The organism is Dethiobacter alkaliphilus AHT 1, from assembly GCF_000174415.1.
In the GTDB taxonomy this organism is placed as follows: domain Bacteria; phylum Bacillota; class Dethiobacteria; order Dethiobacterales; family Dethiobacteraceae; genus Dethiobacter; species Dethiobacter alkaliphilus.
In genome coordinates this window covers 115343-172236 of the sequence record NZ_ACJM01000004.1, presented here as the reverse complement: position 1 = coordinate 172236, position 56894 = coordinate 115343, and the positions used below count along the sequence as shown (strand labels likewise).

The 56894-nt window shown below is 50.4% G+C and carries 58 protein-coding genes and 6 tRNA genes (2 of these 64 running past the window's edge); 62 read left to right on the top strand and 2 right to left on the bottom strand.

The annotated features are described in order from the left end of the window. The 26 genes from DEALDRAFT_RS05315 to DEALDRAFT_RS05190 form a co-directional block, all read left to right on the top strand. Positions 1-722, top strand: partial view of a dihydroorotase gene (locus tag DEALDRAFT_RS05315; protein WP_243441139.1) — the 3' portion only. The gene continues 559 nt to the left of window position 1, outside the view; only the last 722 of its 1281 coding nucleotides appear in the window; its start codon lies beyond the left edge, outside the window; it ends in the stop codon at positions 720-722. A 1-nt stretch (position 723) separates the two neighbouring features. Beyond that, positions 724-1485, top strand: coding sequence for a dihydroorotate dehydrogenase electron transfer subunit (locus tag DEALDRAFT_RS05310; protein ID WP_008515559.1), 762 nt, complete (start codon positions 724-726; stop codon positions 1483-1485). After that, positions 1478-2428 (top strand): dihydroorotate dehydrogenase, encoded by a 951-nt coding sequence (locus DEALDRAFT_RS05305; protein WP_008515556.1) that lies wholly within the window; start codon positions 1478-1480, stop codon positions 2426-2428. Before DEALDRAFT_RS05310 ends, DEALDRAFT_RS05305 begins: the two co-directional genes overlap by 8 nt. Next, positions 2413-3120 (top strand): orotidine-5'-phosphate decarboxylase, encoded by a 708-nt coding sequence (gene pyrF, locus DEALDRAFT_RS05300; protein ID WP_008515555.1) that lies wholly within the window; start codon positions 2413-2415, stop codon positions 3118-3120. The genes DEALDRAFT_RS05305 and pyrF overlap by 16 nt, the downstream gene beginning before the upstream one ends. Before the next feature lie 14 nt (positions 3121-3134). After that, a complete protein-coding gene (gene pyrE / locus DEALDRAFT_RS05295; protein WP_008515553.1) occupies positions 3135-3710 on the top strand; it encodes an orotate phosphoribosyltransferase in 576 nt (191 codons plus the stop codon). A gap of 315 nt (positions 3711-4025) precedes the next feature. Next, complete coding sequence (locus tag DEALDRAFT_RS05290; protein ID WP_008515552.1) at positions 4026-4460, top strand: BlaI/MecI/CopY family transcriptional regulator; 435 nt, start codon at positions 4026-4028, stop codon at positions 4458-4460. Beyond that, the gene (locus tag DEALDRAFT_RS05285) at positions 4450-5418 is read left to right on the top strand and encodes a M56 family metallopeptidase (protein ID WP_040378484.1); all 969 of its coding nucleotides are present in this window, start codon (positions 4450-4452) and stop codon (positions 5416-5418) included. Before DEALDRAFT_RS05290 ends, DEALDRAFT_RS05285 begins: the two co-directional genes overlap by 11 nt. A gap of 192 nt (positions 5419-5610) precedes the next feature. Then, positions 5611-6198, top strand: a complete 588-nt coding sequence (locus tag DEALDRAFT_RS05280; RefSeq protein ID WP_008515550.1) for a Fe-S-containing protein — start codon at positions 5611-5613, stop codon at positions 6196-6198. 24 nt (positions 6199-6222) lie between these two features. Beyond that, entirely contained in the window at positions 6223-6681 is a 459-nt protein-coding gene (locus DEALDRAFT_RS16705; RefSeq protein WP_008515549.1) for a hypothetical protein, read from the top strand. Positions 6682-6702: 21 nt separating this feature from the next. Further along, complete coding sequence (locus DEALDRAFT_RS05270) at positions 6703-7902, top strand: ABC transporter permease (RefSeq protein ID WP_008515548.1); 1200 nt, start codon at positions 6703-6705, stop codon at positions 7900-7902. Positions 7903-7926: 24 nt separating this feature from the next. Then, entirely contained in the window at positions 7927-8643 is a 717-nt protein-coding gene (locus DEALDRAFT_RS05265) for an ABC transporter ATP-binding protein (protein ID WP_008515546.1), read from the top strand. A gap of 12 nt (positions 8644-8655) precedes the next feature. Beyond that, on the top strand, positions 8656-9915 hold the full coding sequence (locus tag DEALDRAFT_RS15900; RefSeq protein WP_008515545.1) for an ABC transporter permease: 1260 nt from the start codon (positions 8656-8658) through the stop codon (positions 9913-9915). A gap of 98 nt (positions 9916-10013) precedes the next feature. Continuing rightward, on the top strand, positions 10014-11210 hold the full coding sequence (locus DEALDRAFT_RS05255; protein WP_008515542.1) for an ABC transporter permease: 1197 nt from the start codon (positions 10014-10016) through the stop codon (positions 11208-11210). Between the two features lie 258 nt (positions 11211-11468). Continuing rightward, entirely contained in the window at positions 11469-12821 is a 1353-nt protein-coding gene (gene radA, locus DEALDRAFT_RS05250) for a DNA repair protein RadA (RefSeq protein ID WP_040378482.1), read from the top strand. A gap of 20 nt (positions 12822-12841) precedes the next feature. Beyond that, a complete protein-coding gene (disA, locus tag DEALDRAFT_RS05245) occupies positions 12842-13912 on the top strand; it encodes a DNA integrity scanning diadenylate cyclase DisA (RefSeq protein ID WP_008515537.1) in 1071 nt (356 codons plus the stop codon). A 40-nt stretch (positions 13913-13952) separates the two neighbouring features. After that, positions 13953-14483: a DUF2179 domain-containing protein gene (locus DEALDRAFT_RS05240; protein WP_008515534.1), complete on the top strand. Its 531-nt coding sequence runs from the start codon at positions 13953-13955 to the stop codon at positions 14481-14483. Positions 14484-14559: 76 nt separating this feature from the next. Then, complete coding sequence (locus DEALDRAFT_RS05235; RefSeq protein ID WP_008515533.1) at positions 14560-15561, top strand: GerMN domain-containing protein; 1002 nt, start codon at positions 14560-14562, stop codon at positions 15559-15561. A 72-nt stretch (positions 15562-15633) separates the two neighbouring features. After that, entirely contained in the window at positions 15634-16353 is a 720-nt protein-coding gene (rph, locus tag DEALDRAFT_RS05230; protein WP_008515532.1) for a ribonuclease PH, read from the top strand. Next, positions 16350-16952 (top strand): XTP/dITP diphosphatase, encoded by a 603-nt coding sequence (locus DEALDRAFT_RS05225; protein ID WP_008515531.1) that lies wholly within the window; start codon positions 16350-16352, stop codon positions 16950-16952. Before rph ends, DEALDRAFT_RS05225 begins: the two co-directional genes overlap by 4 nt. Before the next feature lie 58 nt (positions 16953-17010). After that, positions 17011-17087, top strand: a tRNA-Pro gene (locus tag DEALDRAFT_RS05220). A gap of 27 nt (positions 17088-17114) precedes the next feature. Further along, a tRNA-Gly gene (locus tag DEALDRAFT_RS05215) sits at positions 17115-17188 on the top strand. Between the two features lie 171 nt (positions 17189-17359). Further along, on the top strand, positions 17360-18655 hold the full coding sequence (locus DEALDRAFT_RS05210) for an L-lactate MFS transporter (protein ID WP_008515530.1): 1296 nt from the start codon (positions 17360-17362) through the stop codon (positions 18653-18655). Positions 18656-19018: 363 nt separating this feature from the next. Then, complete coding sequence (locus DEALDRAFT_RS05205; protein WP_008515529.1) at positions 19019-20335, top strand: L-lactate MFS transporter; 1317 nt, start codon at positions 19019-19021, stop codon at positions 20333-20335. A 159-nt stretch (positions 20336-20494) separates the two neighbouring features. Beyond that, positions 20495-20570 (top strand) — tRNA-Arg (locus tag DEALDRAFT_RS05200). Between the two features lie 28 nt (positions 20571-20598). Beyond that, positions 20599-20675, top strand: a tRNA-His gene (locus tag DEALDRAFT_RS05195). Positions 20676-20692: 17 nt separating this feature from the next. Next, positions 20693-20778: transfer RNA gene (locus DEALDRAFT_RS05190), tRNA-Leu, on the top strand. A gap of 58 nt (positions 20779-20836) precedes the next feature. On the opposite strand, the gene DEALDRAFT_RS05185 is transcribed toward DEALDRAFT_RS05190, so the two are convergent. Then, positions 20837-21376: a C-GCAxxG-C-C family protein gene (locus DEALDRAFT_RS05185; RefSeq protein ID WP_040378481.1), complete on the bottom strand. Its 540-nt coding sequence runs from the start codon at positions 21374-21376 to the stop codon at positions 20837-20839. A 24-nt stretch (positions 21377-21400) separates the two neighbouring features. Further along, complete coding sequence (locus DEALDRAFT_RS05180) at positions 21401-21637, bottom strand: hypothetical protein (protein WP_008515527.1); 237 nt, start codon at positions 21635-21637, stop codon at positions 21401-21403. Positions 21638-21905: 268 nt separating this feature from the next. Between DEALDRAFT_RS05180 and DEALDRAFT_RS05175 the strand changes: the two genes are divergently transcribed. From DEALDRAFT_RS05175 to minD, 36 genes are all read left to right on the top strand, one after another. Continuing rightward, positions 21906-21980 (top strand) — tRNA-Gly (locus tag DEALDRAFT_RS05175). Between the two features lie 335 nt (positions 21981-22315). After that, the gene (gene tig, locus DEALDRAFT_RS05170; protein ID WP_008515526.1) at positions 22316-23632 is read left to right on the top strand and encodes a trigger factor; all 1317 of its coding nucleotides are present in this window, start codon (positions 22316-22318) and stop codon (positions 23630-23632) included. An 11-nt stretch (positions 23633-23643) separates the two neighbouring features. Further along, positions 23644-24225, top strand: coding sequence for an ATP-dependent Clp endopeptidase proteolytic subunit ClpP (gene clpP, locus DEALDRAFT_RS05165; protein ID WP_008515524.1), 582 nt, complete (start codon positions 23644-23646; stop codon positions 24223-24225). A 21-nt stretch (positions 24226-24246) separates the two neighbouring features. Further along, on the top strand, positions 24247-25509 hold the full coding sequence (gene clpX, locus DEALDRAFT_RS05160) for an ATP-dependent Clp protease ATP-binding subunit ClpX (RefSeq protein WP_008515523.1): 1263 nt from the start codon (positions 24247-24249) through the stop codon (positions 25507-25509). 100 nt (positions 25510-25609) lie between these two features. Then, positions 25610-27286 carry an ATP-dependent protease LonB gene (lonB, locus tag DEALDRAFT_RS05155; protein ID WP_008515522.1) on the top strand — a complete coding sequence of 559 codons (1677 nt, stop codon included), beginning with the start codon at positions 25610-25612 and terminating at the stop codon, positions 27284-27286. A 175-nt stretch (positions 27287-27461) separates the two neighbouring features. After that, positions 27462-29789, top strand: a complete 2328-nt coding sequence (lon, locus tag DEALDRAFT_RS05150; protein WP_008515521.1) for an endopeptidase La — start codon at positions 27462-27464, stop codon at positions 29787-29789. Next, positions 29779-30372: a ribosome biogenesis GTP-binding protein YihA/YsxC gene (gene yihA, locus DEALDRAFT_RS05145; protein ID WP_008515520.1), complete on the top strand. Its 594-nt coding sequence runs from the start codon at positions 29779-29781 to the stop codon at positions 30370-30372. The genes lon and yihA overlap by 11 nt, the downstream gene beginning before the upstream one ends. A gap of 288 nt (positions 30373-30660) precedes the next feature. Then, positions 30661-33306: a valine--tRNA ligase gene (locus DEALDRAFT_RS05140; RefSeq protein ID WP_008515519.1), complete on the top strand. Its 2646-nt coding sequence runs from the start codon at positions 30661-30663 to the stop codon at positions 33304-33306. Positions 33307-33325: 19 nt separating this feature from the next. Continuing rightward, positions 33326-34621 carry a bifunctional folylpolyglutamate synthase/dihydrofolate synthase gene (locus DEALDRAFT_RS05135; RefSeq protein WP_008515518.1) on the top strand — a complete coding sequence of 432 codons (1296 nt, stop codon included), beginning with the start codon at positions 33326-33328 and terminating at the stop codon, positions 34619-34621. A 335-nt stretch (positions 34622-34956) separates the two neighbouring features. After that, on the top strand, positions 34957-36279 hold the full coding sequence (gene rsxC, locus DEALDRAFT_RS05130) for an electron transport complex subunit RsxC (RefSeq protein ID WP_008515517.1): 1323 nt from the start codon (positions 34957-34959) through the stop codon (positions 36277-36279). A 28-nt stretch (positions 36280-36307) separates the two neighbouring features. Continuing rightward, entirely contained in the window at positions 36308-37234 is a 927-nt protein-coding gene (locus DEALDRAFT_RS05125) for an RnfABCDGE type electron transport complex subunit D (protein WP_008515516.1), read from the top strand. Further along, a complete protein-coding gene (locus DEALDRAFT_RS15895) occupies positions 37234-38049 on the top strand; it encodes an FMN-binding protein (RefSeq protein WP_008515514.1) in 816 nt (271 codons plus the stop codon). The genes DEALDRAFT_RS05125 and DEALDRAFT_RS15895 overlap by 1 nt, the downstream gene beginning before the upstream one ends. A 15-nt stretch (positions 38050-38064) precedes the next feature. After that, positions 38065-38667, top strand: a complete 603-nt coding sequence (gene rsxE, locus DEALDRAFT_RS05115; protein WP_008515512.1) for an electron transport complex subunit RsxE — start codon at positions 38065-38067, stop codon at positions 38665-38667. Between the two features lie 14 nt (positions 38668-38681). Then, the gene (gene rsxA / locus DEALDRAFT_RS05110; protein WP_008515511.1) at positions 38682-39257 is read left to right on the top strand and encodes an electron transport complex subunit RsxA; all 576 of its coding nucleotides are present in this window, start codon (positions 38682-38684) and stop codon (positions 39255-39257) included. A gap of 12 nt (positions 39258-39269) precedes the next feature. Then, positions 39270-40055, top strand: coding sequence for an RnfABCDGE type electron transport complex subunit B (locus DEALDRAFT_RS05105; RefSeq protein WP_008515510.1), 786 nt, complete (start codon positions 39270-39272; stop codon positions 40053-40055). Positions 40056-40192: 137 nt separating this feature from the next. Next, the gene (gene moaC / locus DEALDRAFT_RS05100; protein WP_008515509.1) at positions 40193-40696 is read left to right on the top strand and encodes a cyclic pyranopterin monophosphate synthase MoaC; all 504 of its coding nucleotides are present in this window, start codon (positions 40193-40195) and stop codon (positions 40694-40696) included. Beyond that, positions 40683-41195: a Na+/H+ antiporter subunit E gene (locus DEALDRAFT_RS05095; protein ID WP_008515506.1), complete on the top strand. Its 513-nt coding sequence runs from the start codon at positions 40683-40685 to the stop codon at positions 41193-41195. The genes moaC and DEALDRAFT_RS05095 overlap by 14 nt, the downstream gene beginning before the upstream one ends. Continuing rightward, entirely contained in the window at positions 41185-41484 is a 300-nt protein-coding gene (locus DEALDRAFT_RS05090; RefSeq protein WP_008515504.1) for a monovalent cation/H+ antiporter complex subunit F, read from the top strand. Before DEALDRAFT_RS05095 ends, DEALDRAFT_RS05090 begins: the two co-directional genes overlap by 11 nt. Beyond that, positions 41481-41813, top strand: a complete 333-nt coding sequence (mnhG, locus tag DEALDRAFT_RS05085) for a monovalent cation/H(+) antiporter subunit G (RefSeq protein ID WP_008515503.1) — start codon at positions 41481-41483, stop codon at positions 41811-41813. The genes DEALDRAFT_RS05090 and mnhG overlap by 4 nt, the downstream gene beginning before the upstream one ends. Then, positions 41806-42045 carry a hydrogenase subunit MbhD domain-containing protein gene (locus DEALDRAFT_RS05080; RefSeq protein ID WP_008515501.1) on the top strand — a complete coding sequence of 80 codons (240 nt, stop codon included), beginning with the start codon at positions 41806-41808 and terminating at the stop codon, positions 42043-42045. The genes mnhG and DEALDRAFT_RS05080 overlap by 8 nt, the downstream gene beginning before the upstream one ends. Continuing rightward, positions 42045-42314: a hydrogen gas-evolving membrane-bound hydrogenase subunit E gene (gene mbhE, locus DEALDRAFT_RS05075; protein ID WP_008515498.1), complete on the top strand. Its 270-nt coding sequence runs from the start codon at positions 42045-42047 to the stop codon at positions 42312-42314. Before DEALDRAFT_RS05080 ends, mbhE begins: the two co-directional genes overlap by 1 nt. A 25-nt stretch (positions 42315-42339) precedes the next feature. Next, positions 42340-42786: an MnhB domain-containing protein gene (locus tag DEALDRAFT_RS05070; protein WP_008515496.1), complete on the top strand. Its 447-nt coding sequence runs from the start codon at positions 42340-42342 to the stop codon at positions 42784-42786. Continuing rightward, positions 42773-43156 carry a cation:proton antiporter subunit C gene (locus DEALDRAFT_RS05065; protein WP_008515494.1) on the top strand — a complete coding sequence of 128 codons (384 nt, stop codon included), beginning with the start codon at positions 42773-42775 and terminating at the stop codon, positions 43154-43156. Before DEALDRAFT_RS05070 ends, DEALDRAFT_RS05065 begins: the two co-directional genes overlap by 14 nt. Beyond that, the gene (locus tag DEALDRAFT_RS05060; protein ID WP_008515493.1) at positions 43153-44643 is read left to right on the top strand and encodes a complex I subunit 5 family protein; all 1491 of its coding nucleotides are present in this window, start codon (positions 43153-43155) and stop codon (positions 44641-44643) included. Before DEALDRAFT_RS05065 ends, DEALDRAFT_RS05060 begins: the two co-directional genes overlap by 4 nt. A 63-nt stretch (positions 44644-44706) precedes the next feature. Then, entirely contained in the window at positions 44707-46188 is a 1482-nt protein-coding gene (locus DEALDRAFT_RS05055) for a complex I subunit 5 family protein (protein ID WP_143753388.1), read from the top strand. A gap of 5 nt (positions 46189-46193) precedes the next feature. Then, a complete protein-coding gene (locus tag DEALDRAFT_RS05050) occupies positions 46194-48392 on the top strand; it encodes a complex I subunit 5 family protein (protein WP_008515488.1) in 2199 nt (732 codons plus the stop codon). Between the two features lie 132 nt (positions 48393-48524). Continuing rightward, the gene (locus DEALDRAFT_RS05045; protein ID WP_008515487.1) at positions 48525-49562 is read left to right on the top strand and encodes an FAD:protein FMN transferase; all 1038 of its coding nucleotides are present in this window, start codon (positions 48525-48527) and stop codon (positions 49560-49562) included. After that, positions 49562-50092 (top strand): Gx transporter family protein, encoded by a 531-nt coding sequence (locus DEALDRAFT_RS05040; RefSeq protein WP_008515485.1) that lies wholly within the window; start codon positions 49562-49564, stop codon positions 50090-50092. Before DEALDRAFT_RS05045 ends, DEALDRAFT_RS05040 begins: the two co-directional genes overlap by 1 nt. A gap of 11 nt (positions 50093-50103) precedes the next feature. Beyond that, positions 50104-50685 carry a Maf family protein gene (locus tag DEALDRAFT_RS05035; RefSeq protein WP_008515483.1) on the top strand — a complete coding sequence of 194 codons (582 nt, stop codon included), beginning with the start codon at positions 50104-50106 and terminating at the stop codon, positions 50683-50685. 4 nt (positions 50686-50689) lie between these two features. Beyond that, positions 50690-51388: a RadC family protein gene (gene radC / locus DEALDRAFT_RS05030; RefSeq protein ID WP_008515482.1), complete on the top strand. Its 699-nt coding sequence runs from the start codon at positions 50690-50692 to the stop codon at positions 51386-51388. Positions 51389-51488: 100 nt separating this feature from the next. Further along, positions 51489-52526: a rod shape-determining protein gene (locus DEALDRAFT_RS05025; RefSeq protein WP_008515480.1), complete on the top strand. Its 1038-nt coding sequence runs from the start codon at positions 51489-51491 to the stop codon at positions 52524-52526. A gap of 32 nt (positions 52527-52558) precedes the next feature. Next, positions 52559-53425, top strand: coding sequence for a rod shape-determining protein MreC (mreC, locus tag DEALDRAFT_RS05020; protein ID WP_008515478.1), 867 nt, complete (start codon positions 52559-52561; stop codon positions 53423-53425). After that, positions 53425-53940 (top strand): rod shape-determining protein MreD, encoded by a 516-nt coding sequence (gene mreD, locus DEALDRAFT_RS15890; protein WP_008515477.1) that lies wholly within the window; start codon positions 53425-53427, stop codon positions 53938-53940. Before mreC ends, mreD begins: the two co-directional genes overlap by 1 nt. 10 nt (positions 53941-53950) lie before the next feature. After that, entirely contained in the window at positions 53951-55780 is a 1830-nt protein-coding gene (mrdA, locus tag DEALDRAFT_RS05010) for a penicillin-binding protein 2 (protein WP_008515475.1), read from the top strand. A 190-nt stretch (positions 55781-55970) separates the two neighbouring features. Then, on the top strand, positions 55971-56636 hold the full coding sequence (gene minC / locus DEALDRAFT_RS05005) for a septum site-determining protein MinC (RefSeq protein ID WP_008515474.1): 666 nt from the start codon (positions 55971-55973) through the stop codon (positions 56634-56636). Between the two features lie 34 nt (positions 56637-56670). Then, positions 56671-56894: the 5' portion of a septum site-determining protein MinD gene (minD, locus tag DEALDRAFT_RS05000; protein ID WP_008515472.1), read on the top strand. 577 nt of this gene lie beyond the right edge of the window; only the first 224 of its 801 coding nucleotides appear in the window; it begins with the start codon at positions 56671-56673; its stop codon lies beyond the right edge, outside the window.

Here is a 56894-nt window from a genome sequence, read left to right as displayed (position 1 = left end):
GTCAGCTTCATGAAGGCGTGGTGTCGGCGCGCCTTGGTTTGCAGGGAATGCCTGCGGCGGCAGAAACTGTTATGCTGGCCCGTGATTTAGTGCTGGCCAAAGAAACGGGCTGCCGCATCCACATTATGCATGTGTCCTGTGCCGAAGCGGTGGAGCTGATCCGCAAGGCGAAAAAAGAAGGTATCCCGGTTACAGCGGAGGTGACACCGCATCATTTGCTGCTTACTGATGAAGCGGTAGAAGGATACAATACCAATGCCAAAATGAAGCCACCGCTGCGGACGGCAGAAGATGTGGCGGCAGTGAGGAAGGGCTTGGCCGACGGCACCATTGATGCGGTGGGTACAGACCATGCTCCGCATACCGAGAGCGAGAAAGCAAATGATTTTATCTCAGCCCCCTTTGGCATTGTGGGCCTGGAAACGGCGTTTCCTCTTTTGTATACCCATCTGGTCCGCCCGGGAGTTATCTCGCTTTCGCAATTGGTGGAGCGCATGTCGTGGCGCCCGGCGGCCATTCTTGGCGTTCCCCACGGAACACTGAAGCCCGGCGGCGCTGCAGATCTGGCCATAATTGATACCCAACAAGAGCAGATTATAGAGAAAGAACGGTTTTATTCCAAAGGAAAAAACACGCCTTTTGACCGCTGGCCGGTGACCGGCATTCCTGTTCTCACCATGGTGGCGGGTACAGTGGTAATGCGGGATGGAAAGGTTGAGTAATATGACGAAAAAAATGTCGTTGGAGATTATCAGCCACCAGCAGGTGGGCAGTCAGGTCCGCCGTCTGGTGCTTAGGGGTAAAACCGGTGCCAGGCCGGGCCAGTTTGTTCAGGTGGCGGTGGGAGAGACCCATGATCCCTACCTGCGGCGGCCCATCAGCGTCCATGACTGTTCAGAAGACAGCCTGACACTTCTGTACCGGGCAGCCGGACGGGGTACCACTCTTTTGTCTGCCAAAAACGCGGGAGATACCGTGGATATTGTAGGGCCTTTAGGTAATGGCTTTCCACACCACAAGGGCCCTGCTGTGGTGGTGGCGGGCGGCATAGGTGCCGCACCGCTTTATTACCTGCTGCGCTCTCTGCGGGAGGCGGGGCAGGATGTTTATTTCTTTTACGGTGCCAGGACTAAAGATGAGCTGGTAATGCAGAAAGATTACGAAAACCTGGTAAGTGAATATGCTGAAGCCACCGATGATGGTTCCGCAGGTTACCATGGTTTTGTTACCGAGTTGGCCCAAAAGGCCATTGCCCAGCGCGAGGCCCATGTATTTGCCTGCGGCCCGGAGGGAATGCTCCGTCAGGTAAGTGCCATTGCCGCCCGGTATAACCGAACCTGCTATGTATCGCTGGAGGCCCGGATGGCTTGTGGTGTGGGTGCCTGCCTGGGCTGTGTCGTCCCGGTGGGAACCTCTGGAGAATATAAGCGGGTTTGTGTGGACGGCCCGGTTTTTGCCGGTAGGGAGGTGTTTGCCAATGCCTGATTTAACGGTAAAGATTGGCCAATTGACTTTAAAAAACCCGGTAATGCCTGCTTCCGGATGCTTTGGCTACGGAGAAGAGTATGCGCCCTTTTTTGACCTTGCCAGGCTGGGTGCCATTGTAGTTAAAGGGACAACTGCCGAGCCCTGTGCAGGTAATCCGCCGGTGCGGCTGGCGGAAACTCCCGCCGGGATGTTAAATGCCATTGGCCTGCAAAATCCCGGAGTAAAGGCTGCCAAAGAAAAAATCCGGGCGCTTGAGAACGTTGGTGCGCCGGTAATAGTTAATGTGGCCGGTCACAGCGTGGAGCAGTACCGGGCGGTTATCGCGGTGTTGGAAGAGGTGGAAGCGGCCGCCGCTTATGAAATAAATATCTCCTGTCCCAATGTAAAGGCCGGCGGCATGGCCTTTGGTACCGATCCTGCAGTGGTGTCCGCCCTGGTAAAAGAGTTGCGGTCTTTAACGGATAAAACGCTGATTATAAAACTGTCTCCCAATGTTACCGATATTGCCGGTATCGCCAAAGCGGCAGAAGAAGGGGGCGCCGATGCCCTTTCCCTGATTAATACCTTGTTGGGAATGGCCATTGATACGCATACAAAGCGCCCTGTGCTGGCCAATTTAACCGGTGGGTTATCAGGCCCTGCAGTAAAGCCGGTGGCATTGCGTATGGTCTGGCAGGTAACGGAAGCGGTTAATATTCCCGTTATCGGCATGGGAGGCATAAGCAGCGCCCAGGATGCGGTGGAGTTTTTGCTGGCCGGAGCAACGGCTGTGGCCATCGGCGCTGCCAATTTTGTTAATCCCACCGTCTGTCCGGAAACGGTGCAGGGAATCCACAGGTACTTAGAGGAAGAGGGATATTCCTCGGTACAGGAAATTGTGGGACTGGCTAAAAAAGAATGGCAAAAAACAGGAGATGAGTGCGGATGCGTGAAAAAATAATTGTGGCCCTTGATGTGGATACACAGCAGGAAGCACTGGCGTTGACCACCGCTCTGCGGGATCATGTGGGCGCTTTTAAAGTGGGACTGCAGCTGTATAATAATACCGGCCCCGGCATTGTAAAAACAATAGCTGACGCCGGCGGCAAGGTTTTTTTGGATTTGAAGTTTCATGACATTCCCAACACCGCCGCCCGTGCTGCGGAAGCGGTGGTGGGGCTGGGTGCTTTTATGTTTAACGTCCACGCCTCCGGCGGCAAAAAAATGATGGCTGATACCGCAGCAGCGGCAAAAAAGCGTGCTGAAAAACTGGGCATACCGGCACCACTGTTAATCGGTGTTACCGTCCTCACCTCCATGTCGGAGGAGGAGCTGCAGGATGAACTGGGTGTTACCCGCAGCCTGCCGGAACATGTGGGGGCCTTAGCTCGGCAATGCCAGCAAGCGGGCTTAGACGGCGTAGTGGCTTCAGCCAGAGAAATACCCTGGATCAGAAAAGCCTGCGGCGAAGATTTCGTGATTGTAACACCGGGTATTAGGCCCGCCTGGGCTGCCGGTGATGACCAAAGCAGAATTGTGACGCCAAAGGATGCGCTAAAGCAGGGTGCCGACTATCTTGTGGTGGGCCGCCCGCTGACCAAGGCTGAAGACCCGGCAGAAGCGGCCAAAAGGCTGCTGGCGGAAATTGAGTAGAGAGGATTGGTAATATGCTTACAAGGGAACGGGTTTTGGAGATTTTTAAAAAAGCCGATGTTTTACTGGAAGGACATTTTCAGCTCACCTCGGGCCGGCACAGTAACCGTTATCTGCAGTGCGCCCGTGTTTTTCAATATCCGGAATTTGCCCAGGAACTTTGCGCAGCACTGGCAAAGCAGTTTGAGGATAAAGACGTTGATGTGGTTGTGGGGCCTGCACTGGGCGGTGTGGTCATGGCTTATGAGACGGCCCGGGCCATGAAAACCCGCGGACTTTTTGTGGAGCGGGATAAAGAAGGCACCATGACTTTACGCCGTGGTTTTGTTATTCAGCCCGGTGAGCGTGTTTTGGTGGTGGAAGATGTGGTGACCACCGGAGGTTCGGTTCGGGAAGCAATTGAGGTAATTAAGGACTTAGGCGGAGAAGTAATCGGTGTGGGCTCCATCGTGGACCGCAGCGCAGGCCAAGCTGATTTTGGTGTCCCCTACGCTTCCCTGATTCAGGTCGCTGTAGAATCATTTGACCCCACAGACTGCCCACTCTGCAAAGAAGGAACCCCCGCCGTCAAACCCGGCAGCCGAAAATAATGGGACACGGGGACAGGTTCCTTGTCCCAAAATTCGTCCACGCTGAAAAGAGAAGGGACATTAAGATATGAGTTGCATTTTATAGAATTTATAGAAAAGTGAAAGCCCTTCAATGGTGAAGGGCTTTTCTGTGCATAAGCACTTTTTTCCAAAATGGGACAGTTGACCTGTCCCCGTGTCCCAGGCCTGCCTGTCCTCGCAGAGGGTCCCCGTGTCCCATTGGTGCTTTGGATTACACAAGTGAAAAAAACAACTATTGTCTGTAGTAGATGCATGGGGTATAATCAGAACATGAGGAAAAGGAGGTGGCAAAGGATGAAGAAGCTGCCCGTAGATTTTAAGCCAGGTATGCAGGGTTTAAACAAAATCCTGGGTAACCTGGAAAGCGAAATTATGGACATTATCTGGCGCAAAGACTGTGAAGTTTGTGTGCGGGATGTTTTTGAAGATTTGGCTGCTCGCCGTAAAATTGCCTATACTACGGTGATGACCATCATGGGGCGCTTGTCCGACAAGAAAATACTGGAGAAGCGCAAGCAGGGCAATACCTCGTTTTTTATACCGGCAATGAGCCGGGATGAGTTTACCCAGGGTGTGGTGGGCAACGTATTGGACAGCTTGCTGGAGGATTTTGCCGATGCAACGCTGGCCCATTTTATGACCCGTGTAAAAAGCGACGACCGGGAAACCATAGAAAAACTGGAAAAGTTATTGGCGGCACACAAGGATGGTGACGCTGATGCCGACTAGCCTGCATACTTTTTTCGTGTATGTGTTTTTTGGCTATTTCTTTATCTTTCCGTTGGTATATCTCTGTCTGAAGGTTTTTGAGATTACCCATCCAAAACAGCGGATGAGTATGTATATGGTGGCTTTAATCGTGCCTTTTGCTGCCTTTTTCCTATATCATACAGTTTTAACTACCCAGTGCCGTACCGGTTATTATCCTGCAGGCCCATTCTGGCAGCTGTTTGATCTGTTCTGCCGGGCAGGTGACATGGCAATACGTTTTTTGGGTCCGATATTGGTGCTGTTAATTGTTTTAGGGCTACTAAAAGCTGCGGGAAGTACTCTTTATCTTGGGAGGCTGCATGCCAGTGCCCTTAACCCCTCCGCGGAGCAGAGCTTACGGGTGGATACCATTATGAAAAAATATTGCGACCGGTGGCAAATGAGTGTGCCCAAAGTTGTTTTCACCGGGCGGAAAGGGTTTGTGGCCTTTGCCGGCGGACTGTTTCGGCCCGTGGTGGTAGTCAGCCTGCCACTGTTGGAGCAATTATCCGATACAGAGATTGAAGGAGTATTGTTGCACGAATTAATTCATGTCCGTCGTGGTGATACCTTAAGCGGATGGCTCTTTCATTTGGCCCGGGATTTAATGTTTTTCAGTCCATTTAGCACCATTTTGCTGGATCGCTATCTGTTGGAGCGGGAACGGTTGTGTGACCAGGAAGCGGTGGCAGCTATGGGCCGTACCAAAACTTATGCCGCCACACTTTTGAAGTCCTGGCGTATTGTTGTGGAGCAAAAGGATGTAAGTCCCGGTGTGGCTGCAGGATTTGTGGGAAAGAAGCAGCATATGGAAGAGCGTATCCACAGCTTACTAGCTGCAGATGTAGTGGAGAATAAACTTCCACAAGTGTTATTTCTCACTTTAATGTTTTCAGTAACAACATTTACCGTTCTATATCTTGGGTATATTTGTTAACAATTTTGTCGTAAAAACAGGGGGGAACCCCCTCCTGTTTTTACAAATTTCTTACCTGACTGTGAAAGCTTCCATAAGTCTTATGGAATTGTTCACAAAACTGTCAAACTTATGCATTGTATTTGTTTTTCACAAGCCTTATAATAAAAACAACTACTACAGACCTTAGTAGGTCAAGGGAGGAAGCTTAACGTGTCTAAGAAAAAAGTTGGCAAGAAAGAACAGTTTACCCAGCCGCAAAAGAGCAAAACGCCCATGATTGTCGGTGTTTTGGTGGCAGTGGCGGCAGTGATTTTTATTGCCACCCAGTTTATTGGTGGTGGAGACGACCGTAACATTGAGTACTTTGGCGAACCGGTGGCAGAACCACGCTCTTATATTGGACAGTTTATCGGAATGACCACAGTGGAGCCGATCTTTGAAGACGGCCAGATTAAAATTTCTTTTGATGAAGTGAACCAAAATAATATTGTGTATTTTGAAGGTGAAAACGAACTGGGAGAGATGGTGCCTATCATGGCCTATATTACCCCCACAGGCCGTTTGTTTGTGGGAAGCAGTATGTGTGAGCCCTGCAGAGGAACCACATACTCCCTGGCCGGTGAAACCATTGTGTGCGGCAATTGCCAGACCACATTCACCATTGAGGACCATGAATTTATTGCCGGTGTGCAGGCTTGCGGTCAATATCCGCCCACCGATATGTACCCGGTTATTGAAGACGGCTTGATTATTATTGATGAGCAGGAAGTGCTGGACTGGAGAATCCGCGCTCTGTAAGTTTTAAAAAGTGAGGTGCAGGTAGTGGCAAAAGACATTATTTCTGAAGAGGAATGGGATTTTGGAGAAGAGCAGCGGCCTACGCGGCCGCCTAAGCCCCCCAAGCGCTCCTCCAACGGCGGAGGGGGAGGCGGCGGCACCAAGGATTATGTCATCGTGGCTCTCATTGCCATAATTGCGGTGATGGGTATAAATAACTTTATCTATGCCCGCACAGGAGGAGATGCCGGTTTTGCCGGTGGCGGCGGCTGCTGTGGCGGCGGCGCCGGCGGTGGAGCCGCTGTGGGTGGTGCACCGGCCAACGCCGCTGAGTTAGAGCAGCTAGGCCTTAATTTCTACTTTGAACAAACAGGCGATGAGGATGTGGATAGCCTCCGGGTCGATGTGCAGGAATTTGGCTGTCATCAGGAGATCTTTATCTATAAAGATGGTCAGCAGGTAATGCGAATCGGACATTCTCGTGGCCAGTTATACCTAATGTAGCCAAGCGACAGGGGTGAACATATGAATATTTTTCAAATTGCCGTCAACAATTTGAAGCGCCGCAAGATGAAAATGCTATTTCTGATGTTGGGACTGGTGGTGGGTGTGGCCACGGTGGTGGCCATGCTCAGCATAGTGGAAGCCATGCGACTGGAGCTTGGCGACCGCATTGATGAGTTTGGTGCCAATGCAGTAATTATGCCTCGCTCTGAAGGGGTGGAGCTGGATTATGGCGGCACCATGGTTTCCGGTGTGACTTTTGATATGGAAACTCTTACCGAAGATGATATCCCTAAGATATATGAATCTTCGGTGGTAGACTATGTGAATATTGTATCTCCCAAACTGGTGGGTGCTGTCCAGGCTGAAGGACAAAACGGTTTGATTGTAGGTGTGGATACCAAGAGGGAATTTACCCAAAAACCCTGGTTCTCCCTGCAGTCCCAGGATGGTGTGGGCCGGGGAGAGAGCGTAGGAGAGCTGGCTCTGTTGGATGTGCCGGAAGATGGAATTATTCTGGGCTCTTCCGCCGCCAGGGTTCTGGACAAGAATGCCGGTGACAGACTGGAGATCAATGAAGAGACATTCACTGTTTTTGGGGTTCTTGCCCCTATGGGCACGGAGGAAGACGGCTTGATTTACGCCAATTTGCCTGTGGTGCAAGGATTATTGGGACGACCCGGCGAACTGACTATGATAGAAGTTTCCGCCTATTGTAACTTCTGCCCCATTGAAGAGGTTGTAATCGGTCTTTCCGACGCATTGCCCAACGCCAACGTAATCGCACTGCGGCAGGCGGCCCAGTTCCGTTATCAGACCATTGATCAGTTTACTGCCTTTGGTTATGCTCTTTCCGGTGTGGTTTTGTTAATTGCCGCACTAGTGGTACTGACAACCATGCTGTCTTCGGTTAATGAAAGGACACGGGAAATCGGTATTTTCAGAGCCATTGGCTTCAGGCGGGCTCATGTGATGGAAATTGTTTATCTGGAAGCGGGAATGGTAAGCATTTTGGGCGGGTTGGCCGGCTATTTATTAGGCAGCGCCGCCGCCAGTGTGGCCGGACCGTTTTTGGCGCAAATCCAGGGCAGTGTCCCACTTCGTTATGATTTGATTCTGCCGGCTATTCTTTTATCGGCTGTATTGGCCCTTTTGGCCAGCACCTACCCTGCGCTTAAGGCTGCCAAGCTGGATCCGGCAGAAGCGCTGCGCTTTATCTAGCTGAACCAATGAGGAGGAATTGACATGAGTGATATCATGATTTCCATGAAAGATTTGACTAAAACCTATAAATCAATGGGCGATGAAGTGCACGCACTGCGCGGTGTGACGTTGGATATCTTCAGTGGGGAATCGGTGGCGGTAATGGGCCACTCCGGCTCAGGTAAAAGTACGCTGCTCTCTATTTTGGGTGGGCTGAACCCGCCCACAACGGGAACCATGGAGATTGACGGCATTGATTTATATCAGCTTTCATCGGAAAAACGGGCTGATTTCCGCCGCGAGTATCTGGGCTTTGTGTTTCAGCAGTTTCAGTTGATTCCCTATCTGACCGCTGCAGAGAACGTAATGCTGCCCCTTACCACAACCAGTCATCCCAACAAAGTTAAACGGGAAATGGCAGAAAACGTTCTTTGCCGGGTGGGCCTGGCCGGTAAAATGAACCGCTTGCCCAACCAGATGTCCGGCGGTGAGCAGGAGCGGGTGGCCATTGCCCGGGCCATCGTCAATGAGCCGCCGGTGGTATTAGCCGACGAGCCCACAGGAAGCCTGGATACCAAAACCGGTGATGAAATCATGGCTTTGTTTCAAAAACTAAACGACGACGGGCTCACTGTACTGATGGTGACCCATAATCCGGACAACACCAAATATATGGGACGTACGATCCTGATGAAGGACGGAGAGATCTGCACCGATAAAGCGGAGATTTTGCAGCTGGTTTCCGGCCACAAAGGGTAATGGAGGGATAATATGCAGCTTTACCATATTGCTATAAATAACCTCCGCCGCCGCAAGGCTAAAATGGTGTTTGTGCTGCTGGGCCTGGTGATCGGCATTGCCACCATGGTATCTGTTTACAGCGTGGTGGAAACCATGCAGGTGGAAATGACACGGCAGGTATCAGAATTTGGGGCCAATGTGGTTATTACCCCCGATGCGGGAGAACTCACTTTCTCCTATGGCGGTATAACCCTGCCGGCAGCCATGTTTGATGTGGAGGTATTGACTCTTGAGGATGTGGAAGCCATCGACGGCGTGTCTTCCCGGGATATGCTCCGGGCTGTTGCGCCAAAATTGTTAGGAGTAGCTACCACAGAAGCTGAACAGAACCTCATTGTGGTGGGCGCCGTTTTGCAGCAGGAATTTATGGTAAAACCATGGTTGCGCCTGCGCAGTGAAGATGAAATGATGGAAGATGCCACCGAGGTAATGGTGGGTGAAGACGGTGAAGTGATGGAGTTTGAGCGGCTGGATCTGGCCCGGGAAGATCTGGACAGACTGGTTCTCAGCGACAGCGAACTTATGCTTGGCTCCACCCTGGCAGCAAACCTGGGAGTGATGGAAGGTGATTATCTGACCCTCTCCGGCACAGATTTTCAGGTGTTTGCCGTGTTGGAGGACAGCGGTTCCGCCGAAGATGAACAGATTTTTATGAACATCAGTGCGGCTCAGTCACTGCTTGAGCGCCCCGGTGAAGTGACACTGATTGAAATGGCCGCCGATTATACGCTGGGTTCGGAAGAGGCGCTTTTATCTCAGCTAAATGACGCCCTGCCCCACGCAGAGATTACCAGCCTGCGGCAGGAAGCGCTGCGGCGGGATGAAATGTTAACGCGCCTGGTACGTTTTGGCATGTCCGTATCGGTGTTGATTCTATTGGTGGGCCTGTTGGTAGTGGCTCTGACCATGTCCGGTGCAGTACGGGAGCGGACCAGGGAAATCGGAGTGTTTCGCGCCATAGGTTTCCGCAAGTCCCATGTAACAAAAATTATTCTGCTGGAAGGGGTCCTCATCAGTGTGGTGGGAGGAATCCTGGGCTATCTGGCCGGTATGTCGGTGGCACGCTACGCCGGCCCTCTGCTGGCCAACATGGACATTCAGGTTCCCTGGCGCTTGGATATGTTTCTCTTGGCCATATTCCTGGCAGTGGTAATCGGCCTTTTGGCCAGTATCTACCCAGCCCGTCAGGCCTCTCAGCTTGACCCGGTGGAAGCACTGCGTTTCATTTAGTGAAATAGATTTACACCTTCTGGCAACAGAAGGTGTTTTCTTTTATTAGCTGCCATGCTACAATGAAGTGAAGTTATTCACATCCGGAGGCAGCAGATATGGATTTATACACCATTGCCTTTAGCAACCTGAAAAGGCGGAAAGTAAAAGCGTTACTTGTGGCTTTGGGCCTCATTATCGGAGTAGCCTCGGTGGTTGCTCTTTTGAGCATAGTGGAGGCTATGCGGCTGGAGTTAGGGGACAGGCTGGACGAGTTTGGTGCTAATATTGTCATCCTGCCTCAGGCGGAAGGGACCCAGCTCACCTACGGCGGCGTACATACGGTGGATGTGTCCTACAATACAGAAAGTCTCACTGAAGACGATTTGCCCAAAATCGACACCATTCCGGAACGTAAAAGCATTAATATTATTCAGCCCAAGTTGGTGGGTGCGGTGGAAGCAGGCGACAAGCCGGCACTGCTGGTGGGTGGTGATATCAGTCAGGAAGCGACCCTTAAGCCTTGGTTTTCCCTGGCAGAGTATGCCGGTGCGCCGGAAGAACCGGTCCCGGATTTGGCTTTTTGGGAGCTTCCCGAAGACGGAGTTTTGCTGGGGTCCGCCACAGCCCGGGCTTTGGAAAAGAGTGCCGGGGATACTATTTTGCTAAATGATAAACAGTTTATGGTTTACGGTGTGTTTAACCAGACCGGTGGACAGGAGGACGGTCTGATTTTTACCGCATTACCCACTGCCCAGCGTCTATTGGGCCGGCCCGGGCAGTTATCCATGATTGAAATTGCCGCCTACTGCAATTTCTGTCCGGTGGAGGAAGCGGTGGCTCAGCTCTCCGATGTCCTGCCCAATGCCCGGGTTACAGCGCTGCGGCAGGCGGCGTTGATTAGGGAAGAGACCATCGACCGCTTTTATTCTTTCGGACTGATACTAAGCAGTGTGATTCTTTTTGTTACGGTGTTGACCGTGCTTGTTACCACCCTGACTTCCGTTAATGACCGTACCAGGGAAATCGGGATTTTCCGGGCCATCGGGTTTCGCAGCTCTCACGTGGCAGCCATTGTGGTGCTGGAGGCGGTTCTCATCAGCTTTCTGGCCGGTGCGGTGGGGTATATAGCCGGTTTGGCCCTGGCCCGCCTGTTTGGTCCCTTTTTGGCGGGAATGCAGGTCACAATAGACTGGAACTCCCAGACACTGGCCATGTCTGTGCTGCTGTCGGCGGCGCTGGCGGCAGTATCAAGTCTGTATCCGGCGGTGAAAGCGGCCCGGTTGGATCCGGCTGAAGCACTACGCTTTTTTTAAAAAGTAAAAAACACCTTTTGCGGGAACACTAAGCAAGAGGTGTTTTGTTTTATACTGGAAATTATAACGCTTCGCCGTTTGCGAAGTAGCTAAGGTAACCAGTATTGAAAAGCTGTTGAAGGAATTGAATAAGCGTACCTTTCTTAAGCGAAAATACAGGTATTTAGTTGGTTCAAATGTTATACTTTGTCTGTAACCCTTGACGTGGTGCCATAAATCAAATACTCTAAACAGAGAAAGGTATCGGGGTGAGGCGTCTTGTCAAGGGGAAAAACGGTGTTTTTTTGTACACAATGCGGGTATGAATCTCCCAAATGGCTGGGAAAGTGTCCCGGGTGCGGAGAATGGAATCAAATGGCTGAGGAATTACGCTCACAGGCTAAAGGCTCTACCCGCAAGGGAACGCAGGCCAAAGCGCAGTCCCTGAGCAGTGTAAGTGATATGGCGGAATCGGCACGGATATCCACCGGCAGTATTGAACTGGACCGCGTTTTGGGCGGAGGGATGGTGCCCGGTTCCCTGGTATTGATCGGCGGGGACCCCGGTATCGGTAAGTCCACTTTGGTATTGCAGGCCGCCCGCGGGTTGGGGACGGCAGGAAAGAAGGTTCTGTATGTGGCCGGCGAAGAGTCTCCGGCACAGCTGCAAATGCGCGCCAGACGCCTGGGGGTAAACAGTGATATTCTTATTCTGGCGGAAACAGACATGACGGCCATTGAGGAGCAGGTGCTTGCCATCCGTCCCGACGTGGTCATTGTGGATTCCATACAGACGGTCTACAGGCCGGAACTCACCTCTGCTGCCGGCAGTGTGAGCCAGCTTAAGGAGGCAACCGCCACCTGGATGCGGCTGGCAAAAAATGAAAACATTGCGGTGATGATTATCGGTCATGTAACAAAGGAAGGGCAGATTGCCGGACCCAGGCTTTTAGAGCATATGGTGGACTGCGTCCTGTACTTTGAAGGAGACCGGCAGCATCTTTACCGCATTCTAAGGGCGGTTAAAAATCGCTTTGGATCCACCCACGAGATAGGTCTGTTTACCATGGAAACCTCCGGCTTAAAAGAGGTGGCCAATCCTTCGGAATGGCTTCTTTCACAGCGCCCGGCCAATGCGCCCGGTTCGGTGGTGACTGCCTCCATGGAGGGGACCCGCCCGCTTCTGGTAGAAATACAGGCTCTGGTGACGCCAAGCCGCTACGGCGGCAATTCCCGGCGCATGGCCACAGGAGTGGATTTAAACCGGGTTTCCCTGATACTGGCGGTGCTGGAGCGACATATTGGTTTGCAGATTCTGGACTACGATGTCTTTGTCAATGCTGCCGGAGGTGTACGCCTTTTGGAGCCGGCAGTGGACTTGGCGGTGGCGGCCAGCTTGCTCAGTTCATTTCGCGACCGGCCCGTTGCCGCAGATACTCTGTTTGTCGGTGAAGTTGGCCTGGCAGGTGAAGTGCGCGGTGTTCCCCATTTGGAACAAAGGCTGCATGAAGGTGCCCGGTTGGGCTTTAAGCGGGCGGTGGTGCCCAAATATAATGTGTCGGGATTGCGTGATGGTGCCGGCATGGAACTTGTTTCTGTATCCACACTGGATCAGGCTTGCTCTGCAGTTTAAAATGGACTGGGGGGATGGCGATGGCCAAAAAAAAGGAAGAAAACCGAGTTCTAAAAAAAACCCTGCGGCGGCTGTCTCCGGGGACGCCTGTTCGGGAAGCTCTGGAGAATATTCTGGGGGCAAGAACCGGTGCTCTGATTGTGATGGGATGGAGCCCACGTATCGAAGCGATGATGGAGGGCGGGTTCAGGCTGGACGTGGAGCTTACCCCGGCCCGGCTTTATGAGTTGGCAAAGCTGGATGGCGCCATCATTCTCTGTTCGCAATGTAAAAAAATCTTGTTTGCCAATGCTCAGTTAAATCCCGATCCTGCCATTCCCTCACAGGAAACCGGTATCCGGCATCGTATTGCCGAGCGGGTGGCTAAGCAGACTGAAGAGGTGGTAATCTCCATTTCACAGCGGCGCAGCATCATTACCGTTTATCAGGGTGCAGTACGCTATGCGCTGCGGGATGTGAGCGTTATTATCAACAAAGCAAATCAGGCGCTGCAAACTCTGGAAAAGTACCGTAATGTCCTGCGTCAGACCCTGGTTTCTTTAAGTGCTTTGGAATTTGAAGATTTGGCCAGTTTTAATGATGTGTTTCTTGTACTGCGCCGGGTGGAAATGGTGCTGCGGGTGGCGGAAATGATTGAGCGCTACATTGTGGAATTGGGTACAGAGGGGCGTCTCATTGAGATGCAGTTGGAAGAGCTTTTAAGTAATGTGGAAGAGGAAGCGCTGTTATTGGTGCGTGATTATGCCGCTGATGGTATTGAACCGGAAAAAGTATTGGAGCAATTGCGCCGTGATTTGTCCAATGCTTTGTCCGACAACAACGCGCTGGCGAAAATGCTTGGTCACAGTGGCCCTGCTATTCTGGAAACGGCCGCATCTCCACGGGGCTATCGTATTCTTGATAAGATTCCCCGCCTGCCCATGCCGGTAATCGAAAACCTGGTGGAGCAGTTTGGTACTCTGCAGGGAGTACTGCGGGCCGGTGAGGAAGTGCTTGATGAGGTGGAAGGCATTGGGGAAGCCCGTGCCAGAAACATCCGCAGCGGCCTTGGACGTTTGCGTGAGCAGATATTTATTGAACGGCATCTTTAAGCTTAGGTGATGAGGAGGAAACTTTTTTTCGGTTGGTGATATGATGTTTTTGATTTTGCTTTTGGACTATGCGTTTATCTTTCTGGCCCGGGTCCTTGATATGACGCTGGCCACTGTACGTATTCTGATGGTGATGCGGGGCAAGCCCGGCAGCGCCGCCGGCATAGGTTTTTTTGAATCAATTATTTATATCCTGGCACTGGCCAGGGTAATCGACACTCTGGATAATCCCACCCGCCTGATAGTTTATGCTCTGGGTTTTGCCGCAGGTAATTATGCCGGCACTAAAATCGAAGAAAGGCTGGCGCTGGGCTTTTCCACTGCCCAGGTAATTTCCCGCGAGAATGCCGAAGAGCTGACTGAAAAATTGCGGGAAAACGGCTTTGGTGTGACAGTTTTAGAAGGGTGCGGCCGGGAAGGATCGCACCAATTGTTGCATGTGTTGCTGAAGCGCAAGGATATCCCCGTCCTGATGTCTATTATCCGTGATACCGATGAGCATGCCTTTGTCAGTGTTTTTGACACCAGAAAAATTTTAGGCGGTTATTTCAGAAAGATTAAGTCTAAATAGCCTTCCCGCATAGTTTGGCATATCTTTCCTCACCTGCTCATACCATGATTGTATAAAATGGTACGGGGGGAAAGAAATGCGCAAAACAACCTGCTTGCTTGCAATACTGATATTGTTGTTTTTGAGTGGCTGTGGTTTACTGGATCGGGATACCCAGGAGAATGTAGTGCCCCCGGAAAACGGGGACGAGCTTATAGACCCGGACCGGGAATTGCGGGAAACGGTTTTTTACCTGCCGGCACAAGAAGGCCAGGTCCTGGTACCGGTGCGTATCGGAATTCCCTGGGAAGAAGGGATAGCCAAAGCTACTTTACTGTACACGCGTGAAGGTAATCTCCCTGCACCCATTGCCAATCTGGGCCTGGTACCGCTTTTGCCTGCCGGAACCCAGGTTTTGGGGCTTACCATTCGGGACGGACTGGCCAGGGTGGACTTCAGCGAGGAATTTTTGCAGTACAATCCGGAACTTGAACGGCAGATTATCAGCGGCATTGTTTTTACTTTGACCGAGTTTCCCACCATTCATGAAGTGGAAATTATGGTGGAGGGAAAGGTACCCGCATTTCACGGCAGCCTGACGGCCGCAGAGCCCTTTGATCGTGATTTGGGGCTTAACCTGGAAATATCACCCGAGGTGGATGATTTTGCCGACACAAAACAGATTTTATTGTATTTTCTTTATCCGGTGGGTGAAAATGCCTTTTATGTGCCGGTTACACGGATTGTGGAAAAAACAGATAATCCCCTGCAGGACGTGGTGCAGGAACTGATAAAAGGGCCGGGCCCCGGCAGCCCGCTGTTTTCCGCACTGCCAAAAGATCTGGAGCTGCAAAGTGTATCAACGGAGGGTGATCAGGTCACCATACTTGTGAGCGGTGATTTCGCTGCGGTGGGCGGCGGCCAGTTGGCTGCAGACCGTATCCGGCATCAGGTTGCCTTGACTTTAACAGAGATTTCCGGAGTAATGGATATTTCCCTTTTGTCCGACGGAGAACCGCCGCAATTTCCCGCCGGTATCCACTTTCCGGAAACGTTTGGCCGGCCCAAACAGTGGAATACAGCGGTGGGTACCCAGTAGTTGAACTTAGCTGTCTTTGCGGCTATAATAAAAGTCGTGCAATGAAATGAACCAATATTTGGAGGGCTAGATATGCGAGTGGACGGCAGGCGAACCGATGAAATGCGGCCGCTGAAAATAACACCTGAATTTTTAAAATACCCGGAAGGATCAGTCCTGATTGAAGTTGGAGATACGCGGGTTATCTGTACCGCCTCAGTGGAAGAAAAAGTGCCACCGTTTCTGCGTGGTGAAAATAAGGGTTGGGTTACCGCCGAATATGCCATGCTGCCGCGGGCCACACAGATCCGCACCATGCGTGAACGGGGTAAAATTTCCGGGCGCAGCTCAGAAATTCAACGCCTGATAGGGCGGGCCCTGCGTTCTGTGGTGGATTTAAAGGCGCTGGGAGAACGCACAGTTTGGGTTGACTGCGACGTGGTCCAGGCTGATGGCGGCACCAGAACTGCTGCCATCAGCGGCTCTTTTGTGGCTCTGTATCTGGCATTATCCAAGCTGGTAGCCGCCGGGACTCTTTCTGAAGTTCCTGTTACAGACTATTTGGCCGCCACCAGTATCGGCATCGTGGATGACAAGCTGATGCTGGATTTGGCTTTCTCCGAAGACAGCAAGGCCGATGTGGACATGAATGTGGTTATGACCGGCAGCGGCAACATTGTGGAAGTACAGGGGACAGCAGAAGGCGCAGCATTTTCCAGGCAGGCCATGGATGAAATGATGGATTTGGCTGCCAAAGGCATAGATGAAATTGTGGATTATCAAAAAAGGCTTCTGCTGGGAGGGCTCAAATGAAGCTGATAATTGCCAGTAGAAATGAAGGGAAGCTGCGGGAATTTGCCCAATTGTTGGCCGACTCGCCACTGGAGCCGGTTTCCCTTTCTGCTTACCCTAATTTGCCGGAAATAGAAGAAACGGGCAGCACTTTTAGAGAGAATGCCGCCCTTAAGGCGGAAACTGTGGCGCGCCTTACCGGAGAGTGGGCGCTGGCCGATGATTCCGGCCTGGAAGTGGACGCTTTAGGTGGCGAACCCGGAGTCTATTCAGCGCGTTATGCCGGTGAAGGGCAGGGTGATGAAGCCAATAATAAAAAATTACTGGACAAGCTGGCAGATGTGCCGGAAGAAAAGCGCACAGCACGGTTTCGGGCGGTTATTGCCATTGCCCGCCCGGGCAAAGATACCCAATTTGCCGAGGGGGCGGTGGAGGGCATAATAGCTTTTTCCCCACAGGGCAGCGGCGGTTTTGGTTATGACCCATTATTTTTGGTGCCCCACACCGGAAAAACCTTTGCCCAAATGACAGGGGAAGAAAAAAACCGCATCAGTCATCGGGCAAGGGCTATGGAACAAGCCATGAAGATTCTTAAACAAATAGCTTCAGAGGGCCAATGATAAAAATTTCCTTTGACAAACATCTCCCTTTTTGTTATACTGATTTTTGCCACATGTTCGGGGCGTAGCGCAGTTTGGTAGCGCACTTGGTTTGGGACCAAGGGGCCGCAGGTTCGAATCCTGTCGCCCCGACCATTTCAATACAATAGATTTTGGTAGCATGCGGGTGTAGCTCAATGGTAGAGCCCCAGCCTTCCAAGCTGGTCACGTGGGTTCGATTCCCATCACCCGCTCCATTTCTACTTAAGTTTATAGCAGTGGCTTTTAGGATTTTAAGGCCACCCCAAGGGGTGGCTTTTTGCATGCACGGAAAATTGACAGAATTTTTTGCTTGTTGAGTTAATTGTGTCACTTATAGAGAGAGAACTTATAATCCACACAATACATAAAACGAAAGGGAGAGATCAATGTCAGAGTTGAATCAGAAAAAGGGTTGGGTCGTTGCTTTTGCCGGTTTCGGGTCTAACCTCAGTCTGGGAGTGCTTTATTCCTGGGGAATGTTTGCCGAGGCCCTGCAGTCCAATTATGGTTGGACCGCCACCCAAACGCAGATTCCGTACATGGTGGCCTGTGCTATGTTTGCCCTGTTAATGGTGCCTGGAGGAAGATTGCAGGACAAGTTGGGCCCTAAGCCGGTAATCTTAACTGCCGCCGTTTTAACGGCCATAGGTTTTCTGATGTCCGGCTTGATACTGACTGTAGCCGGGTTATCAATTTTCTTTGGTATGCTGTTTGGAGCCGCCATCGGTTTTGGTTATGCTACCACCACTCCTACGGCCATCAAGTGGTTTGGCGCACATAAGCGTGGCCTGATTTCCGGGATTGTGGTAAGCGGTTTTGGCATAGCCAGCGTTTATGCCGCTCCGCTGGCCGGATACCTGATTGAGCAATTCGGACTTACTTCTACCTTTTATATCCTGGGAGCCATTTTTAGTATTGCCTTATTTGTGTTTTCCCGTTTTATGGCCAACCCTCCCGCAGACTACGTGCCGCAACAGCCGCCTACCCTGGTAAAGGGCACAAAGAAAACAACCTGTGCCGAAGCAAATTATGAATGGAAAGAGATGGTCCGTACTCCTCAGTTTTACAGCCTGTGGCTCATGTTCTGTTTTGGTGCTTTAGCCGGGCTGTTGATTATCGGTCAGCTGAGAAGTATCGGTATTGAGCAGGCGTCCCTGACTCCGCAGTGGGCTACAGCGTTGGTGGTATTCTTCGCTGTCTGTAATTCCCTTGGCCGTATTTGCTGTGGGTTTATCTCCGATAAGCTGGACAGGAGAATGACGGTGGTTTCCATTTTTATGATTCAGGTTTTCACTTTCAGCTTCTTTTCCGGTTTTACCACACCCTTTACACTGTTTGCCGGAACAGCTGTGGTGGCCTTCGCCTACGGCGGGATGCTCAGCCTGTTTCCCTCCATCACCTGCGACTATTTTGGTGTTAAAAACTTAGGCCTGAACTATGGCCTGGTGTTTACCGCCTGGGGTGCCGGCGGTGTATTCGGTCCGTTGCTGGGCGGCGTGGTCCGTGATGTTACCGGGACATATAATATCAGCTACATCGTTGCTGTGGCTCTCAGTGCAGTAGGGATTTTGCTGGCGCTCACCACCAAAGCACCATCGGAGAGAAAGGTTTTGGTTTCCTCATCCAGTGTCTGTCCTGCCTGTGGAGAGAATATTTTCGAGGCCGGCGGCAAGGCAGGCTAAATCTAGTAGCAGAGCTCAAGTATCAAATAATGTCGTGTGAATCATTCGCACGGCATTATTTTTTTTATGCCGGAAATTATAACGCTTTGCAGCCAGCAAAACTGCATTGGAAACCGGCACTGAAAGCGTGCGCTGAGGAAACCGAATAAGCGACGATTTCTTGTTTGTTGAATTTTGGAAAAACTTTTATGTGCTAAAGCAGGAAAATCAAAAGATAGAAAGTATATAATATAATGACTATTTGAAATTTTTAGAAAAAAGATAAAATTCATTACAGTTTTCCAGGGGGGAGGCGGTATATGTTGTGTAGGTAGAAATAAAGAACGGTAGTTTATTGTAAGCTTAGAGAAAAGAGGGAGGAAAATGGGTACAGTTATAGGTTCGAAAAAAGGATGGATTGTTACGTTTGCGGGGCTGGGTGTAAACCTGGCGTTAGGTGTGCTTTATTCCTGGGGAGCTTTTGCCAATGAACTGCGTGCCTTGGGGTGGACCGCAACGCAATCCCAAATTCCTTATATGGTTGCTTGTGCACTATTTGCATTGCTGATGGTTCCCGGTGGTCGCCTGCAGGACCGTATGGGACCCAAAAAAATAATATTAGCTTCTGCCATTCTTACAGGAATAGGTTTTGTGTTGTCAGGCTTGTTTTTATCCGTTGTAGGTCTTTCGATATTTTTCGGTGTGGTTTTTGGTTCGGCAATGGGTTTTGGCTATGCAGCGGCAACTCCTGCCGCCCTGAAGTGGTTTGGACCGCATAAGCGTGGTCTGATTGCCGGAATCGTGGTTAGTGGCTTTGGACTGGCGGGTATTTATGTAGCCCCCCTGACTCAGGTTTTGCTGGCCAGGTTTGGTATAGAAATGACCATGATTATTCTGGGTTTGGGTTTTTGTGCTGCTATTTTTACTTTTGCACAGTTTATCTCTAATCCGCCGGAAGATTATGTGCCGGCACCACCTGTAGATAAATTCAAAGCTATCAAAGTAATAAAACAGAATAAAAGTTCCGGTCTGGATTTTGACTGGAAGCAGGTAGTTCGGACACCTCAGTTTTATGGTTTATGGATTATGTTTTGTTTTGGCACATTTGCCGGGCTGATGATTATCGGCCAGTTAAGGGATATTGGCTTAGAACAGGCTGCGCTCTCTGACGGGGCGGCTTTCGCCCTTATCTCGGTGTACGCGGTGTTTAATTGTCTGGGACGGGTCGGCTGCGGTGTAATATCGGATAAGCTGGATCGTAGAATGACACTGGTTATTATTTTCCTGATCCAGGTTGTTTGCTTTGCGTTCTTTGCCCAGTTCCAAACAGCGCTGACTTTGTTTACCGGAACAGCTTTTGTTGCCTTTGCTTTCGGGGGCATGCTCAGCCTGTTCCCTGCGCTGACGGCAGACTATTTTGGCCTGAAGAATCTCGGTGTTAATTACGGGCTTGTCTTTACAGCCTGGGGAGCCGGTGGCGTTTTTGGTCCCCTAATCGGAGGCTTGGTCCGTGATATGACAGGAACGTATGGGATAGCCTTTGCTATTTCAGCCGGTCTCAGTGTGTTAGGTGTGCTGTTGGCTGTTCTGACCAAAGCGCCCGAAAAAGAAACTGCGGCAAAACAGGTTCCCGCAGGAGTGCTGCTCTGCCCGCACTGTGAGCAGGAAATCAGCCTGCGCCTTAGAGCCATTAGCAGTTAAGCAGATATTTTGCAATCAAACCACCCTTTAGGGGGTGGTTTTCTCTTGCTGGAACCGGTCCTTTTTATTATGTCCTGGATAACTTCCTCTGTTGCCAAAAAATAATAGTATAAAAGACCTTGATTTTAAGTTTGATTTCAGCTATACTATTCTTTGCATACGCCTGTAGCTCAGGGGATAGAGCAACGGACTTCTAATCCGTGGGTCGTAGGTTCGAATCCTACCAGGCGTGCCACTATGTTATTTACTTTTTTGTTAATGCGGTGGGTGTAGCTCAGGTGGTTAGAGCACCAGATTGTGGCTCTGGGGGCCGTGGGTTCGAGTCCCATCATCCACCCCAATATTGTTTTTTTTTGGGCGGGCGTGGCGAAATTGGCACACGCGCTAGACTTAGGATCTAGTGGGTTTTTCCCTTGGGGGTTCAAGTCCCTTCGCCCGCACCATTTAAATTTATGTAGATAAAAACCACGGGTATATATACCCGTGGTTTTTGCATGTACCTTAATCCTCGTGCGGGTCACCGTGACATTCTATGCAGTCTTCCTTACCGTGAGCATACGGTTTAACATTTTCTTCGTGACAGGCCATACACTGGCCTGTTGCGGGGGATACTGCGTATTGTCCGGTATAGGAGCCTTCTTCGAAGTATTTGTTGAGCATGGCGGCGGTGAATTTGCTTACATCTGCAGTGAGGCCGGCACACCTTTCGCCGCGCTCCGGAGAGCTTCTGGGGCCATACCCTGTTTCCTCCATCCATTTGGTCACGGAAACATGGCACAGGCTGGAGTTAATGGGGACGCCGGGCAAATCCAGCCCTGCCGGTTGGAATTCGGGGAAGGGAAATTCCTTGTACCAGGCCATCAGTTCGTTAACCAGGGAAGCTCTGTCTTCTTTGTCTACCACCAGATTAATGACGGAGATGGCAGGAACCAGTGCTCCACAGATTGATCCCCAGCCTTCCACGCCGCCTCGGTAAGAACCAAATGTTTCGGCGGGAATCTGGTTAAACGGATAACCCACTTCTTCAGCCAAATAGCCCAAAAGACCTTGGGCTACACCGTAGCCTCAGCCGTCCTCCCAATAGGCATCGTACCCTCTTTGCGCCGCTTCATCTGGATCCAGTTTAGCATAATTTAATGGCCACTTAGCAGCTGCAACCTCCCCGTTTTCTGCAGCAGTCCCTTCATCTGTGCCGCATCCCGGCAGCAGCATACCAACTGTACCGGCCAGGGTGAGGCCGGCCAGTGAGTACCCTGCCCCCCTTAGCAATGTTCTTCTTGACAATCCTTTTTCTTCAGCCACTGTAGTTACCCCCTTACATATTTGATTACTAATATATTAGTCACGCCTATCATAAACATCCTGCCTGAAATGGGGGCCCAAAACGGGCTGCTTTGTCCCGGAGGAGGGGATAAAGCCAATAAATACAGGGGTTTTGTTTGTGAATGTCATAACTATGTTGTATAGCTATAACTAAAGGTTATAATCAGAAAGGGTGGGTTTTGGAAATTAGTCGAAGGGCTTGACTTTGGAGGTAAAAAATTTTATACTCTATATTAGTTTTATACCTGCGGAAATAGCTCAGTGGTAGAGCATCGCCTTGCCAAGGCGAGGGTCGCGAGTTCGAATCTCGTTTTCCGCTCCATAAAATATAAACGCCACTTTGGCGTTTTTTTATACTGCTGGGAAATTCTAACGCTTCGCAGATAGCGAAGCTGTTAATGTAAGCAGTACTGAAAACCGCGCGCTGAGGAAACCGAAAGAGCGCGCCTTTCTTGATACTTTGACCTGCTTTTTTGATATTTTTTCCGTTGTAAGGGGATTTAGCTTTCATTTTACTTAAATTAATGGTAAAATACTTGGCAGACTTAAACTTTTATGGTACCTTCATCTCAGACTCTGGCAGAAATAATATATGCGATATGACACAGGTAAAACCTGTTTGCATAAAATAAAATACTTAATAAAGGAGCATAGTACATGGTTAAAGTGGAGAAAATAGACGGCAGCAAAGTTGCTTTAGAAATTGAAGTTGAACAGCCCGTGGTGGAAGATGCACTGAATCAGGCTTATAAGAAAGTGGTTAAACAGGTAAGCTTACCCGGTTTCCGCAAGGGAAAGGTACCACGCCCCATCCTGGAAAGTCGGTTTGGCCCGGAAGTCCTCTATGAAGAGGCTTTGGAAATTATGGTTCCCGACGCTTATGACAATGCGGTGGAAGAAGCGGGAATCGAACCGATTGACAGACCGGAGATTGACCTGGTACAAATGGAAAAGGGCAAGCCTTTTATTTTTAAGGCCACTGTTGAGGTTAAGCCGGAAGTTGAGCTGGGCGAATACCGTGGCGTGGAAGTTACCCGCGAGCTCAAGGAAATTACCGAAGATGACGTGGAAAAGAAGCTTGATGCCATGAGGCATGAACATGTTAAGATGCATGTGGTGGACGGCGCGGTAGAACAGGGTGATTTGGCTGTAATTGATTTCACCGGCTATAAAGACGGAGAGCCATTTGAAGGCGGCAGCGCTGAAGGCCATTCCCTGGAAGTTGGTTCCGGTTCTTTTATCCCCGGCTTTGAAGAGCAGGTTGTGGGCATGAAAGCCGGCGAGGAGAAGGATATTGATGTTACCTTCCCTGAAGACTATCACAGCGAGGATTTGGCGGGTAAGCCTGTTACCTTTAAGGTGAAAGTTCAGGAAGTTAAGAGGAAAGAATACCCGGAGCTCAATGATGATTTTGCAGCAGAAGTATCGGAATTCGGTACTCTTGCTGAATTAAAAGAAGACGTTTTGAATAAGCTGAAAGAGGAAGAGGAAAACAGAGCCAAGACAGTAGTGGAAGAAAAAGTGGTGCAGGCAGTGGCTGCAAATTCCGAAGCTCCGGTGCCCGACCCCATGGTGGAGCGCGAAATCGATCGCATGACCGGGGAAATGGAACAGTTCTTACGTATGCAGGGCCTTACACTGGAGAAGTTTACTTCTCTGACCGGCAAGACCATGGAAGACTTGCGGGAAGAGAAGCGGGAAGAGGCCGGGCAGCGTGTTAAGGCAAACCTGGTGTTGGATGCAATTATTGAAAAAGAAGGAATTGAGGCCACGGACGAAGAAGTAGAAGAGCGAATTGAAAAGTTTGCGGAGAGCTACGGCCAGCCTGTGGAAACAATCAAAGAATACTTTGAAGCACAGGGGCAGTCCAATGTACTCCGCCAGGAAATCAAGTTCCGCAAAGCTGTGGACTTCCTGATGGAGGAAGCAAAAATCACCGACGTAGCTGCTTCCGAGCCCAAGCAGGAAGAGTAGGAGGGATCCTGATGAATCTGGTACCGATGGTGGTTGAACAAACCAATCGCGGTGAGCGTGCCTATGACATTTATTCACGGCTGTTAAAAGACCGCATTATCTTTATCGGCAGCCCCATTGACGATAATGTGGCGAATCTGGTCATTGCCCAGTTATTGTTTTTAGAGTCTGAAGATCCGGAGAAAGACATTAATATTTATGTTAATTCTCCCGGTGGATCTGTCTATGCCGGGCTGGCCATCTATGACACAATGCAGTATATCAAGCCGGATGTTTCAACCATCTGTGTTGGTTTAGCCGCCAGCATGGGCGCGGTGCTATTAGCCGCCGGTGCGGACGGCAAGCGTTTTTCGCTACCCAACTCCCGCATTATGGTTCACCAGCCTCTCGGTGGTGCGCAGGGTCAGGCGGTGGATATTGAAATCCATGCCAAGGAAATTCTGCGGATCCGTGAGCGGTTAAATGAAATTCTGTCAGGCCATACCGGAAAACCGGTGGAGCAAATTGCCCGGGATACGGACCGTGATTATTTCATGTCGGCAGAGCAGGCAAAAGAGTATGGTTTAATTGACGGCGTACTGGAGAAACGTTAGACTCCTCTAGGAGGGAAATTTATGTTTAAGTTCAACGATGAGAAGGGGCAACTGAAGTGTTCCTTCTGCGGCAAGACCCAGGAACAGGTACGCAAGCTGGTGGCAGGTCCCGGTGTTTACATTTGCGATGAGTGTATTGAACTTTGCAATGAAATCATCGAGGAAGAGCTTTCTGAAGAAATGGAGCTTGACCTGGTTGAGCTACCAAAGCCCACGGAAATCAAGGATATCCTGGACCAGTACATTATTGGTCAGGACGAAGCCAAGAAATCCCTGGCGGTGGCGGTTTACAATCATTACAAACGCATTAATACCGAACAAAAGCCCGATGATGTGGAGATCCAAAAAAGTAACATCGCTTTGATTGGACCCACAGGTGTGGGTAAAACCCTTCTGGCGCAAACTTTGGCCAGAATCCTGAATGTGCCTTTTGCCATCGCCGACGCCACCTCTTTGACGGAGGCCGGTTATGTCGGTGAAGATGTGGAAAATATTTTACTGAAGCTGATTCAGTCTGCCGATTATGATTTGGAAAAGGCTGAAAAGGGCATTGTCTACATTGACGAGATTGATAAAATTGCTCGCAAGACCGACAATCCATCCATAACACGAGATGTGTCCGGTGAAGGTGTGCAGCAGGCACTGCTGAAGATCCTGGAAGGAACGGTGGCCAGCGTCCCGCCACAGGGCGGCCGCAAGCATCCCCATCAGGAATTCATGCAGATTGACACCACCAATATCCTCTTTATTTGCGGCGGAGCTTTTGATGGAATTGAAAAACTGATTCAGGACCGTATCGGCAAAAAAGGCATTGGTTTTGGTGCCGAAGTCGCTGCAAAACAGGACGGCAACATCGGAGAAATTTTGCGTCATGTCCTGCCACAGGATCTGATTAAATACGGGTTAATTCCTGAATTTGTGGGCCGTGTACCGGTGGTGGCAACTCTGGATGCTTTGGATGAGGAAGCACTGGTGCGGATTCTTACCGAACCCCGCAACGCCCTGACCAAGCAGTATCAGAAACTGTTTGAGCTGGATTGTGTGAATCTGGAATTTAAGGATGGCACACTGGAGATTATTGCCGAGGAAGCGATCCGGCGTAATACCGGAGCCCGTGGCCTGAGAGCCATCCTGGAAGGTATACTTCTGGATGTGATGTATGAGCTGCCTACCCGGGATGATATCGGCAAATGCATTATTACCAAAGAAGCCATTCAGAATAAGGAAAAACCCATTTTGGTTACAGCTGATAAGCGCAAAAAGAAAAAAGAAGAATCGGCTTAAGTTATTACAAACCGCCCTTAAAGGGGCGGTTTTTTCATCCTCCCTTGGGTAATACTAACGCAAGAGCAAAATGTGTTAGTTTGACCAAGGGGGGAAAGATGTGACAAACTTAGCGCCGATAATCGGTTTTGTACAAGTTTTTTTTGCCATAGTCATTGGCCTGTATTTTTGGAACTTGTTGCGTTCGCAGCAGTCCAGCAAAGTGGCGGTGGACAAGGAGTCCCGCAAAGAGATGGAGCAGTTGCGACGAATGCGGGAAATAAGCCTGACTGAACCTTTGGCTGAAAAAACCCGGCCTGCTTCGTTTTCGGAAATCATCGGGCAGGAGGAAGGGTTGAAATCTCTGCGGGCAGCTTTGTGCGGTCCCAACCCGCAGCATGTAATTGTTTATGGTCCGCCGGGGGTTGGTAAGACTGCGGTGGCACGCCTTGTGCTGGAAGAAGCCAAGCGGAATTCGGGTTCTCCCTTTAACAGTGATGCCAAGTTTGTGGAACTGGATGCCACCACCGCCAGGTTCGATGAGCGCGGGATTGCCGATCCCCTCATCGGTTCGGTTCATGATCCTATTTATCAGGGTGCCGGTCCCATGGGAATGGCTGGTATTCCCCAGCCCAAACCGGGAGCGGTAAGTAAGGCCCATGGAGGCGTCCTTTTTATTGATGAAATCGGCGAATTACATCCCACACAAATGAATAAACTGCTTAAGGTGCTGGAAGACCGGAAAGTGTTTTTGGAGAGTGCGTATTATAACCCGGAAGATAAAAATGTTCCGCAGCACATTCATGAAATATTCCAAAACGGCCTCCCCGCCGATTTTCGCCTGATAGGTGCCACCACCCGGACCCCGGAAGATATTCCGCCGGCCATACGTTCACGCTGCCTGGAGGTTTTCTTCCGTGGGCTTTTGCCCGAAGAAATCGGACAGGTGGCCCTGAATGCGGCCAAGCGCATTGAGTTCGTGATGGAAGACAGCGCATTGGAGGTAATCAAAAAATATGCCACCAATGGCCGCGAAGCGGTGAACACGGTGCAGATTGCTGCCGGGATAGCTTTGTGTGATCATCAGGAAAATAAGCATTTACGCCTGCAGGATGTGGAGTGGGTAGTAAACGCCAGTCAGATGTCGCCCCGGCCGGAAAAGAAAATTCCCCCCAGGCCGCAGGTGGGCTACGTTAACGGCCTGGCTGTGTACGGTCCCAGCATGGGAACCATTATTGAAATAGAAGTGGCCTCTCATCACTTAGGGCCTGGGCGGGGGCATGTCCATGTAACCGGTGTGGTGGAGGAAGAAGAAATGGGCAGTGCGCGCCGGGTGATCCGACGCAAAAGCATGGCTAAGGGTTCGGTGGAAAACGTACTGACCGTTCTGCGGGATCATCTGGATGTGGACCCCAACGAATACGATATCCATGTCAACTTCCCCGGCGGCACACCCATCGATGGCCCCTCGGCGGGCATTTCCATTGCCACCGCCATCTATTCTTCTCTCACCGGCATTCCTGTTTTAAATACGGTGGCCATGACGGGAGAGATTTCTGTGCGCGGTTTTGTCCGTCCGGTGGGCGGAGTAGTCAGCAAGGTGGATGCCGCCCGTCAGGCGGGGGCCCGAAAAGTTATCATCCCGCGGGAAAACTGGCAGCAGGCTTTTGCTAAGATTCCTGATGTGGAAGTTGTGGCCGTTGACTCGCTGGGAGATGTGTTCAAGCATGCGTTGCAGGAGGAAAGCAAGTCCGCACATACGGGGCAGGCAGCGGTGTTGTCGGCTTCCCCTGTGTAGATTTTAACCTCTTTCTCCCCTGCAGCCAGGTTTATCCGTGGTTCTTACAAAATGGTAACATTTGAGAACTATATAAAGGAAATCCCTGCGTGGTGGGCGAATACGTTAAAAGGCCGGAATAGCTATGATTTCCTACAGAAAACAAGACATAAAAAGGAATGGAGGTTGAAACTCCATGGCTGAAAAAACTAAAACATTGCCGTTGTTGCCATTGCGGGGTATTCTGGTATTTCCCAATATGGTGCTCCACTTGGATGTGGGCAGGGAGCGGTCTGTAAGCGCACTGGAGCAGGCCATGGTCGAGGATAATAAAGTCCTGCTGGTGGCGCAAAAAGAAGCACGTATTGATGAACCAACCCCTGAAGAAATCTATTCCATGGGGACCGTAGCGCAAATTAAGCAAATGCTCAAGCTCCCCGGCGGAACCATCCGTGTTCTGGTGGAAGGGCTGTCCCGGGCCTATGTCCGGGAGTTTGTTGAGTCCGATCCGTTTTTTAAAGTGGAAGCGGAAGAATTGGATGATGACAATGGGAAAAGCGTGGAAGTTGAAGCATTGATGCGCAGCGTGCTTTACCAGTTTGAGCAGTATATCAAGCTGAGTAAAAAGATACCGCCGGAAACTTTGGTGACGGTATCTTCCATTGACGAGCCGGGACGGCTGGCCGACATTATTGCCTCTCATCTGACGCTTAAAATCCAGCAGAAGCAGGATATTTTGGAAGCCACGTCGCCGCGGGACCGTCTGGATAAGTTATCCGCCATCTTAAGCCATGAGATGGAAGTTCTGGAAATAGAGCGCAAGATAAATCTGCGGGTTCGCAAGCAAATGGAGCGGACACAAAAAGAATATTATTTGCGCGAACAAATGAAGGCCATCCAAAAAGAACTGGGCGAAAAAGATGAACGGATGGCGGAAGCAGATGAATACAGGGAGAAAATATCCGAGGCGGAGTTGCCTGAAGAGGTGGAAGAGAAAGCGCTCAAAGAGGTGGAGCGCCTGGAGAAGATGCCGCCTGCTGCGGCAGAAGCGGTGGTTATCCGCAATTATCTGGACTGGATTCTGGCTATTCCCTGGGTTTATCAGACCGATGACCGCCTGGATTTAAACCGGGCGGAGGAAATACTGGATGAAGATCATTATGGTTTGGAAAAAGTAAAGGAACGTATTATTGAGTATCTGGCGGTACGGCAGCTGGCCAAAAAGCTAAAAGGCCCCATTCTTTGCCTGGTGGGTCCGCCCGGTGTGGGTAAAACTTCGCTGGCCCGTTCCATTGCCCGTGCGCTGGAGAGAAATTTTGTCCGGATGTCTCTGGGCGGTGTGCGCGATGAAGCGGAAATCCGGGGCCATCGCAGAACATATGTGGGCGCTATGCCGGGCCGGATTATTCAGGCCATGCGGCAGGCCAAGTCCCAAAACCCGGTCTTTTTGCTGGATGAAATCGATAAGATGTCCACCGATTTTAGGGGAGACCCGTCGGCGGCGCTTCTTGAAGTATTGGACCCGGAGCAGAACAACAGTTTTGCCGATCACTATCTGGAAATCCCCTTTGATTTGTCCAATGTGATGTTTCTGACCACTGCCAATACTCTTTATAATATTCCTCAGCCGCTTTTGGACCGCATGGAAACAATCTACATCCCCGGCTATACCGAAGAAGAGAAGGTTAAGATTGCGGAGCGGTATCTACTGCCCAAGCAGATTAAAGAGCACGGTTTGACTAAGAAAAACCTTACCGTGTCGGAGAAAACGCTGCGCAAAATTATCCGGCAGTACACCCGGGAAGCAGGGGTACGTAACCTGGAAAGGCAGTTGGCCTCCATTTGCCGCAAGACGGCAAAAGAGGTGGTGCGGGATGAGAAAAAACGCGCTGCCATCACTGTGCAGAACCTGGATAAGTATCTTGGCATTCCGCGCTACCGGTTCGGCATGGCGGAAAAAGAAGATGAGGTGGGCATTGCCACGGGCCTGGCCTGGACCGAAGTGGGCGGCGATACCCTGGTGATTGAAGTGACGCTGATGAAAGGCAAAGGCAAGCTCATGCTCACCGGTAAGCTTGGCGATGTGATGCGGGAGTCTGCTCAGGCCGGCCTGTCCTATATTCGGACCCGGGCCAATGAGCTGGGCATTGAGGAAGATTTCCATGAAAAATATGATATCCATGTTCATATTCCCGAAGGCGCCATTCCCAAAGACGGGCCTTCCGCCGGCATCACCATGGCTACGGCACTGATTTCCGCACTGACACAACGCCCATCCTGCCGGACAGTGGCCATGACCGGAGAGATTACCCTGCGCGGGCGTGTACTGCCCATCGGCGGTGTGAAGGAAAAGGTTCTGGCTGCCCATCGGGCCGGCATTAAAACCATTCTGCTACCGGCGGAAAACAAAAAAGACATTTCGGAAATACCCGATAACGTGCGCCGCAAACTGGAGTTTGTCCTGGTGGAGCATATGGACCAGGTGCTGGAGCACGCCTTGGCGGAAGCAAAAGATGAAGATTAAGTCAGCCGAATTTATCATCAGTGCGGCAGGGGCCGAGCAGTTTCCCACCGATATGCTGCCGGAGGTGGCCTTTGTGGGCCGCTCCAATGTGGGTAAATCTACGCTGTTAAATTCTCTGGTAAACCGCAAAAAGCTGGCTTTGACCAGCGGCAACCCAGGGAAAACACGGCTGATTAACTTTTTCCTCATCAATGAAGCCTTCTACTTTGCTGATTTGCCGGGCTATGGTTTTGCCCGCGTGTCCCATGAAATGAAGAAGCAGTGGGGCCTGTTAATTGAAAACTACCTGCAAACAAGGGAGACCCTGCAGGTGGTGGCTCAGCTGGTAGATTTGCGCCATCCGCCCACCGCCGACGACCTTGCCATGTATCAGTGGCTGATTCACTTCAATATCCCCACCATTATTGTGGCCACCAAAGCGGATAAGATTTCCCGCGGCAACAGGCAAAAGCACGTCAAACAGGTGCGGGAAGGCCTGGGCCTGGGCTCCCAGGGGCCGGTGATCATGTTTTCAGCCAAAACCGGCGAAGGCAAAGATGATATCTGGAAGGTAATTCAGCAGTTTGTGCAAAACGAACAATAGCACTAACCCGTGGACAGAGGGACAGGTTTAATTGTCCACAAAATTTAAGGGACGGACCTTTTGCAAGCGCAATCTATGGTCCGTCCCTAGTTGTTTTTTAGTGATTGGGCTAGCTCCTAAACGAGGACAAACAAACCTGCCTGTCCTCGCAGAGGGTTCCCCCGTCCAGAAAGGTGAGACAAAATCACCTGTCCCCTTTGTCTCATGTCCACTTTTCTTGACATCACTTATGCCATTGGGTATATTGAATAAAGACATTATGCGTTTTTTAGTTAGGAGGCTTTTTATATGCCCGATAAAAATCTTGCTCCTGTTTATGATCCTGCCAACGTGGAGGACAGGCTGTACCAAAAGTGGTTGGATAATAACAATTTCCAGGCGCCGGGTGATCCGGACAAAGAACCTTTTACCATTGTAATTCCCCCGCCCAATGTAACCGGTACACTACATATGGGACATGCACTGGATAATACCATTCAGGACATTTTAATCCGTCGCAAGCGCATGCAGGACTTTGATACCCTGTGGCTGCCCGGCACCGACCATGCCGGTATTGCTACCCAGATTAAGGTGGAAGAACACCTGGCTGCCGATGGGGTATCCCGTTATGATTTGGGACGGGAAGCTTTCCTTGATAAAGTATGGGACTGGAAAGAGGAGTACCATGCCCGCATCATCAGGCAGCTGCAGAAGCTTGGTGTTTCCTGCGACTGGTCGCGGGAGCGTTTTACCATGGATGAGGGCTGTTCCCACGCCGTGCGCGAAGTTTTTGTTACCCTGTATGAACGGGGCCTGATTTACCGTGGTGATTATATTATTAACTGGTGCCCCCGCTGCCTCACGGCCCTTTCCGATATTGAGGTGGAACATGAAGACCAGGAAGGGGCACTGACCTTTATCCGTTATCCCCTTACAGACAGCGATGAGCATCTGGTGGTGGCCACTACCCGTCCGGAAACCATGCTGGGTGATACGGCGGTGGCGGTTCATCCCCAGGATTCACGCTACCAGCATCTGATTGGCAAAACAGTAATGCTGCCGCTTATGAACCGGCCCATTCCGGTAATAGCCGATGACTATGTGGATCCGGAGTTTGGCAGTGGAGCGGTAAAGATCACACCGGCTCATGACCCTAATGATTTTGCCATGGCGGAGCGCCATAACATTCCCTCGGTGGTGGTTATCGGTAATGACGGCACCATGACCGAGGAGGCGGGAAAATATTCCGGGCTGGACCGCTATGAGGCCCGCAAGCAGGTGGTGGCGGACTTAAAAGAGGCCGGCGTTCTTTTAAAAGCCGAAGACCACACCCATGCGGTGGGGCACTGCCAGCGCTGCAGTACGGTAATTGAACCGCTTTTGTCCAAACAGTGGTTTGTGCGCATGAAACCTCTGGCCAAGCCGGCCATTGAACGGGTTAAAAACGGTGACATCCGTTTTGTGCCGGAGCGGTTTACCAAGGTTTATTTAAACTGGGTGGAAAACATCCGGGACTGGTGTATATCCCGTCAGATTTGGTGGGGGCACCGCATTCCGGCCTGGTACTGTGACTGCGGCGAAACAATTGTTTCCAGAGAAGAGCCGCAAAGCTGTAAGCAATGTGGAAGCTCTTCTTTGGTACAGGACGACGATGTGTTGGATACCTGGTTCTCTTCTGCACTCTGGCCTTTTTCCACTTTGGGTTGGCCCGATGAAACAAAGGACCTGAAACATTTCTACCCCACCGATGTGCTGGTTACCGGCTATGATATTATTTATTTCTGGGTAGCCCGCATGATTTTTATGGGGCTGGAGTTTATGGAGGAGATTCCTTTCCATACCGTATATATCCATGGACTGGTGCGTGATGCTCAGGGACGTAAAATGAGTAAATCCCTGGGGAACGGTGTGGACCCGCTGCAAATTATTGATGAGTACGGGGCAGATACCCTGCGGTTCACTTTGATTACCGGGCAGGGACCCGGCAATGACCAGCGCTTCCGCCAGGAGAGTGTGGAAAACAGCCGTAATTTTGCTAACAAAATCTGGAATGCTTCCAGGTTTGTATTAATGAACCTGGATGATTTTACGGTGGACCAGGTTGATCTGTCCAGCGGTCTGACCGATGCTGACCGCTGGATTCTGCACCGGTATAACAAAACGGTGCGGGAAGTAAATCGTTTAATGGATGCCTACGAACTGGGTGAGGCTGCCCGCACAATCTATGAATTCCTCTGGAGCGATTTTTGCGACTGGTATATTGAGATGGCAAAAATACCGCTGTATAACGCAGAAAGCGAAGCGGAAAAAAACGCGGTCCGTTCTGTGCTGACCTATGTGCTGGACAGGACACTGCGCCTTTTGCATCCCTTTATGCCTTTCATTACCGAGGAAATCTGGCAAAAACTCCCCCATGAGGGAGAAACCATTGTGCTGGCGCTCTTCCCTGAGTATGATGATTCCCTGGACTTTGCCCGGGCCCATGCCAATATGGATGTGGTGATGGAAGTTACCAGGACTGTGCGCTATTTGCGCAGTGAAGTGCAGCTGCCCCCGGCCAAAAAGGCCAAGGTAATCCTTCATACCGGTAGTGATGCTGCTGCCGCGGCGTTAAAGGACGGGACATCCATGCTGCAGAAGCTGGCATCCCTGGATGAGGTGGAGATTGTTTCTACCCTGGCGGAAAAACCCAAACAGGCGCTGACCGCCGTTGTGGGCGATACAGACATTTACCTGCCGCTGGTCGGACTGGTTGATCTGGAACAGGAATTGGCCAGACTAAAAAAAGAGTTGAAAAAGCTGGATGCTGAACTGAAGCGCTCCGCCGGCAAGCTTTCCAACCAGGGTTTTCTGGCCAAGGCCCCGGAAGAAGTGGTGGCCGAAGAAAGGGCCAAGGCAGAGGATTATCAGCTTAAACGCGACAAGGTGGCAGAACGTATCCGCAGTTTAGAGTAACGTCAGGAGGCCGCAAGCTTTGAACTATAATGAAGCAATTGACTGGATTCACAGTTTGTACCGCTTTGGCATCAATCCCGGCCTGGAGCGGATAACCGAGCTGCTCAGGCGACTGGAAGATCCCCAGAAAAAAATCCGCTGCATTCATATTGCCGGAACTAACGGGAAAGGATCCACCGCCGCTTTTCTGGCATCCATGCTGGAGGCCCAGGGCCTGCAGGTGGGCCTGTATACATCCCCCTATTTAGAGGCATTTACAAATCGCATGGCCATTAACGGCGGCGACATTGATGAAAACCGGTTGGCTGAACTGGTGACCCAAATCCGCAGGCATGTGGAGGAAATTTCGCAGACGGAAGCGGGCCAGCCCACAGAGTTTGAGGTGGTTACCGCTCTGGCTTTTCTTTATTTTGCAGAGGAGCAGCCTGACTGGGTAATTATGGAGGTGGGCCTGGGAGGGCGCCTTGATGCCACCAATGTAATTGAGCCGGCTGTGTCGGTACTGACCAATATCGGCCTGGAGCATACGCAGGTGCTGGGCGATACCATCTCCGCCATTGCCTTTGAAAAGGCCGGCATTATTAAACCTTCTACCCCCGCTGTTACCGCGGCGGAAAAAGAGGACGCTTTGCAGGTGTTTCGCTCTGTGGCCGTGGAGCGGGGCGCCACTTTGGTAGAAATGGACAGGGATTTTGGATATGAACAACTGTCTGCTTCCCTCGACGGCCAGGTATTTAACTATTGGAGCAGGCAGCGTAAGCTGGATAATCTGCAGATTTCCCTTTTGGGGCCGCATCAGGTCCGCAACGCGGCGCTGGCTGTGGCCACCAGGGAATTACTGCCTGTCCCCCTTGATACAGACGCTATTTACCGCGGACTGGCGGCGGCCAAATGGCCCGGCAGGTTGGAGGTTTTTTCCCGCCGCCCTCTGGTGCTGGTGGATGGTGCGCATAACATTGACGGAATTAAAGCCCTCAAAAGCGCGCTGGATACCATTCTGGATGGCCGCCCTCTCCGGTTGGTGCTGGGGATACTGGGTGATAAGGCGGTGGATGAAATTCTCAGCCTAATTGTGCCGCTGGCCACAGCGGGATTGATTGTTACCAAGCCGGATAACCCCCGGGCGTCAAACCCCCGGGAGGTGGCGGAGCTTGCCCGCCGCTATACAAGCGCTCCGGTGGCGGCAACTGACACGGTGGAGGAGGCGGTGGCGCTGGGGCTTGCCCAAACCGGTGAGGAAGAAGCCCTTTGCATCTCCGGTTCTTTATACACCATCAGCGAAGCCAGGGAAGTTTTGAAAAAACATTTTCTCTAAAGATATGAAGAAAAACTCCTGTGAGTCCAGGAGTTTTTTCGTATAATAATATATTTATGTGAATTCAATATTTTTGAATTTGAGGGCAGGTATTTTAGTGTCGATGTTGAAATTGTTTTATGTTTGCGGAATGTTTCACTTCTAAAACTAATAAGAAAAGAAGGGGAGGCTTATACGCTTAAAGGTTTATTGGTGTATGCGCTATGTTTTTCCTGCGCTGGAATGAAAATTTTGACGAAAAAAAAAGACTGGTGCAGGATTTCTCATAGATTTCTCGAATACCTCAATGTTCAGCAAAAATATTAAAATTTTATTAAAAGGGGTGAATTGAGCATATGAGCTTTAAGACGTTTAAGGGAGGCGTTCATCCCGGCCACTTTAAAAGTGCGACCGAGAAGAAGCCTGTCGTCCCAGCAAAGCCCCCCACTGTGGCTATCATCCCGATGTCGCAGCATATTGGCGCACCTTGTGAGCCTTTGGTGGCTGTAGGGGACGAAGTGAAAGTGGGTCAGAAAGTCGGTGACAGCAAAGGATTTGTCTCTGCCCCGGTTCACTCCAGTGTGTCCGGTAAAGTGGTTAAGATTGACATGTGTAACCATCCGCTGGGCCGTCCGGTTCAGGCTGTGTTCATTGAGAACGACTTCCAGGATACCTGGCATGAAGATGTAAAGCCCAATGATGACTGGAAGAACCTTGGTGTGGATGATTTGAAAAAAATAATCCGCGAGGCAGGGATTGTAGGAATGGGTGGGGCCACGTTCCCTACGCATGTCAAGGTATCTCCGCCACCGGATCAGAAGATTGACTACGTGTTAATCAACGCGGCTGAATGTGAACCGTATCTGACATCCGACCACCGGGCCATGCTGGAGCGTCCGGAAGATGTGGTCATCGGCCTGCAGACCGTAATGAAGGTTGTAAATGCGCCGAAGGGGTACATCGGCATTGAGGACAACAAGCCCGATGCGGTGGAAGCCATGAAGAAAGCGGCGGAAGGAATTGACAACATTGAGGTGCACGCTCTGCACACCAAGTATCCGCAGGGCGCAGAAAAGCAGTTAATTAGTGTATTTACCGGCAGGGAAGTGCCCTCCGGCGGCCTGCCCTCCATGGTGGGTTGTGTAGTGCAAAACGTTGGTACATGCATTGCCATTTCCGAGGCTATTCGTTTAGGGAAGCCTTTGATTGAGCGCAACGTCACAATTACCGGTTCCGGTATTAACGAGCCGAAAAACATGCTGGTTCGCGTGGGTACGCCCATGGAAGAGGTAATCGAGCAGTGCGGCGGCTTTAAGCCCAATATCCGTAAGATGATTCTCGGTGGACCCATGATGGGTCTGGCCCAGTCCGGTCCGGAGAATCAGCCGGTCATTAAGGGGACATCCGGTATTCTCTGCCTCACCGACGCTGAGGTAACGCTGGATGAAATCCGTCCCTGTATTAAGTGTGCCAAATGTGTGGAAGTCTGCCCCGTCAGCATCATGCCTCTCTTTATCGGTGGTTCGGTGGAGCACGGCATGTACGACAAGGCGGAAGCATTTAACGCTATGGATTGTATTGAATGTGGTTGCTGCACATATATCTGTCCTGCCAAACGTCCGTTGGTACAATGGATCCGGATGGCCAAAGGTGATATTGCGGCCAAACGCAGAAAGTAACGTGCAAAGGTAAAGGAGGGATAACCAGATGGAAAGAAAACTAATCGTTACGTCATCGCCGCACATTAAAACACCTGAATCGGTGCAAAGCGTGATGATCGACGTTCTCGTAGCTTTATTTCCCGCCGCACTGGCCGGTGTGATCTTTTTTGGCTGGCCCGCACTTTTAACCATGGTGCTCTGCACAGTTTCCGCCATGGTCGCCGAAGCGCTGGTGCTGAGGGAAAAGAATATTTTTGGCGACGGCAGTGCTGCTGTAACCGGCTTGCTGTTGGCTATGGTGCTTCCGCCTGCAGTGCCCTGGTGGATCAGTGTGCTGGGTGGTGCCATCGCAATTATTATCGGTAAGCAGGTCTTTGGTGGAATTGGTAACAATATCTTTAACCCGGCTCTGGTGGCCCGCGCCATTTTGCTGGCATCCTGGGCAGGTCATTTAACTTACTGGGTTCGTCCGGTGGACTTAACTACGGCGGCAACACCGCTGGAGTTGGGCGCCGATGCTTTTAGCTTTACTAATCTGTTTGTGGGCGCCATTCCCGGTTCTTTAGGTGAGACAAGCGCCTTTGCTCTCATTCTCGGCGCCGCCTGGTTGTTCTATAAAGGACACATTGACTGGCGTATTCCCGGCGGCTATATCGGTACAGTTTTTGTAATGGGTCTGTTGTTTGAAGGGTTCGGCTCGCCCATGGCCATGGTTTCCGCAGGGCTGTTCCATGTGCTGGCCGGTGGTGTGCTGCTGGGTGCTCTGTTTATGGCCACCGATATGGTAACCTCACCCGTTACAGCACGGGGCCGTCTAATCTTCGGTATCGGCTGTGGTGTGATGACCATGCTGGTGCGTCTCTACGGCGCATTCCCCGAAGGCGTGACATTTGCTATCCTCTTAATGAACGCCCTCACACCGTTGATTGACAACCTGACCCTGCCCACCAAATACGGGGAGGTGGCTAAATAATGAAAGACATTATCCGTAACGGGCTGATACTGGCCATTATCTGTGCGGTGGCGGCCGGGGCTCTGGCGGTTACCAATGACATTACCTCAGCAGTTGTTGAGGCTCGTATATATGAGGAAACGGTAGCTGAGCTGGAAGAGCTGTTCCCCGCCATCGAAGATTTCGAGGAAAAAGAAGTGGACGGCTATAAAGGTTTTGTGGCCTATGATGCCGACGGTAACTACATCGGCGTTCTGGCCGAAGGACGCACCGAAGGCTACGGCGGTACCATCCGCTTTAACCTGGGTGTAAACGATGAAGGTGAAATTGTTGGTGTAACCGTCATTTCTCAGTCGGAAACAGCCGGCCTGGGTGATGTGATTACCCGGGCAGACTACCTGGAGCAGTTTGAAGGCCTGGGGTTAGAAGATAACATTGCTGATCATGTGGATGTTATTTCCGGTGCAACTGTCTCTACCCGAGCCATGATAAATGGAGTAGAAAGTGAATTGATGGAAATTGTCCTGCGCTTCGGTGATGCGGACGCTGTTCCTGATGCTCCCACCGTTGATATGGACGCGCTGGAAGACGGCACCTACACCGGAACCGCTTCCGGGTTTAAGAGTGACGTAACTGTGGAAGTTACAGTATCCGGTGGAGAGATTACTGAAATAACTGTAACCGACCACGATGATACACCAGGTATCTTTGCCGATGCCGAGCAGGTTATCGACGACATCATTGCCGAGCAGTCCCTTGATGTTGATGCGGTAAGCCAAGCTACAGGCAGCAGTAATGGAATTAAGAATGCCGTGCTAAATGCACTGGCGCAATAGCCGGGGGGTGAAAAGATGAGTATTATGAAAGAATTTTCCAAGGGCATTATCAAAGAGAATGCCGTCTTCCGGTTACTTTTGGGGCTCTGTCCCACACTGGCTGTTACCGGTTTGGCAGAGAACGGCTTTGGAATGGGTCTTGCCACCACTGCGGTGCTTGTGGCTTCAAACCTGGTAATCTCCCTTTTAAAAGGGGTAATCCCATCAAAAATCAGAATTCCCATTTTTATTATCGTTATCGCAACGTTTGTTACCATGGTAGATATGGTGCTTAATGCCTATATGCCTGTACTACATTCTCAGTTGGGCATTTTTGTGCCGCTGATTGTGGTAAACTGCCTGGTGCTGGGACGTGCGGAAGCATTTGCTTCCAAGCAACCTGTCATTCATTCACTGGCCGATGGGTTGGGTATGGGCCTTGGGTTTACGCTGGCGCTGACAATTCTGGCGGCAGTCCGCGAACTGTTGGCACAGGGTACCATCTTTCAAATTGAAATCCTCGGAGCTGATTGGTATCAGCCATTTCAGGTCTTTGGCTCACCGGCAGGAGCGTTCCTGGCTTTGGGTCTCTTGCTGGCCGTAATGAGTGCGTTATCTGCGAAGTTTAAACTGGAGTAAAGGAGGGGTAGACTGTGGGTGAAATTTTTGCAATTGTTTTCGGGGCCATTTTTGTCAGTAACTTCGTGCTGGTCCGTTTTCTGGGTATCTGCCCGTTTATGGGCGTTTCCAAAAAAGTAGACACTTCACTGGGAATGGGTATGGCGGTAACGTTTGTTATGGGTATGGCCTCTTTGGTGACATGGATTCTGCAGTATTATGTGCTGGAACGCTTTGATTTACAGTATCTGCAGACCATTGTGTTCATTCTGGTAATTGCTTCACTGGTTCAGTTTGTGGAACTTGTTGTTCGTAAGGTCAGCCCCACTCTATACCAGTCTTTGGGCATCTTTTTGCCCCTGATTACCACTAACTGTGCAGTACTGGGTATGGCAATTCTCAGTATCCAGGAAGGCTACAATCTGTTTGAAGCGGTAGTTTTTGGCTTGTCGGCTGCTGCCGGTTTTACTCTGGCGCTGGTTATATTGGCCGGAGCGCGGGAACGTCTGGACATGGCTTTTCTGCCCAAGCATTTCCGCGGTGTATCCATTGCGATGATTATAGCCGGAATCCTTTCCCTTGCTTTCGGGGGATTCACAGGCATGATGTAGGAGGCGTAAAATATGGATTTAATACCAGCAATTGCAAGCCTGGGCGGTCTGGGGTTGGCTTTTGGCGGGGCACTGGCATTTGCCTCTCAGAAGTTTGCTGTTGAAGTGGACCCCAAGGTGGAGATGGTACAGGAAATGCTGTTGGGCGCCAACTGCGGTGCCTGCGGTTATGCCGGTTGTGCTAAGTTTGCCGAAGAAGTGGTGGCAGGGAAAGCACCGGTTTCCGGCTGTACTCCCGGCGGAGCCTCTGTGGCAAACAAAATCGCTGAAATCCTGGGAGCCGAAGCGCCGGATGCCGAGGCCAGGCACGTAGCGCAGCTCACTTGTGCGGGCGATTGCGCCACTGCCAAGGAAAAGCACCAGTACCATGGTGTAAAGGATTGTAAAGCTGCTCTGATGTTTTCCGGTGGCCCCACTGCCTGTTCCTATGGTTGTTTGGGTCTTGGCAACTGTGAGCGCGTTTGCCCGGTAGATGCCATCACCATGAGTGATAAGGGTCTGCCCATCATTGATGTGGATGCCTGCATCAGCTGCGGCAAGTGTAAAAACACCTGCCCGCGGCAGGTAATCGAACTGGTAAATGCAAAGACAGTGCACCACGTACGCTGTAAGTCACAGGATAAGGGCAAAAAGGTCAAGGAAGTATGTGAGCGCGGCTGCATTGCCTGTAACATCTGTGTTAAAAAATGTCCGGTGGATGCTATCCGCATGGAAAACAACATCGCCACCATTGACAGCTATATTTGCAACAACTGCGGAACTTGCGTGGAAGTATGCCCACGAAACACCATCGAATAACAAAGCGGTGCGGAAGGGTTTCCCTTCCGCACCATTTTAACTAATGTAACATGCGTTCCAGTTTTTTTCCGTTGACAGGTGTTTAGTACGGGTGTACACTAGAAGCATTGCCTGACCGGAAAGATGCGGAGGATAAAATGGATAAATTGACACATATCAATGAACAGGGCCGCGCTAAAATGGTGGATGTGTCCGCCAAAAACAGCACAAAACGTGTGGCTGTGGTCCGTGGTGAGATAAAAATGAAGCCGGAAACACTGGAGCGAATCGCTGCAGGCGGAATTGCCAAAGGCGATGTGCTGGCGGTGGCCCAGGTGGCCGGCGTAATGGCCGCCAAAGATACTGCCCGGCTTATTCCCATGTGTCATCCGTTATTTCTGACCTCCGTGGATATAAAATTTGACCTGGACAGGGAGCAGTCGCTGGTTGAGATTGAGGCGACGGTAGGTACCACAGGCCAGACGGGGGTGGAGATGGAAGCGCTTACTGCCGCATCGGTGGCGGCGCTTACCATTTATGATATGTGTAAAGCAGTTGACAAAGATATGGTTATCGGAAACATTCGTTTAATGGAAAAAGCCGGCGGTAAATCCGGCCACTATTTGCGCGGTGAAAGGGAGGGTAGCAATGAGCAAGAATAAATACGGTGCAACATTTTGGGTAATGGTTGGCATCTTGTTTATATTCTGGATTCTCATTACCTGGCGCGTAAACTGGCAGCACCTGCTCATTGGTGCTCTCTGTTCCTACGGTATTGCGCGCTTCAATCATGATTTGTTGTTAAAGCCGGAGGAGCGTCCATTATATCATAAAGCCACCATCGGCAGATGGATCAAGTATTTCTACATTCTGGTGGTGGAGATTTTTAAAGCCAACTGGGACGTGGCCAAGATTGTGCTAAGACCAAAGATGGATATTTCTCCGGGGTTTGTCAAATACCGTACTGAGGTTAAAAAGCCGCTGAACCGTGTGATTCTGGCTAACTCCATTACGCTGACGCCGGGTACGCTAACGGTGGAAGTTGAGGAAGGCATCTTTTATGTTCACGCCATTACCCGCCAGAATGCTGAAGATGTGGCAACATGGGACATGCAGGACAAGCTGACTGAAATCGAGGAGTTGGAAAAACATGTTTCCTGAACTTAGCTTAATCGAACAGATTATGATTGGTACCGGAATTATTATGGCGATTGCCACTTTTCTCTGTCTGTACCGGGCTGTGGTGGGCCCCAGTGAAGCAGACCGGGTTGTTTCAATTAATATTATCGGCACCAAAACGGTGGTTATTATCTCAATTGTGGCGATGGTCTTTGATCAGGAGTTCTTCCTGGATGTAGCCATGGTTTATGCACTTATTAGTTTTGCCACCACCATCGGTATTGCCAAATACATGGAAAGGGCGCCCTGGAATAAGGAGGACAGCCAATGAATGTCATAATTACAATACTGCTTGCCGCCGGCACCTTTTTCTTTATGGTAGGAGTTGTGGGCCTGTTGCGGCTACCTGATGTTTATACCCGGATGCACGCCACCACCAAGTGTGATACCCTGGGAGCAGGCTTGATCCTGCTGGCCCTGGCCCTTTATTCCGGAATATCTGAGGCCAGCGTAAAACTTCTTTTTATGATCCTTTTTATCTGGATAACAAACCCCACTTCAGCGCACGTAATCGCCCGCGCTGCTTTCCTGAATAAAGCCAGAGTATGTGAAGGTTCATACGAGCTGGACAAGACCGGGGAGGTGCGGTGCAGTGACTGAGGTTCTTAAGTATCTGCTGCTGGTTTTTCTCGTAGTTTGTGCCATCTTCGTAGCACGGACAAGGGACTTGCTGGCCGCAGTTATTATCTTTGCCGCTTACAGCCTGACTATGGCAATTCTTTGGCTGATGCTGGCAGCGCCGGATATTGCCATCACAGAAGCGGCAATGGGTGCAGGTGTAACCACATTTTTGCTGGTGGCCACCATCAGTAAGACCAGGAGGGAAGAATAATGCGCAAAATATTAACCGTTGTTCTTCTGGCAGTCATTGGCATCATGTTGGTAGTCACCGTACTTGAAATGCCGGCTATTGGTGATCCGAACAATCCTACCAATAATGAAGTTCCGCAGCGTTATCTGGAACAGGGCATTGAGGAAACCGGCGCCGTGAATATGATTGCCAGCATTATTACCGACTACCGCGCTTTTGATACCATTGGCGAAGCTACGGTGCTTTTTGTGGCCATTGCCGCCGCCATTGCCAACTTGAAGGCGCACTGATGCAGATGCGAGGTGACTGACCGAAATGGAAGACGTAATTGTTCGCTATATCAGCCGAATTATTTTGCCCTTTGTACAGCTCTATGGGCTGTACGTAGTGGTTCATGGCCACCTTTCACCGGGGGGCGGGTTTTCCGGCGGGGCTATTATTGGTGCCAGTATGATTCTGTTTGCCCTGTCCTTTAACCTAAAGGAAGGTTCTAAAAAAATCTCCCATGATGTTTCCACCGTATTGGAGAGTGGTGGTGCAGTCTTGTTCGCCACCATTGGTATTGCGGCCATTTTTATGGGCACTAATTTCCTGGGCAACAGAGCGGCCGGCTTCCCCATGGGTGAGTTGGGCGATTTGTTTAGTGCCGGAGCAATACCCATTATTACCTTTGGGTTGGGTATCAAAGTAGCCAGTACCATGATTACATTGTTCTATAGCCTGATTGAGGGAGAGGAGGACCACAGTCATGACCATCACTGAGATTCTGCTGCGACTGCACCAGAACAGTTATTATTTCTTTGCCATCGTCCTCTTTGTCATCGGCTTTCATACCATGCTTACCCATAATAACCTGATTAAGAAAGTTATCGGCATGAATGTGATGGAGACCGCAATTTTCCTCTTTTTTGTGGCCACAGGTTATGTGTATGGCGGTCGCGCCCCCATCATCGAGCCGGGTGCCGGCCACACCTATGTAAACCCGCTTCCTTCCGCACTTATTCTTACCGGGATTGTTGTTGCCGTCAGTGTAAGTGCTTATGCACTTAGTTTAATTGTTAAAATTTATAAAGCTTACGGCACCATTGATGCCGAAGAGATTATGCGCATCCGGGGAGGTGAATCCCTGTGAGCCTGACACAACACTTTCCCGCCTTAATTGTGGTAGTTCCGCTGTTCTTTGCTTATCTGGCACCGGTTTTCAGCCGCTGGCGCAAGAATTGGGTGGCTCCAGCTACCCTGAGTGCCCTGGTATTTATGTTGCTGGCCTCACTGTACATGGTCTGGCAGGTAATGACCACCGGGCCCTTTACCTATGAAATGGGTAACTGGCCGCCTCCCTGGGGGATTGAACTTACCGTTGATTATCTGGCGGCATTTGCCTCCGCCACCCTGTCGGCTCTGGGTCTGATCATTCTGTTTTATGGTACAAAGGATCTGCTTCACGAGCTAAAAGAAGGCGTGGTGGGCTGGTACTATACTCTGTATCTGCTTTTAATGGCCTCCATGCTGGGCATGGTGCTGACCAATGACCTATTTAACTTATTTGTTTTCGTAGAAATTTGTGCTATTGCTTCCTGTGGGATAATATCGATTAAAGAGAGCCGTGAATGTATTGAAGCGGCCTTTAAATACCTGGTTTTGTCTGCTGTAGGTTCCGGGTGTATTCTTCTGGCAATTGCTATGATTTATATGGTAACCGGTCATTTGAATTTCGTCTTTGTGTCCGGGGCACTGCAGGAGGCCATGTATCTTTATCCGTATAATCTTTTGGCTGCCCTGGCACTGTTACTGACCGGCCTGGGTGTTAAAGCGGCGCTGTTTCCCCTGCACGTCTGGCTGCCGGATGCCCACTCTTCTGCCCCTTCTCCATCGTCGGCAGTGCTTTCCGGGCTGGTTATTAAAGTGTACGCCATTGTAATGATTAAACTGTTGTACAAGGTATTCCCGGCAGAAATGTTAGGTATGGTTCCGGTGATGGAGATTCTTTTATGGATGTCCACCCTGGCCATTGTAATTGGTTCCATGTTTGCCATTGTGCAGGATGATATCAAAAAGATGCTGGCCTATTCCAGTATTGCGCAAATCGGTTATGTTTTCCTGGGCGTGGCCCTGATGAGTGAGACCGCTCTGACCGGAGGTATTTTGCATATCCTGAACCACGCCATTATGAAGGCGATGCTCTTTCTTTCTGCCGGTGCATTTATTTACTGTACCGGGACGCGCAAGCTCAGTCAGCTTAAAGGAATCGGGCATACCATGCTGATTCCCACGGTAGCCTTTAGTATCGGAGCTTTTGCCATGGTGGGCATACCCATCACCAATGGTTTTATCTCCAAGTGGTATCTGGCATTGGGTTCCCTGGACATCGGCAGGCCCTTTTTCGCCGCCGTTATCCTAATCAGTAGTCTGCTTAACGGCATCTACTATTTGCCCATTATTGTAAATGCATTCTTCGGTGAGCCTGAAGGACGTGTGGCGGAACCGAAAAAGTTGCCCCTGCAAATGTCCGCTCCCCTGGTGCTTTTGGCTTTTGGTGTCATCTGGTTTGGTGTGTTTCCCTCCACGGTGTTGGGGGTCGTTACCAGGGCTGCCCAGTCACTTCTGGGATTATTATAAATTCGACATCATGAAGTGAGCTGCAGAGAATCTTTCATCAAAAGGAGATGAATTATCGTGGAAATGGCGAGCTCCTTCCTGCCTGTCTGGGTTGTGATGTTCCCCCTGGTTATGACTTTGGTAATCTACTACGTGGAACAGCATTCAGAAAAGATGCGCAACGCTTTGGCAGTATTTACTTCCGTCGTGACTTTCCTTTCCGTCGCGGCCCTGTATCCGTATATTATGGAAGGAAACATTATTCAGTTCAGCGTATTGGAATTGCTGCCTAACCTGGAAATTTCCTTCCGGGTAGATATACTCAGCTTTTCCCTGGCGCTCTTGTCGTCATTTGTCTGGATGCTGGTGGCTATTTATTCTTTGGACTATATGTGCCATGAGCATGGTTGCAACCGCTATTATCCGGTATTAATGATTACCCTGGCCGGTTGCCTTGGAATTTTCATGGCCGGTGATTTCTTCACTCTGTTTGTATTCTTTGAATTAATGTCGCTGATCTCTTATGTGTTGGTGGTCCACGAAGAAACCATCGACGCTCTGCGCGCCGGTTATAAGTATCTGATTATGACCATTATCGGCGGTCTGGCTCTCTTCTTTGGTATAATTATTACCTTCGAACTGGGCGGTTCCGTCTCTTTAAGCACTGAGACCACTTTAATAGCGGAACAAAGTACATTGGCATTTTTTGCTTTTATTTCTTTCTTGATTGGTTTTGGAATGAAAGCCGGCATGTTCCCGCTGCACGTCTGGCTCCCTGACGCCCATCCGGTGGCGCCGTCACCGGCCAGTGCCCTGCTTTCCGGGATCATGCTGAAAACGGGTGCTTATGGCTTATTGCGTGTAATCTTTCACGTGTTCGGCATCGAGTTTATGCAGGAAACAGGCTGGACGCTGATTATTGCCGTGGTAGCTGTAATTACCATCCTGCTGGGCTCCGCCGTAGCCATCACCCAGGAAGATTTAAAGCGACGCCTGGCCTACTCCAGCGTCGGTCAAATGGGTTATATTTTGCTGGGTATTTCACTGCTTACAGAGCGGGCGCTTATCGGCAACATCTTCCATATTTTCAGTCACGCATTTATGAAAAGCACCCTCTTTTTGGCGGCCGGCGCCATTATCCTGAAAACCGGTAAACGTAACATTAAGGATTTGGGCGGTATAGGTAAGCAGATGCCCTTTACCATGTTTGCCTTTACTCTGGCCGCATTGGCTATGATCGGTATTCCGCCATTTAACGGTTTCTTAAGTAAGTGGACGTTGGCGCTTGGTGCCATGGATGCAGGTGTACCTTTTTATGTTCTGATTCTTTTAATCAGCAGTTTGCTAAACGGTCTTTATTATCTGCCTATTATCATTTCCGCTTTCTTTGGTTTAGAACACGGACATGAGCATGAACCGGTTAAGATTAATGAAGCGCCTTATAAAATGCTGATTCCCGTAGCTATTCTTGCAATAAGTACGCTTTTGTTTGGGCTGCTGCCTTCCAATCTGCCCTTCGACCTTTCACGGGTAGCCGCTGATTTCTTACTCAGGGGAGGATTCTAAACATCATGAGTTTTCAAGCTGCACAGGAGATCATGGCCACAACTGAAAATATTACCTCACTATTGCCGGTGGCAGCAATTGTTTTCCCGCTGTTAGGTTCATTTATCGTCTTCCTGGCAGGCCTTTACTCAGCGCGACTGCGCAATGTGTTGGCGGTACTGACGGCTCTGGTTACTTTCGGCATTGTAATGTCCATTTACCCCTATGTTCAACAGGGGCCACTGGTATATCATTTTGCCGACGTGATGAATTACGGGCTTTATTTCCGTGCTGATTTTGTCAGCTTTGTCTTTGCCGTCCTGTTTGCCGGAAGCTGGCTTTTGGCCACAATTTATGCCACTGTCTATATGAAAGAGGAGCATGCGCAGAACAGGTTCTACTTTTTCCTGATTTTCACCCTTGCGCATTGTCTGGGAATTGTTTTGGCCGGAGACCTGTTCAGCCTGTTTTTGTTCTTTGAGTTAATGACTTTCTCCTCTTACGTCTTAATTATTCACCGCCAAACTCCCGCGGCGCTTAGGGCCGGTAGTATCACCATTTACATGGGTGTGGCCGGCGGCCTGGCGCTTTTGATGGGGATCTTTATCATGTACTGGGGCCTGGGCACCTTAGAGATTGCCCCCATGCTGGAAGAGATACTGGCGTCCGGAATCAATCCGCTGGTGGTTATCCCTCTGTTTATGGTGGGTTTCGGTACAAAAATGGGGATGGTGCCGCTGCATATCTGGTTGCCGCGGGCCTATGAAGAAGGACCGTCCCCTGTCAACGCCATTTCCTCAGCTGTAATGTTAAAAGCGGGAGCCTACGGCTTAATCAGGGTAATGGGGATGATTTTTACCCCGGCAGACCCCACCGTAGAAATTGCCGGTGCGGAAATTATGACCTGGATAGGTTTTGCCACCATCTGGTTTGGCCTTATCACCATGGTGGTGGGTGCCGGACTGGCTATGCTTCAAAATAATGCTAAGCGTATTTTAGGCTGCAGTAGTATTAGTCAGATGGGCTATATTCTGATGAGTATCGGCGTTGCCGTATTCCTCGGTTACGACCGGGGCGGTGTTGGTTTTGCCGGAGCAATGTATCATATAATAAATCACTCTATTTTTAAAGCCTCCCTCTTTTTTACGGTGGGAGCAGTATACCTGATAACAAAAGATGTGGATATCAGCCGCATTGGCGGTATGGCCAAAAAGGTACCCTTCCTGCTGGTAACATTTATGATTGCCTATATCGGCATTGCCGGGATACCGGGAGGAAACGGCTATGCTTCCAAAGCCATTATGCACCGGGCCATAGATTACTCCTACACTTACGGCGGACAGTTTACCAGCCTGTGGTGGGGAGAAAAGATCTATGTGCTGGCCAGTGCCATGACCGTTGTGTATTTTGCCAAGCTGTTAAACGGCCTCTTTTTGGGCCGGACGAAGCCGGAACAAGAAAAGCTGGACTTCTCTGTTTCACCGCTTATCAAAGCAGTGTTGGGAGTTTTTGCAGCGGGTATTTTGGCCATTGGGCTTTTCCCCAACTTTATCCTCAACAATTATGTAATACCCGCCAGTGCCGGATTCACCTTTGACCCCTATGTTTTTGATTCTTTGCGTGAAATAAACTTTTTCCTCTGGTATGACTTAAAAGAGCCGCTAATTGTCTTAGGGGTGGCTGCGGTCATGTATCTCTTCCTGGATCATACCCGCGGCTTCCAGTGGAAAGCACCGGAATGGTTTAGTATTGAGTACGTTTTTTTCCTGCCGCTGTCCCGGTTCTTTTTAAACACTTGCTGTAACTTCGGAGCTTCCTTTGACTCCGGTATCAACAAGACCTATCTGCAGACAGGCAAGATTGCTTCCAATATGTGCAAATACGTCAGTAACTTTGATTCCTCAATTAACGATGCCTATGAGAAATCCGGCAACGTTGCCCGTCGTCTGGCGGAGCGCACGGAGCACTTTGACTCTTCACTCAACGAGGCCTACGAGAAGTCCGGAGAGTATGCAAGGCGAATGGCAGATAAGTCTGCCGATTTCGACGGCTCACCGGATGAAGTGCATGAGCACTCCGGTGAAGATACCAGAAGTCTTTGGGATAAAATGCGGGGTCGCCCGTCGGATTGGAACATTAAGAACCTGAATTTCGACTCACTTTTGATGGCGTTAATGTTAGGGCTGTTCCTCTTTATCCTTATTTACTACAACTGGATTAACTAACAATAGCCGGGAGAATTACTCTTGGAAAAATAGCGAAGAGGCGCCATTTGGCGCCTTTTGCCGTATTGTGTTGCGTGTATGCAGTATCCGTGGTAAACTGATTGCAGACTACACAAAATGGAGCGATGACAGTTGACAAAATTGCCGAAGAGAACAATAGTTGGTGTTCTGGTGGCTGCGTTACTAATTGTTGCAGCAATCTTTTTTCAGCAGCAGGGTAACGGGGGAAATGGAGATGCTTTCGAACTGAGACGTTCGGAATTTTTAATGAGCACCGTGGTGGAAGCTTTGGTCTATACTGAAGATGAAGCGCTGGGACAAGAAGCACTTAGTGCGGCGTATCGCCGTGCTGCGGAGCTTGAGGCTATTATGGACAGGCATCAGTCAGACTCGGACGTGGCAAAAATAAATGCGGCGGCGGGTCAAAACCCTGTGGCCGTATCTGAGGAAACTTTTGAGGTTATCCGTCAAGGCGTGGAATTTGGCCAAATGACAGGAGGCGCCTTTGATATTACGGTGGCGCCGGTTATGGAATTGTGGGGCTTTGGCTCCGGTGAGAACCGGGTTCCCGATGATGAAGAGCTGGAGCGTGCCCTTGAGTTGGTGGACTACAGAAAAATTCATCTGGATGAAGAACGCCTGGAAGTATTTCTGGAAAAAGAGGGAATGGAACTGGACCTTGGTGGTATCGCCAAGGGATATATTGTGGATCAGGCGCTGCTCACAATGCAGGAAATGGGCATTGAGTCTGCTTCTTTTGATGCGGGTGGAGACATTCGTGTGTTGGGAATAAAACCGGATGGCACTCCCTGGCGCATCGGTATTCGTGACCCCAGGGACCGGACCAACCTGGCGGCCATTGTGGAGCTGGACGACCAGTCGGTGGTAACTTCCGGTGACTATGAACGTTTCTTTATGGAAGATGGCCAGCGCTATCACCATATTCTTGATCCTGATACCGGCATTCCCACCCGCGGCCTGACCAGTGTGACAGTTCTCGGTGAGGATGCCATAACCACTGATACTCTCTCCACCGGACTTTTTGTCATGGGATTGGAAAGCGGCATGGAGCTAATTGAATCACTGGCCGATACCGAGGCAATCTTTATTACCGACGACGGGCAGGTTCACACTTCCTCCGGCCTGGATGATCAGGTGGAAATCCTGTAATGATGCAAACTAGAAAATTAACCCACATTGCCATTCTGATTACCTTTGCCCTGGTTATTCATACCGTGGAAGCAATGGTGCCGGTACCAATGATTGTGCCCGGTGCCAAACTGGGGCTGGCCAACGTAATTACGCTGCTGACATTTGTAATTTATGGTTTTAAATCTGCCATGTTTATTGCGGTGATTCGGGCAATTTTGGGCAGTATATTTATAGGGAACTTCTTGGGTTTTGGCTTCTTTCTCAGCTTTGGCGGAGCAGTTTTATCGACTCTGGCCATGGCTCTAGGCATTTCACTTTGGCGGCGTGGCGCTGTATCCCTGATAGCCGTTAGCATAATGGGAGCGGTGGCACATAATACCGCCCAGGTGTTAATTGCCAGTATTCTGATTCAGAACATTAATCTGCTCAGGCTGTATTTACCCCTGCTTTTGTTTTTGGCGCTGCCCACCGGTTTTTTTACCGGCCTGGTGGTCATTTATGCCGAAAAAGCCCTGTCCAAGGTTATTAAGGATGTAAAACAACAATAACAGGTGTTTATATGACAAAACTGATTTTGGCATCGGCATCGCCGCGCCGCGCCCAGCTTCTGCAGCAGATCGGGTTAAAGTTTGCAGTAAAGGTTAGCGGTGTGGATGAAAATGAAAATGAGAAGGACCCGGCCAGGCTGGCAAAACGCCTGGCCCTGAATAAAGCTAATGCCGTGGCAATGCAGCTGACCCAGGGCATAATTATTGCTGCCGATACCGTTGTCTGCATTGACGGTAAACTGCTGGGAAAACCAAAAGATTCGATGGAGGCAAAAGAAATGCTGCGCTCTCTTTCCGGACGGACCCATCATGTTTTAACGGGAGTAGCTGTGATAGACAGTGAAAATCACCGGACATTGGATCATGTGGAGACAACAGCGGTAAAAATGCGGCATTTGCGGGAAGAAGAAATTGACGGCTATGTGCAAAGCGGCGAACCCTTTGACAAGGCCGGCGGCTATGGTATTCAGGGTAAGGCGGCTATCTTTGTGGAAAAGCTGGATGGCTGCTACTTTAATGTGGTGGGGTTGCCTTTATCGGCTCTCTGCCTGATGCTGGAGGAAATGGGGGTCCAAATCTGGGGAAGGAGCTGAGGACATGACATCACGGCGCCTGACCATCAAGGATTTACCACCTAGTGAAAGGCCGAGGGAACGGTTACTGGCCAACGGCACTCCGTCTTTATCCGATGCAGACCTGATTGCCATTCTGATTCGCAGTGGTACCAGGGAGGAAACGGCAGTACAACTGGCAGAGAGAGTACTTCTTAATGTGGGAGGATTGCAGGAACTGCCGCGCTGCGGTGCCGATGATATCCTGTCCATTAAGGGATTAGGGCCGGCCAAGGCCGTAACAATTCTGGCTGCGGCGGAATTGGCAAAACGTCTTTCTTCCCGCTTGCGCCATGAGTCGGTCACCGTATCGTCCCCCGGCGATGCGGCAGGACTGGTGATGGAGGAAATGCGCCATAATCTGCGTGAACATTTCAGAGCCATCATGCTGGATACAAAAAACAAAGTATTGGGCATCGAAGAAATTTCCATCGGCAGCCTGAATACATCACTGGTTCACCCGCGGGAGGTGTTTCGCCCCGCAATCCGCAAAGCATGCGCCAGTATTATCCTGATTCATAATCACCCCAGCGGAGACCCCACACCAAGCCGTGAGGATTTGGACGTGACGCGCCGTTTGCGGGAAGCGGGACGGCTAATAGGAATCGAGATATTGGACCATATTATTATCGGGGACGGAAAGTTTATAAGCTTTCGTGAAAAAGGGCTTTTATCCTCAGACTAAAAAATGAAAATACTGTAAACTTTAACTTTTATGTTGAGGTTGGTGACAAAACTGATATAATGTAATATAGCAGATTTTAATGATGAAAGGGGAAGCTTTAATGCGCTTTTTGACGAAATATTTTTCCCGGGATATTGGTATTGACCTGGGAACCGCTAATACATTAGTGTTTGTGAAAGGGAAGGGTATAGTATTGCGCGAGCCCTCCGTTGTGGCTATCCGCAGGGATAATGGAGCAATTTTGGAAGTTGGGGAAGAAGCCAAACGCATGATTGGCCGTACCCCCGGTAATATTGTGGCTATCCGTCCCATGAAAGACGGCGTAATCGCAGATTTTGACGTAACGCAAACCATGCTGCGTCATTTTATCGCCAAAGCCTACCGGCGGAAAACAATGTTTAAAGCACAGGTAGTGGTTTGTGTTCCCTCCGGTGTAACGGAAGTGGAGAAACGGGCCGTAATTGATGCCACCAAACAGGCCGGTGCCAAGGAAGCATTTCTTATTGAAGAACCTATGGCGGCAGCCATTGGTGCAGGGTTGCCTGTGGAAGAGCCCACCGGTAGTATGATTGTGGATATTGGCGGCGGCACCACCGAGGTGGCCATTATCTCCCTGGGCGGCATTGTTACCAGCCGCTCCATCCGCGTAGGTGGAGACGAAATGGACGAATCTATTGTTCAGTACATTAAAAGAAGTTATAACCTTATGATTGGTGAGCGGACCGCCGAGGAAATTAAAATTACCATCGGTACAGCTTACAGAGAACAGGACGAAGACCGGACCATGGAGATTCGTGGCCGCGACCTGGTTACCGGGCTGCCTAAAACTCAGGTAATCACCGATTCAGAAATTGAATCTGCCTTGGCCGATCCCGTGGCCAGCATTCTGGAAGCCATTAAGATTACTTTGGAAAAATCACCGCCGGAGCTGGCTGCCGATATCATGGACAAAGGGATAGTTATGACCGGCGGCGGTGCGCTTTTGCACGGCTTGGACAAGCTGGTGGCCAAAGAAACGGGGATGCCCGTTTATATTGCTGAGAATCCGTTGGATTGTGTGGCGTTGGGTGCAGGAAAATCACTTGGGGAAATCGAATTATTACGTAGAGTCGCCCTCTCGCCGCGGAAGGCTATGTAGCTTGGCAGGGCAAACAGATAAGGGTGGAATAAATGCTGGTGCCTAAGCCGAAAGGGAACCGGAACAAAAAAATTATCTCACTTCTATTGCTATTGGTTTTGCTACTCGGTACGGCAAAAATCACAGCCGACCGGCAAAGCATCACGGTGGTAGAAGAAGTATTGCTGACTGTTGTGGCCCCTGTACAAGGGGTCTTTCAGCGTTTAACGCGTTCAGTGGAAAGCACGTTGGCCACTGTGCAGAACTATCAGCTGATGCTGGAGGAAAATGAGCGGTTACATGATCAGCTCGCCGCAACAGCTGCCATGGAAGTTCGACTGATTGAATTGCAGCAGGAAAATAATCGTCTGCGTGCCATGCTGGATTTCCGGGAACGCAGTGATTATGAACTAATCCCAGCCGCTGTGGTGGCCAGGGACCCCAGTAACTGGTTCTATACCATTACCATTAACCGGGGCAGGAACCATGGTGTCCGTGATGGCATGGCGGTGATGACCAGTGAAGGGTTGATAGGCAATGTCTATTCAACTCAGGAATTTTCCTCACAGGTGCTGCTGTTAACCGATGGCAGGCGTGCTGTCAGCTCGCTGGTGCAGCGCTCCCGGGAGCCGGGAGAAGTGGAAGTGGGCGTGGTGGAGAACGACCCGGACAGACCTGGTTACCTGCGCATGATAAACCTTCCCCGGGAAGCAAATATCCAACCCGGTGATACCATTATATCTTCCGGACTGGGCGAGATGTTTCCCAAAGGGCTGTTAATCGGTCATGTGTTGGAAACAATGGAAGACGAACTGGGTATTACGCAATACGCCCTCCTAAAGCCGGCGGCAAACTTTAACCGGCTGGAAGAAGTTTTTGTGGTGGATTCCCAGGGGGATTCAGACGGGGAGGAGTCCTAGTGGGCCAGGTTATAATTTTTGCACTGTTTGTCATCAGCCTGACATTGCAGGGCTCTGTGTTGTCATTGGCAGGGCCCGATGGTGTACATCCCGATATATTGCTGGTTATTGTGGTGGCTCTGAGCCTGCTCTCCGACAGCAAGCGGGGAGCCCTGGTGGGGTTGGCCGCCGGGCTTTTGCAGGATATTCTCTTTGGTGCGCCCCTTGGTTTTTTTGCCTTTACCAAGACTCTTACCGGAGCACTGGCCGGCCTTTTTGCCGATGAAATCTATAAAGATTTCGTGCTTGCCCCCATGCTCCTGGTGATAACTTTTTCGGTTTTTAATGACGGCCTTACTTTCTTCCTGCAGAGACTCTTTGCAATCCCTCAGCCTCTATCATTGGTACAATACCTGCAGCAGTATTCCCTGGTACGCATGGCTATGCATTTCTTTATTATGGGCCTGATTTACCCCAGCCTTTACCGGGCACAAAAACGCCATCTGTTATTTGCAGAAACAGAAGGCATGGATTAGCGGAGGCGTTATGAACAAATCATTATTACGTCGGTTACGGGTCTTTAGTGCGGTAGTGCTCCTGATAGTACTGGTGCTTTCCGCCCGTCTGGCGTGGCTGCAAATATATCAATATGAGCACTATGTGGAACGGGCGGAAAATAACCGTGAGCGCCAACTTCCAATCAGCGCCCCCCGTGGCGAGATTTTTGATGCCAACGGAGAACTGCTGGCCGCCAACCGGGCCGGCTTTGCCGTGTCTATTTTAGATATTAATCTGCGGGAAGCGGACTTTGTCATTGAATATTTAAGCGAACTGCTGGACATGTCAGAGGAAGATATTCGCGATAAAATTTATAATGAGCGCTTCCGCAGTTTCGCTCCTATCCGGTTGGCCAACAATGTTTCCCCCGAAGTGGTGGCCAAAATCGAGGAAAGGCGCATGGATTTGCCCGGAGTAATTATCGAAACCCAGCCGGTCAGGGAATATGTTCATAATAGCTTGGCGGCACATGTTTTAGGCTATGTTGGTCCCATCTCTCAGGATCAGATTCGGGCAGCCCAAGCCCAAGGTATTATGTATCGTGGGACCGATGATATCGGACGGGGCGGCGTGGAAGCCACCTGGGAGCAGTATCTGCGGGGTGAAGAAGGTAAACTGTTGGTGGAAACCAACCGCTACGGCCGCCGCACCCGTGTATTGGAGCAGGAAGAGCCGGTGCCCGGGGACAGCATTTATCTTACATTAGATTCCCGACTGCAGGACATAACGGAGCGGGCCCTTGATGATGTGATTTCCGGCCTCATTGAGGACGGACATGATCAGGCAGGTAAGGGTTCTGTGGTAATCTTGGATCCCAATAGTGGTGCCATCTTGGCCATGGCCAGTTACCCGGATTATAACATTAACACTTTCAGAGCAGACAAAGAAGAGTTTGACGCTTTGAATAAGGACCCTAACGAACCTCTGTATAATAAAGCAATAATGGGTGGGTACCCTGTGGGTTCCACTTTTAAAATGCTCCCGGGAATAGCTGCACTTGAGGAAGGCTTAATTAATGAGCGCTCTACAGTGACCTGCAGAGGTTCGGCCACATATTTTGGCAGTGCCACCCGCCGTTGCTGGAGTGTCCACGGGACTTTAAGTATCGTGCCGGCCATTGCCAAGTCGTGTAACATTTTTTTCTATGAAATGGGGTATCGTCTCGGTACCGACAGACTGACAGACTACGCCGAAGATTTCGGCTTTGGTAGTTCTACCGGTCTTACCGACCTGCGTGGTGAAATATCCGGCCTGATAAACAGCCGTAAATATCGATCCAACTATCAACCAGGTGATCTCCTGGGCTCTGCCATCGGCCAGGGCCATATCATTACACCATTACAGTTGGCAAATTATACGGCTATGATGGCCAACAGCGGCATCCACTACCGTCCTTATCTTGTACAGCAGGCTGTAAGCCATGGAGGAGAAGTTACATTCACCGCAGAACCGGAGGTGCTAAATCATTTAGATTACGATGAGAGCACCTGGGATATTAACCGGCGCGGCATGGAAGCGGTGACAGTGGCCGGTGGTACAGCACCCAGCATGGCCCGACTGCCGGTAAAAGTTGCCGGTAAAACGGGGACTGCCCAGACTGATCCGGATAGAGATTTATACGCCCACAGTGTTTTTGTGGGTTATGCCCCGGCGGACAACCCGGAAATTGCTTTTGCAGTTCTTGTGGAGTATGCCGTAGACACGCGAAGATGGCGGTCGTCAGCCGCCGTCCCCATCGTTAGTCAAATCATTGAGGAATATTATACTCCCGAACCCGACCCGGAAGAGCTGCAAGAAGTTGAAGAAGATACCGAATAGAAAGCAACACCGGGGACCGTCCCCGGTGTTGCATAGTACTAAATGCGGCAGATATAATTTGCCATACGCTCTTCTGGTGGAGCGTTTTCCTTTTTATAGAGGAATTGTCGTTATTTTAACATGCAGGCAGGAATTTGCCGCTGCCTGACGAAATATTTCTGGAAGTGTGTAAAGACATGCGGAGGATGGTATGAACAAATACAGTGTGGAATTCAAGGGCACAAAGGATGGCGTTACCATTTATTGCCTGGAAAGTGCCGGCTTTGATGAGATTCTTTCCGACCTCACCGAACGCCTGAAGCAGCGAGCAGCTTTTTTTGCTGAGGCAGAGGTTCGTGTGGATATTGGTAATCGTATTTTAACAGAACACGAAAAAGAGCAGTTAGCACAGGTCATTGCAGAAAACAGCAAACTACAGCTTACAGGGATTCAAACCACGGCACAGCGGCCACCTACCGTATCGTCTGCTAAACGACGCGGTGAGACCGAAGATATAAAAATGGAAGGTTTTAAGGAAGGCCGCTCTCTTGTGATTAAGCGCACACTGCGTTCCGGCCAGGGAGTACATTTCCCCGGTAATGTTACCGTGCTGGGTGATGTGAATCCCGGAGCGGAAATTGTGGCTGAAGGAGATATTTATGTGTTCGGCACATTGCGGGGGATAGCCCATGCCGGGGCAGGAGGCGACAGGTCCGCCTCAGTTGTGGCATTGCGTTTGGCCCCTACTCAGCTGCGTATTGCCGACATTATCTCCCGGGCGCCCGATGACTCCGCTTTGCCTGATCAACCGGAATATGCATACATCAGTGATAACCGGATTATGATTGCTGCAATATCCATAAAACTGGGTTCTTAGTTCTTAAGGTAGTTAGAAAAGGGGTTGAAGAAATATGGGTGAAGTTATAGTTATTACCTCAGGAAAAGGTGGCGTAGGCAAGACCACCACAACCGCCAACCTTGGAGTGGGTTTGGCCCTGTCGGGTAAAAAAGTGGTTCTTTTGGATGCAGATATTGGCCTGCGGAACCTGGATGTGGTGATGGGACTGGAAAACCGCATTGTTTATGATCTGGTGGATGTGGTGGAAGGCCGCTGTCGCTCAAAACAGGCCTTAAT

What these genes read in the sequence shown, in the direction of transcription:
- DEALDRAFT_RS05070 (WP_008515496.1), top strand. Translation starts at nt 42,340, where the DNA reads ATGGAAGACGTAATTGTTCGCTATATCAGCCGAATTATTTTGCCCTTT.
- DEALDRAFT_RS05285 (WP_040378484.1), top strand. Translation starts at nt 4,450, where the DNA reads ATGCCGACTAGCCTGCATACTTTTTTCGTGTATGTGTTTTTTGGCTAT.
- moaC (WP_008515509.1), top strand. Translation starts at nt 40,193, where the DNA reads ATGGATAAATTGACACATATCAATGAACAGGGCCGCGCTAAAATGGTG.
- mbhE (WP_008515498.1), top strand. Translation starts at nt 42,045, where the DNA reads ATGCGCAAAATATTAACCGTTGTTCTTCTGGCAGTCATTGGCATCATG.
- clpX (WP_008515523.1), top strand. Translation starts at nt 24,247, where the DNA reads ATGTTTAAGTTCAACGATGAGAAGGGGCAACTGAAGTGTTCCTTCTGC.
- rsxE (WP_008515512.1), top strand. Translation starts at nt 38,065, where the DNA reads ATGAGTATTATGAAAGAATTTTCCAAGGGCATTATCAAAGAGAATGCC.
- pyrE (WP_008515553.1), top strand. Translation starts at nt 3,135, where the DNA reads ATGCTTACAAGGGAACGGGTTTTGGAGATTTTTAAAAAAGCCGATGTT.
- rph (WP_008515532.1), top strand. Translation starts at nt 15,634, where the DNA reads ATGCGAGTGGACGGCAGGCGAACCGATGAAATGCGGCCGCTGAAAATA.
- DEALDRAFT_RS05065 (WP_008515494.1), top strand. Translation starts at nt 42,773, where the DNA reads ATGACCATCACTGAGATTCTGCTGCGACTGCACCAGAACAGTTATTAT.
- minC (WP_008515474.1), top strand. Translation starts at nt 55,971, where the DNA reads ATGAACAAATACAGTGTGGAATTCAAGGGCACAAAGGATGGCGTTACC.
- DEALDRAFT_RS05210 (WP_008515530.1), top strand. Translation starts at nt 17,360, where the DNA reads ATGTCAGAGTTGAATCAGAAAAAGGGTTGGGTCGTTGCTTTTGCCGGT.
- yihA (WP_008515520.1), top strand. Translation starts at nt 29,779, where the DNA reads ATGAAGATTAAGTCAGCCGAATTTATCATCAGTGCGGCAGGGGCCGAG.
- DEALDRAFT_RS05095 (WP_008515506.1), top strand. Translation starts at nt 40,683, where the DNA reads ATGAGCAAGAATAAATACGGTGCAACATTTTGGGTAATGGTTGGCATC.
- DEALDRAFT_RS05270 (WP_008515548.1), top strand. Translation starts at nt 6,703, where the DNA reads ATGAATATTTTTCAAATTGCCGTCAACAATTTGAAGCGCCGCAAGATG.
- disA (WP_008515537.1), top strand. Translation starts at nt 12,842, where the DNA reads ATGGCCAAAAAAAAGGAAGAAAACCGAGTTCTAAAAAAAACCCTGCGG.
- DEALDRAFT_RS05090 (WP_008515504.1), top strand. Translation starts at nt 41,185, where the DNA reads ATGTTTCCTGAACTTAGCTTAATCGAACAGATTATGATTGGTACCGGA.
- DEALDRAFT_RS05240 (WP_008515534.1), top strand. Translation starts at nt 13,953, where the DNA reads ATGATGTTTTTGATTTTGCTTTTGGACTATGCGTTTATCTTTCTGGCC.
- DEALDRAFT_RS05235 (WP_008515533.1), top strand. Translation starts at nt 14,560, where the DNA reads ATGCGCAAAACAACCTGCTTGCTTGCAATACTGATATTGTTGTTTTTG.
- mreC (WP_008515478.1), top strand. Translation starts at nt 52,559, where the DNA reads ATGCTGGTGCCTAAGCCGAAAGGGAACCGGAACAAAAAAATTATCTCA.
- DEALDRAFT_RS05050 (WP_008515488.1), top strand. Translation starts at nt 46,194, where the DNA reads ATGAGTTTTCAAGCTGCACAGGAGATCATGGCCACAACTGAAAATATT.
- DEALDRAFT_RS05290 (WP_008515552.1), top strand. Translation starts at nt 4,026, where the DNA reads ATGAAGAAGCTGCCCGTAGATTTTAAGCCAGGTATGCAGGGTTTAAAC.
- mnhG (WP_008515503.1), top strand. Translation starts at nt 41,481, where the DNA reads ATGAATGTCATAATTACAATACTGCTTGCCGCCGGCACCTTTTTCTTT.
- DEALDRAFT_RS05125 (WP_008515516.1), top strand. Translation starts at nt 36,308, where the DNA reads ATGGAAAGAAAACTAATCGTTACGTCATCGCCGCACATTAAAACACCT.
- DEALDRAFT_RS05310 (WP_008515559.1), top strand. Translation starts at nt 724, where the DNA reads ATGACGAAAAAAATGTCGTTGGAGATTATCAGCCACCAGCAGGTGGGC.
- DEALDRAFT_RS05055 (WP_143753388.1), top strand. Translation starts at nt 44,707, where the DNA reads ATGGCGAGCTCCTTCCTGCCTGTCTGGGTTGTGATGTTCCCCCTGGTT.
- mrdA (WP_008515475.1), top strand. Translation starts at nt 53,951, where the DNA reads ATGAACAAATCATTATTACGTCGGTTACGGGTCTTTAGTGCGGTAGTG.
- DEALDRAFT_RS05225 (WP_008515531.1), top strand. Translation starts at nt 16,350, where the DNA reads ATGAAGCTGATAATTGCCAGTAGAAATGAAGGGAAGCTGCGGGAATTT.
- pyrF (WP_008515555.1), top strand. Translation starts at nt 2,413, where the DNA reads ATGCGTGAAAAAATAATTGTGGCCCTTGATGTGGATACACAGCAGGAA.
- DEALDRAFT_RS05205 (WP_008515529.1), top strand. Translation starts at nt 19,019, where the DNA reads ATGGGTACAGTTATAGGTTCGAAAAAAGGATGGATTGTTACGTTTGCG.
- clpP (WP_008515524.1), top strand. Translation starts at nt 23,644, where the DNA reads ATGAATCTGGTACCGATGGTGGTTGAACAAACCAATCGCGGTGAGCGT.
- radC (WP_008515482.1), top strand. Translation starts at nt 50,690, where the DNA reads ATGACATCACGGCGCCTGACCATCAAGGATTTACCACCTAGTGAAAGG.
- lon (WP_008515521.1), top strand. Translation starts at nt 27,462, where the DNA reads ATGGCTGAAAAAACTAAAACATTGCCGTTGTTGCCATTGCGGGGTATT.
- DEALDRAFT_RS05040 (WP_008515485.1), top strand. Translation starts at nt 49,562, where the DNA reads ATGATGCAAACTAGAAAATTAACCCACATTGCCATTCTGATTACCTTT.
- tig (WP_008515526.1), top strand. Translation starts at nt 22,316, where the DNA reads ATGGTTAAAGTGGAGAAAATAGACGGCAGCAAAGTTGCTTTAGAAATT.
- rsxC (WP_008515517.1), top strand. Translation starts at nt 34,957, where the DNA reads ATGAGCTTTAAGACGTTTAAGGGAGGCGTTCATCCCGGCCACTTTAAA.
- DEALDRAFT_RS15900 (WP_008515545.1), top strand. Translation starts at nt 8,656, where the DNA reads ATGCAGCTTTACCATATTGCTATAAATAACCTCCGCCGCCGCAAGGCT.
- DEALDRAFT_RS05265 (WP_008515546.1), top strand. Translation starts at nt 7,927, where the DNA reads ATGAGTGATATCATGATTTCCATGAAAGATTTGACTAAAACCTATAAA.
- DEALDRAFT_RS05140 (WP_008515519.1), top strand. Translation starts at nt 30,661, where the DNA reads ATGCCCGATAAAAATCTTGCTCCTGTTTATGATCCTGCCAACGTGGAG.
- DEALDRAFT_RS15895 (WP_008515514.1), top strand. Translation starts at nt 37,234, where the DNA reads ATGAAAGACATTATCCGTAACGGGCTGATACTGGCCATTATCTGTGCG.
- DEALDRAFT_RS05025 (WP_008515480.1), top strand. Translation starts at nt 51,489, where the DNA reads ATGCGCTTTTTGACGAAATATTTTTCCCGGGATATTGGTATTGACCTG.
- DEALDRAFT_RS05305 (WP_008515556.1), top strand. Translation starts at nt 1,478, where the DNA reads ATGCCTGATTTAACGGTAAAGATTGGCCAATTGACTTTAAAAAACCCG.
- DEALDRAFT_RS05105 (WP_008515510.1), top strand. Translation starts at nt 39,270, where the DNA reads ATGGATTTAATACCAGCAATTGCAAGCCTGGGCGGTCTGGGGTTGGCT.
- DEALDRAFT_RS05255 (WP_008515542.1), top strand. Translation starts at nt 10,014, where the DNA reads ATGGATTTATACACCATTGCCTTTAGCAACCTGAAAAGGCGGAAAGTA.
- DEALDRAFT_RS05035 (WP_008515483.1), top strand. Translation starts at nt 50,104, where the DNA reads ATGACAAAACTGATTTTGGCATCGGCATCGCCGCGCCGCGCCCAGCTT.